Below are 56349 nucleotides of genomic sequence, written 5' to 3' on the forward strand. Positions count from 1 at the left end.
GCGACGGACTCGCCCTTGGCCGGGTTGGTGATCGTCACGCGGCCCCTGGTGACGGGTGTCTCCTTCCAGGTCCCGCCGCCGTCGTAGGAGACGGAGACCACGAGGGACTTCAGTCCCCTGCCGGCCGCGGGTCCCTGGACGGTGACCGGGAAGGTGACCTCGCGGCCCGCCGGGGCGGTGCCGTCCAGCGTGACCTCGGCGCCGAAGCGCACGGTCGACAGCGGGGTCCGCACCCTTTCGCCGGTCGGCGTCCGCGCGCTGCGGAAGGTCCACGAACCGTCGATGCGGGTCCCGACCGCGGAGACGGACGGATCCCGCCGTACCGACGTGGCCAGGGTGTACTCGGCGTCCTCGGGGCCGACGAAGAAACGGTCCTGGCCTTCCAGCGCGTCCTCGATCTCACCGATCTTCGTGGTGCCCCGGTGGAGCGTGGTCCTCGCCGAGGTGAACGAGGAATGGCCCGTGTTGCCACGGCCGTCGGAGAAGAGCGGCACCTCGGCCCAGAGGGCGTCGTCCTGGCGGAAGGCTCCGGTGTTCCGGTTCATCAGCGGGGAGTGCACGCCGGTGCCGAAGGTGAGGGAGCTGAGCGTTCCCGGGCGGTAGTGCCGTACCGGAGCGGCGTATCCGATGTCGATCTGGCCCTCAGCGCCGATCTGGGCCACCTCCAGGGACCAGGGGTTGGTCTTCCCGAGGGTGGCCAGCCGGTGGGTGCGGGTGCCGGGCAGGGCGTACGGGGCCCCGGGCTCCGAGGCGAAGCCGTCGAGCCCGCTGATCGCCATGGAGATCGCCTGCTTGCCCTGGACGGACGCACCCGTCGTCGCCGTGACCTCGGCGAAGTCGGCGGTCCTGAACTTCGCGGTGAGGCCCCCGAAGAGCTGCTTCACCGGGCCGCCGGAGCCCCCGTGGTACTGGAGCGCGGCGCCGCGCTCCCACTGGGCGTTGAAGGATTCCGTCAGCTTGACGCCGGTGGGCCGCTTCGGGCCCAGCTGCCCCACCCGGTAGCCGTCGAAGGAGGAGAGGAACGAGGTGGAGCCCATGGACCGGCTGCCGTTGTCGATCTCGTACGTCATCCGCGCGCCGGTCATCACGGCCCGGGGGTCCGGGACGGTCATCCGGACGGGCTTGGCGAGGCGGGCGTCGACCGCGACGGTGGTGTCCTTCGTCAGCGCCAGTCTGGGGTGGACCAGCCGGACCATGTCGGGGCCCGCCGGAGTCTCCACGTACCGCATGGAGTTGAGGATGTACTCGCCCTTCGGGAGCCGGAACGTCGTGGTGGGCCTGCCGCTGTCGTCGAAGGCACGGCCGCCTTCCACCCCGGTCAGCTGGGTCAGGAAGCTGATGAACTCCCCGCTGGGCTTCCCGTCGGGACCCTTGTGGTGGAGGGTCAGATCGTACGATTCGACCTCGCGGTCCACGGCGGCGGTGGTGCGCACGGTCTGCCCGCCCCCGGTCGCGGTGACATGGGCGGTGTAGGCGCCGTCGTCGCTCCCGCCGATCCGGGTGTCGGCCGTCATGGGCACGGTGGCCGTACCGCCGGCGGGCACGATGACCCGGGTGGCGCCGAGGGTGAAGAAACCGGCGGGCGCGGGCCGCCCCTTCGGGTCGAGCCCGCGGGCCGTCAGCTCCAGGGTGACGTCCTGGCCGCCGAGGTTGCGGTAGGTGATCTCCTTGGTGACGGGCTTGTCGTCGGTGTGCGGCCAGCGCTGGAGACCGAAGGAGACGCCGGGCTCGTCGGCGACGACGGTCTGCTCCAGGGCCCGGTCGACGGCGAGCCGCCCGGTGCCCTGCTGGAAGACGCCGTGGCCGACGTCCTTGGCGGAGCCGGTGAGCACGGACTTGAGGCGCTCGCCCGTCCAGTCGGGATTGCGCTGCTTGAGCAGGGCGGCGGCGCCCGCGACGTGCGGGGTGGCCATCGAGGTGCCGGAGATGGTGGTGTAGCCGGGAGGGTTCTCGCCGTACTCCAGGGCGATCTGGCTGCCGGGGGAGGACGCGGCGGTGATGCCGACACCGGGCGCGGCGAGATCCGGCTTGGTCCCGCCGTCGCCGGTCCTCGGCCCGGTGCTGGAGAAGTCGGCCATCCTGTCGGCGTCGTCCACCGCGCCGACGGTCAGGGCGGCGTCGGCGCTGCCCGGTGAGCTGATGGTGCCGGGGCCCGGCCCGTCGTTCCCGGCCGCGATGGCGAAGAGGACTCCCTTCTCCTTCGACAGCTTGTCGACCTGGGCCTCCAACGGGTCCAGGTCGGGGGTGTCCGTGCCGCCGAGGCTCATGTTGATGATGTCGGCGCCCTGGCTCACCGCCCAGTCGATGCCCGCGAGGACCCCGGAGTCGCTGCCGCTGCCGTTGTCGTCGAGCACCTTGCCGCTGAGCAGCCTGGCGCCGGGGGCGACCCCCTTGTACGTGCCGCCGGAGTGCGCGCCGGTGCCCGCCGCGGTCGACGCGACATGGGTGCCGTGGCCGTTGCGGTCCTCGGTGTCGGCGGAGTCGGAGAAGTTGGCCTCGCCGACCACCCGGCCCTTGAGGTCGGGGTGCGTCTCGTCGATCCCGGTGTCCAGGACGGCGATGGTGACGCCCGTCCCGTCGTATCCGGCCTCCCACGCCTTCGGGGCACCGATCCGGCCCACGCTGGTCTCCAGGTTCACGGTCCGCACGGCATCCAGCCAGATCCGGGCGACACCCGGGACCGTGCGGGTGCTGAGCACCCCCTCGTCGGTACGGGTGAGGGTCTCCCACAGCGCCCCCGCGTCCCGTTCCGGCACGGTCGCCGCGTCCGCGCCGAGTGACGGCAGCGTCCGCCGTACCTCGGCGTCCCCGCGTACTTCCTTGCGGGCGGCGGGGCCGGAAGCACCCTCGTACGCGACGATGACCTTCAGGCCCTTGCGGTAGGCCCGTCGGCTCTCGGCCGTGCTGAGCGTGGTGACATCGAACAGCCGACGGTCGACGGTGCCCCGTGCGACGAGCCGCTCGGCATCCGCCGGCACGACGTAGGTACGTCCCTTCTCGGTCCAGCTCTGTATGGGTATCTTCTCGCGCCCCGGCGCGTGCCGGACGGTGACGACCCGGCCCCGGGCGTCCACTCCGACCCGGTCTCCGGTGATCAGGGTGACCCAGCGGAGCCCGGCGCCGCTGGTCACGCCCCCGGCGGAGACGCCTGCCCCGGCGGTGTCCGCGAAGGCGTTCGAACTGGTCAGTCCGGCGACGAGCGTCGCCGCCGTGAGGGTGGCGGTGACGGCCCCCACCCCACGGTTCTGGCCTCTGGTGAGGAACAAGGTGACTCCCTGCCCTGCGGGGGCGGTGGACGAGGTGTCGGGAGCGGTCCCCGCTCCCCGCTCCTGGCCAGGAGGAGTGGTCCCCGTCAATTCCCGTTGTTCCAGATCGACTTGATGGCCGAATTTCGACCGGCTGTCGCCCTCTCCGCGTGCGGGGAAAGGGTCGCGCGCAGGAATCCGGTGGCGGGTGGATTTCCAGGTCGCGGGCGCCCGGCGCGGAAGGCGCCCGCGCGGAGGGGCCCTGGTCCGGCGGGGCCCGGCGCGGCGGAAACCCCGGGCCGGATTCTTTCCGGCCCGGGGTTTCCGGGGTGGTCGTGGCAGGGGGCCTCGGGGGTGTCAGTCTCCGTGTCCCGTGCCTCCGCTGCCGAAGCCGCCGCTGGAGATTCCGCCCCATTTGCGCTTCTCTTCGGTCGGGGGGTCCGGGGCGGTCTCCCCGGTGTCGTGGAGTTGGTAGGGCATGAGCCGGTGCTCGCCGTCGGTTCGGGGGACCTCGGTGCGGCGGCGGTACTCCGACACCTCGCCCGGCAGTTCGCCCGTGTCCGGGCGGTGCGGCTGTTCGTCGGGCTTGGGGGCCCGGGATTCGCGGTCGCGGACGCGGAAGCCCAGCCAGACCGCAGCGATCAGGACGGCGACGAGGACGAGACCGCCGATCAGCTGCCCTAGGCCCGACTGCCAGACTCCCGCAGCCAGCGTCTGTGCTGCGCTGAGAGTGTTCATACTCCAGGATTACCCCTTTTCGACCTTTTTGGACGCGATCGGTCCAGGCAGCTCGAAGAATCTTGAAACATTCCCCCGCACTCGTCGCGTCAATGAGATGTAAAGGCGACCACGCCTCGTGACCGAAGCGAGAGGAGGGGCATGAGACAGTCCCGCGCGGATGAGTTCCTGGAGTTCGCCTCCGCCCGATCGGGTCACCTCTTCCGGTCCGCATGCCTGCTGACCAGCGGAGACACCCATCTCGCCGAGGACCTCACCCAGGAGACACTCGGCCGGATGTACGTCCTCTGGGGCCGGATGGCGCGGATCGGCAACCCCGCCGCGTACGCCCAGACCGTCCTCGTCCGCACCTTCCTCAGCCACCGGAGGCGCCGCTCCGCCACCGAACGCCCGCTCGGCGAACTCCCCGACCGCGCCCCCGACGACGGTCATGACCCGGCGCTGCGGATCGCGCTGCTCGACGCCCTCGCCGGGCTCGCCCCCAAGGACCGGGCCGTCGTAGTCCTCCGCTACTGGGAGGACCGCAGCGTCGAGGAGACCGCCGACGCCCTGCACGTCAGCACCGCCGCCGTCCGCACCCGTTCCTCCCGGGCGCTCGCCAAGCTGCGGCACCGCCTCGGCGGCACCATCGGCGAACTCGCCGCGCGCTGAGCCGCCCGCCGAGCCGCCCGCCGAGCCGACTGCCCAGCCGCCGCTGAGCCGCGCGCGGGGCCCCGCAAGGGGCCGCGCGCGGAGCAGCCCGTAGAGCCACTCATAGAGCCACCCGTAGGGCGATCTGCAGAGCGATCTGTAGAGCGACCCGTAGGGCCACCCCCCTTCTTCTTCCCTCCCCATCGGAAAGGGCGAATTCGACATGCCCCAGCACGAAGACCAGCCGCACGGTTTCGAGGAGCGGCTCGGCGCCGTTCTGCGCCGCACCGGCGACACCTTCACCACCGACGACCGGCGCGAACTGGTCGAGGGCGGCCTTCTGCGCGGGCGCCGCCGCCTCGTCCGCCGCCGCCTCACCGTGTCCGGTGGCGTCCTCGCGCTCGCCGCCGTCGGCCTCGGCGGCGTCTACGGCGGTTCGCTGCTCGGCCCCGCCGGAACGGCCGGCACCTCGTCCGTCGCCGCGCCGCCCGTCTCGAACACCGCCACCCCCGCCTCCGCCACCGCCGAGAAGCGGCCCGGGGGCCCGATCCGCGTCGACGAGATCGCCGCCGTCCTCAAGGCCCACACGCCCCGGGGGAAGTGGACCTTCGACGGTCTCGGCAGCCCCGGCGAGGCCGCCGGGGGCGTCTTCGACGACGGGAAGGGCAAGGCGGCCGTCAGCGTCTCCCTCTCCCGGGCCTCCGGCGCCGCCGCCCGGGACATGGTCACCTGCCCCGACAAGGTCGTCGTCCCCTACGACGCCTGCACCGCCCAGAAGCTGCCGAACGGCGCCCGGCTCATGATCTTCCAGGGGTACGAGTACCCCGACAAGCGCGAGGAGACCAAGACCTGGCGCGCGGTCCTCCTCACCAAGGACGGTTTCCTCGTCGACGCGAGCGAGTACAACGCCGCCGCGCAGAAGGGCGCCCCCGTCAGCCGCACCGATCCGCCCTTCACCCCCGCGCAGCTGAAGACCCTGGTCACCGCCGACGCCTGGCGTCCGCTGCTCGCCCGCTTTCCCGGGGCCCCGGGCGGCGGCCCGGGCACACCGCCGCCCGTCGAGCCTTCCGGCACCGCCGTCCGCGACACCCTGAGCGGCTTGATCCCCCGGGGCCTCGACGTGCGGGCCAAGGGAGGCGGCGGCGAATACGGCCATGTCGTCGTCGACGACGGCAAGGGCGCGAGCCTCGTCGGCGTCAACGTCCAGCCCGGCTCCAAGGACCTGATCGGCGAACTCTTCAGCGGCCCGGACGTCGTCACCCTGCCCGACGGCCGCAAGGTCCGGGCCGCCAAGCGGGCCGGTGAGAAGGGCGGCGCCGGAGTCGTGTGGTGGAGCGTGGACACCATCACTCCCGACGGCTTCCGCGTCGTCGTCTCCGCCTTCAACTCCGGAGCGCAGCACGAGGCCGCCACCCGCGCCGAGCCCGCCCTCACCATCGAGCAGCTCAAGGCCGTCGCCCTCAGCTCGAAGTGGCGGAAGGTGGCCCTGGGGTAGTCGACCCGGAACGGGGGAGGGGGAGGGGGAGGGTGGGCCGTCGGTTCCGGCAGCCGTGCCCTTCCCCTCCTTCCCGTAGGGGAGCGGCCCTCGCTTCGGTACGGGCCCGAGCCCCTGTCCCCGTACGGGGCCGAGCATCTGTCCCGTACGGGCCCGAGTCCCCGCTCCCGTACGGGCCCGGTCGCCGTTTCCGTACGGCACGGCACGGCACGGCACGGCACGGCACGGCACGGCACGGCACGGTCCGGCACGGTCCGGCACGGTCCGGTCCGGTCCGGTCCGGGCGGTCGCTACTTCGCGTCCGCGTATCTCTCCACCGTCGCCGTCGTGAACGGGAACCGCACCGGCGTCTCCCCGAACGTGATCCGGCCCGCCTCGTCACCGGCCGCCCCGATCGCCGCCGTGACCGCCTCCGCCTCCTCCGCCGGACAGTGCACGATCACCTCGTCGTGCTGGAAGAACACCAGCTCCGCGCGCATCCCGGCGAGCGACCGCCGCAGCGCCGCCAGCATCAGCAGCGCCCAGTCGGCCGCGCTGCCCTGCACCACGAAGTTACGGGTGAAGCGGCCCCTCGCCCGTGCGTTACCGGAGGCGTATCCCGGGGTGAACCCGTTCTCCTCCGGCGCCGCCCCCTCGGGCTCCTCCTGCGGCAGGCCCGCCTCCTCGTCCCCGCCCGATCCCACCGCGCGCGGACTGGTCCGGCCCAGCCAGGTCCGGACGAGCCGCCCCTCCTCGCCCGCCTTCGCCGCCTCGTCGACGTACGCCACCGCGCGCGGGAAGCGGCGGCGCAGCGCCGCCAGGTTCTTCAGACCGTCCCCGCTGGTCTGCCCGTAGACCGCGCCCAGCAGCGCCAGCTTCGCGTGCTCCCGGTCGCCGGAGAACGCCCGGTCCGACAGGCGTGTGTACAGGTCGTCGGGGTGCCCGGCGACCTCCATCAGGCCCGGGTCCCGGGAGATCGCGGCCAGCACCCTCGGCTCCATCTGGTCGGCGTCCGCGACCACGAGCCGCCAGCCAGGGTCCGCCACGACCGCCCGCCGGATCACCTTCGGGATCTGCAGGGCCCCGCCGCCGCTGGTCGTCCAGCGTCCGCTGACCGTGCCCCCCGGCAGGTACTCCGGCCGGAAGCGTCCGTCCCGCACCCAGTCCTGGAGCCAGGACCAGCCGTGCGCCGTCCAGATCCGGTACAGCTTCTTGTACGCGATCAGCGGCTCCACCGCCGGATGGTCCAACTCCGCCAGCTCCCAGCGGCGGGTGGACCGCAGCCGTACGCCCGCGCCCGCGAAGGCCTTCACCACGTCCGCCGGGAGGTCCGGCCGGACCCGGCGCCCGAAGGCCGCCGACACCTCGTCCGTGAGTGCGGCCAGCCTGCGCGGCTCGCCCCCGCCCGCGTACCGCTCGCCGAGCAGCTCGTCCAGCAGGTCCCGGTGCACGTCCGCCCGCCACGGCAGACCCGCCCGGTGCATCTCGGCCGCCACCAGCATCCCCGCCGACTCGGCCGCCGTCAGGAGCCGCATCCTGCCCGGATGCTCCGCCCGGTCGTGCCGCCGCAGCTGCTCCGCGTACACCGAGAGGAGACCCTCGAACGGCAAGGACACCGTCGGACGCGGCTCGAAGAGGGAGTCCTGCGAGCCGGGCTCGGCGCCGCGCTGCGGCGGGTCCGGCGGCACCGCCTCGTTCCGCAGCCGCGCCCAGGCCGCCGCCGCCGAGCGCGGCTCACCGAGCCGCCCCTCGTGCCCGAGGAGCAGCTGCTCGGCGCCCTCCACGTCGTAACAGCGCTCGATCCGCACCCCGGCGGCGAGCAGCCGGGGGTACACCTCGGCCGTCGACCGCCACACCCAGCGCGTCACCTCGGGCCGGGACCGTACGGCCGTGACGAGGTCCGGCTCGCGCCGCACCTCCCCGGCGGGCAGCCCGTCCGGGCCGAGCGGGACGAGCAGCGCTCCGTCCCCCTCCGCCTCGGCCGCCAGCGCCCACCTCTCGTTCACGGGTGCGAGTCTGGCACCCGCCACTGACATCGGCCCGGAGGCGCTTCCGTCCCGGTACGCGCACCCGAAGACACAGGCACGGCCACGGCCACGGGTACGGCCACGGGTACGTGTACGGGCACGGGACGGTGGGGCGAGGAGTTGCCAGGCTGTCCGTGCCCGTACGGGATTCCCGGCGGGTCCCGCCGCATCCGCATCCGCATCCGCATCCGCAGGTGCGGGTGCGGGGCGGGTGGGTGGACGGGGCGGTGACCCGGCTCCGACCCCGGTCGCCGCCCCGTCCGTCCCACCATCGCCGTTCAGCGCGCCGCCCGCCACGCGGGAAGGGCCGACGCGACGACCGCGACCGTCGCGCAGACGCCCGCCGTGCCGCCGACCGCGCCCCACGGCAGGACCAGGGCGACGGGGGCGGCGAGCGCGGCGAGCCCCGCCGCCAGGGTGCCGAGCACGAGCCCCGCCACCAGCAGGCCGAGCAGCGCCCCGATCGCCACGGAGAGCACCGCCTCGCCCGTCACCACCCGCAGGACCTGGCTCCGGGTCGCCCCCGCGAGCCGCAGCGCGGCCAGTTCCGGACCGCGCACGGAGGTCGCCATCAGCAGGGTGTTGGCGAGGCCGATCACCGTGTACACGAGGGCGATCCCCAGGAGCAGGAGCATCCCGAGCCGGTTCCGGGGGTTCCCGCCCGCCGGGCCGCCGCCCGCCCACGCGTCGGCGCTCGCCACGGTGCCGCCGCTCGCCGCGAGGGCCCGCACCGTGGCCGTACCGCCGCCCCGGGCCTCGATCAGGTCGGGTGCGGAGCCGGGGGCGTTCGCCCGGGTCACGTACGGCCCGTTGTCGCCGGTGCCCCGCGCGAGGACGGCCACCACCCGGAGCCGAACCGGACCCGTCCCGTCCGCCCGCCAGACCTCGACGGTCCCGCCCACCCGGCGCCGCTCGAACTCCTCGTTCACGACGATCGAGCGGTCGTCGAGGTCGCGCGGGTCCCCGGCGACCACCGGCAGTCGGGCCAGCGCGGCGAACGCCGCCGGGTCGGAGACCGCCCGCGCCCCGTACTTCACCACCGCCTCCGCCCCGTCCCGTACGAACACCGACGTGGGCCCGGTGGCCGACACGACCGCTCCCGGCGGCGCGGTGACCGGCCGCAGGTCCTCCCCGGTCACGACGTGCTCCGCCGTCGTCCGCCCCCGCGCCTCGACCTCCTTCGCGCGCGTGACGCTCTCCGCCGAGCCGAGGAGGGTCCCGGCGAGCGCGACGGTCACCAGGACGGGCGCGGCGACGGCGGCGGTCCTGCGGACCGAGGCCGCACTGTTCTCCCGTACCAGGGTCCCCACCGCTCCCCGCAGCCGCAGCAGCCGCGCGGCGGGCCGGACCAGGAGCGGCGAGAGCAGGGCGACTCCGGTGATCAGGAGCATCGGGAGGGTCGTGTACGTCTTCCGCTTGAGCAGCGCGGAAGGGTCCGTGGCGTACGTCCAGACGAGCAGCCCCAGACCGGTCAGGAGCAGGCCCGCGCCCATCACGAGCCGACCGGGCGGCAGGGCGTCGGCGTCCACGTCCGCCGCGCGGAGCGCCGCCGCGGGGCCCGTCCGCCCGGCCCTGCGGGACGCGGCCACCGCCCCCGCGAACGCCACCGTCACCCCGGTCCAGAAGGCCGTGTGGAAGGGCCAGGCCGCCCCGCCCGCCGTGAACCACTCCGGGGCCAGTCCGGTGCCGACGAGGGTCCGCGCCAGCAGGGGCGCGCCCACGGCGCCGAGCGCGCACCCGGCGGCGGAGGCGAGCACGCCGAGCACCGCAGCCTCGGTGAGGAGCAGTCGGCGGAGCTGCCCGGGAGTGGCCCCGGCGGTCCTCAGCAGGCCGAACTCGCGGCGCCGCAGCGCCACCGAGAAGGCGAAGGTGGAGGCGACGACGAAGACCGCGACGAAGGCGGTGACGCCGCCGGAGGTGCCGAGGAGCGTGCCGAGCGCGACCAGCGCCTCGGCGTCCCGGGCGGAGCCGGGGTCGGCGCGCCCGCGTCCGTCGCCGGTGAGGACCCGCGCGCGATCGCCGACGAGAGCGCGGACGGCGGGCGCGGGGGCGTCCACGCCGACGGCGTCCGGGCCGCCGGAGACGGTGACGGTCCAGCGGGCCCGCAGTTCCCGGAGCACTTCCCCGTCCACAGGCTGTGGACGGTCGAGCGGCCTGGCCAGGGGCGCGGTCATGCGTCCGCGCCGCACGTCGAGGACCAGGTGGGACCGCCCCTGTACGACGACGGGTGCGGAGGCGAACCGTTCCGGCGGGCGTTCGGGCGCCCGGAAGGTGGCGGCGAGGCCGAGTCCGGTGGCCGTCAGGAGCCCCACGCCGAGGACGAGCGCGACGAACCCGCCGAGGAGGGAGGCCCAGCGGAGCCGGAGCCCGGAGAGTACGACGGTCAGCATCCCGGACCCGCCGCCTGTGCGCGGGTGCTCGCGGGGGTGCCCGTTCCTGTTTCCGGTCCCGCCCCTGTTCCTGTTCCCGGTCCCGCCCCTGTTTCTGTTCTCGCGCTCGTACGTGTTCCCGTCCCCTTTCCTGTACGTGTACGCGTCGTCGTTTCTCCTCCGGCGCTCGCGCCCGTCTCCAGGGCCGCCATCCGGGCCGCCACCGACTCGGCCGTCGGGGAGGGGAGTTCACCCGCGACGCGGCCGTCGACCAGGAAGACCACGCGGTCCGCGCGTGCCGCCGCCACCGGGTCGTGCGTCACCATGACGATCGTCTGGCCCTCGCGGTCGACCAGTTCCCGCAGCATGTCCAGGACTTCGCGGCTCGTCGTCGAGTCCAGTGCGCCGGTCGGCTCGTCACCGAAGAGGACGGCCGGACGGGTGATCAGCGCGCGGGCGAGCGCGACCCGTTGCTGCTGGCCTCCGGAGAGCTCCCCGGGCCGGTGCCGTTCCCGGCCCGCGAGCCCGACGCGCCCGAGCGCCTCCCGGACCCGCGCGCGGGACGGGCGGCGGCCCGCGAGCCGCAGGGGGAGCGCCACGTTCTGTGCGGCGGTCAGGGAGGGGAGCAGGTTGAAGGACTGGAAGACGAAGCCGATCAGCTCCCGCCGGAGCAGGGTCAGCCGCCGCTCGCCCAGCCCTTCGAGGGCGACGCCGCCGACTTCCACCCGCCCGGCGGTGGGCCGGTCGAGCCCGGCGGCGCACTGGAGCAGCGTGGACTTGCCGGAGCCGGAGGGGCCCATGACGGCCGTGAACGTCCCGGCGGCGAAGTCGAGGTCCACGCCGTCGAGGGCGCGGACGGTGCCGTGGTGCCGGGCCAGCCCCCGGAGCCGTACGGCGACGGGCGCGGGTCCGGTGCAGGGGTCGGGCGCGGTGCCGGGGTCGGGCGCGGTGCCGAGCGTGGTGCCGGTGCTGGGGTCGGGGCCGGGTGCGGTGCCCGCGTCGGGCCGGGTGGCGGGGGAGGGGCGGCGGACTGTCGAGGTCATGCCTTCAGCGAACCGTTTCCGTCGCCGTCGATCACGACCACTGGCGGGCGTCCGGAGGGTGGGCCTGGCCCTACCCTCCCGCGCCCCTGCGCCGGGGCGGGCTGAGACCATCGGTGAGCGCGGACCGGTCGCGGGCCGCCGCCTCCCCCGTACGGCCCTCAGGCGGCCGTGACCGGGCAAGCCGCTGGGGCGAGGCAGGTCGGTGGGACCAGGTGAGTGAGGAGGCCCGGACGTATCGGCGACATCGGACGGACACGGGCGGGGCCGGGTGCGCCAGCTGGACGGGTGAGACTGGCAGGACCATGGGGGTCAGTGGGATCCACAGGACCATGGGGCCCACGGGGTCAGTGGGACCAGTGGGGTCAGTGACACCAGCAGGACCCGGCGCATCGGCGGGCCCCGCGCGGACCCGCCGATGCGCCGGGTATCACGAGGAAACGGAACGGACGCGAGGACGGCGTGAGCACCACCATCGACAAGGCCTTCGAGGCGCTGTACGCGAGCGACGACGCGACGCTCGACGCGGCCGCGTCCCTGCTGGCGGCCGACCCGGCCGCCGACGCGGAACTCGCCCGGCGCGGTGAGGCGTTCGTCCGCACCCTGTGGGAGCGCGGCTGGCAGCCCGCGGACCTCGTCCGACCGGTCCGGCGGGACCTCGCGGACGAGCACCTGCGGGTCCTCGCCGCCCTCGTACGGTCCGAGACCGCCCGCTACCCGACGCTCCCGTACCGCTGGCGGGCGCAGCTCGACGAACTGGAACCGGACCGGACCGCCGGGCGCCCGGCGGACCGTTTCTCGTACGCGACGAACGTCCTGGAGCTGTACCGCCTGCTGGTCCGGCTGCCGCGCCTCGACGCCGTCGGCCCGGTGCCGGGCGAGAAGCTGCCGCCCGCCGCCGCCGGGGAGCCCCGGATGCTCACCCGCATCCGGGCGCTGCTCGCCAAGGCGGAGGCCACGGGGTACCCGGAGGAGGCGGAGGCGCTCACGGCCAAGGCGCAGGAGCTGATGGCGCGGCACAGCCTCGACGAGGCGAGCCTCGCGGCGGGCGCGCCGTCGCCGGAGACGCCGGGCGCGCTCCGGATCGGGGTGGAACCGCCGTACGAGCAGGCGAAGGCGATCCTGCTGGACGCGGTGGCGACGGCGAACCACTGCCGGGCGGTGTGGAACGAGGCGTACGGCTTCTCGACCGTCGTCGGCTTCGAGGCGGACCTCGACCCGGTGGAGCTGCTCTACACGTCGCTGCTCGTGCAGGGCACGTCCGCGATGACCCGGGCGGAGGCCGAGCAGCGGGCCGGGGGACGCAAGCGCACGAAGTCGTTCCGGCAGTCGTTCCTCCTGGCGTACGCGAACCGGCTCGGCACCCGGCTCTCGGCGACGTCCCGCCGGGTCGCCGCCGAGGCCCCGACGCTCCTCCCGGCCCTCGCCTCCCGGGACCTGGCGGTCACCGCCCGCACGGACGAACTGTTCCCGGAGACGCGCTCGACGCGGGTACGGGCGGCCTGGGACGAGGAGGGCTGGACCCACGGCGCCTCGGCGGCGGACCGCGCGGGCCTCGCCCCGGGCCGGAAGCGGGTACGGGGGGCGGAATAGGCGCGGTGTGCGGCCGGGCCCGGCCGCACACCGGACCGCTCCTGCGCCGGACCGCTCCTGCGCCGGACCGCTCCTGCGCCGGACCCGTCTGCTCCGCGCCGGACCCGTCGGCCCCGGGCCGGACGCACACCGGGCCGAGCCGCACACCAGGCTGAGCCGCACACCAGGCCGGGGTGCACACCAGGCCGGGCGGGCCCGGCGCGGGCCCGGCGCGAGACCGCCCGGCCCCGCCCCGTCGGCCGCCGTCCCGGCGCCGCCCACCCCACCCCACCCTGCCCGGCTCCTCCCCTCTCTCCGTACCGCTTCGGCCGGGGCGCAACCGCCCTCCGGTCCGGCCCGGGTCCGTTCCCCGTACGGCCCCAGTCGGGGCGCGCCCTTCCGTTCCGGATACACGCCCCGGCCAGGGCGTGCCCCCTCCACCCCGGCCCCCGGGGGCCTCAACCCGCCTCCACCACTCAGTGAAATGCCCGGTTCATGCTGGATGCCCGATACGCTCGGGCCATGAGCTGGCTCCGGGCGTTGAAGGAGACCGCCCGCTCCGGACTCACCATCGAGCGGCGGCGGCTCGATCCCGTCGTCGCGGGCCGGGCCGCCCTCGGGCTCGCCCTGGTCGTCGGCTTCTCGCTCGCGCTCTTCGGCCCCGCCGTCGCCGCGGCCTCCGCCTTCGGCGCCTTCCAGGCGGCCATCGCCACCTTCCAGCGGTCCTGGCGGCCCCGCCCCACCCTCGCCCTCGCCTCCGGCGCCAGCCTCGCCGTCTCCACCTTCATCGGCTACCTCACCGGCGCCCACGAGGGTTTCTTCCTCGCCCTGCTGCTGCTCTGGACCTTCCTCTCGGGCCTCGCCTGGGCCGCCGGGCCCACCGCGGGCATCATCGCCTCCTCCAACGTGGCGATCATGCTGGTCACGGTCACCCTCCCCACTTCGGTCGCGGCGGCCGCGGGCCACGCCGTGATGATCTTCACGGGCGGTGTCGTGCAGGCGGCCCTGGTCGTCCTCCTGCCCGTGCGCCCCTGGGGCGCCCAGCGGGACGCCCTCGCGGACGCGCTGGCCGCCGAGGCGGACTACGCCCGTCGGCTGCGGCACGACCCGGTCGCGCCGTTCGACCCCCTGCCGCTCATGACGGCCCGCAGCGCGGCGGCGGTCACCCCGGGCCAGGCCCGCCGCCGCCCGGTGGAGCTGCACGGTGCGCGGGGCCTCGCGGAACGCATTCGTCCGGTCCTCGCCTCCCTCGCCGACCCGGCGGTCGGGGTGCCGGAGGAGGGCCCGGAACGCGCGCGCGTGCGGGAGCTGCTCGCGGCGGCGGGCACCGTACTGGACGCCGCCGCGCACGCGATCCGGCACGGCGAACCGGTCGATCTGCCCCCGTCCGCCGTCGAGGCGCTCCGTGCCCGGGACAGCGGCGCGGTCCTCACCGGCCCCTCGCGCCGCGCGGCCGTCCGCCTGATGGCCCTCCTCGGCGACGTCGTCGAGACGGCCGAGCCCAGGACGGAGACGTCCGGCCCCCGCGGGGAGGCGCCCGGCCCGGAGAGGAAGGCGTCTGGAGAAGGGGCTGGAGAAGGTTCCGGAAAAGGGTCCGGAGACGCGTCCGGTCCACGGACGGGCCCATCCGGCCCCCCGGCCGAGACCTCCGGCCCCCGGCCCGCGCCCCCGGGCGCGTCGTCGACGCCCCCCGCCACGCGGAAGGAACCCCCCACCAAGGAGTCCCCCGCCAAGGAACCCCCCGCCCCCGTCGTCCGTGCCCGTCCCACCCTCCTGCGCCTCGCGCCGATCGTCCTCGCGAAGGTCCGCGCCGAACTGCGCCGTGACTCGCCCGTCCTGCGGCACGCCGTCCGGGTCTCGGCGGTGACGGCCGCCGGGTACCTGCTGGGCTCCGCGCTGCCGCTCGGGCACGGCTACTGGGCGCCGATGGCCTCGGTGATGGTGATGCGCCCGGACTTCTCGCAGACCTACGCCCGCTCGGTGGCGCGCTTCGGCGGCACCCTGATCGGGGTCGGACTGGCGACGGCGGTGGTGCAGACGGCGCACCCGGACGTCTACCTGTCGGCCGGACTCGCGGTGCTGTGCGCCTTCTCGATGTACCTGCTGATGCGCACGGGGTACGCGGCGGGCCAGGTCTTCGTCGCCGCGTACGTCGTGTTCCTGCTCGGCATGGAGGGCGCGGGGCTGACCCAGACGGTACGGGACCGGGTGACGCTGACGCTGCTCGGCGGGCTCCTCGCGATGCTGGCGTACGCCGTCTACCCCGCCTGGGAGACGCCCCGGCTGCGCGGCAGGCTCGCGGACTGGCTGGCGTCGGTCGGGCGGTACGCGTCGGTCGTCGTCGCGCGGTACGCCGAACCGGCGGCGGGCGCGGACGGGCCCGATGTGCGCCAGGCGCTCCTGGACACCCGCGCGGCCCGGGTCGCCTGGCAGGAGGCGGTGGAGCGGGCGACCCACGAGCCGGTGCGGCACCGGGGGCTCTCGCACGCGGCGACGGAGCAGGCCGACCACGCGCTCGCGGAGCTGGGACGGGTCGCGATGCTTCTGGAGGCGCACGTTCCGGAGCGTGGCGCACCGCCCGTACCGGGCGCGGCCGTCCTCGCGGAGGCCCTGCACCGGGCGACGGAGCGGGGAGCGAAGGCGGTGCGGGAGCGCCGGGTGCCGCAGTGGGAGGAACTGCGGGAGACGGTGGACGCCTGGGAGGCCGAGCCCCCGGACCACTTCCTGCTGCGCAAGGGGGCGGTGCTGCTCCTGGAGGTGCTGGACGAGCTGACGACGGCCCTGATGGAATCCCGCCGCCGCTGACGCCCCACGCCGCAAGGCCGCAGGCCCGCAGGCCCGCAGGTCCACCGGCTTACCGATCACCGCCCCGCCGCCTCGCCGCCCCGCCGGTCCACCAACCCCACCAACCCCACCGGCCCTGGCGACCCCACCCGTCCCACCCACCCCACCACCCCACCCGCCCCGCCGCCCGGCCCCCGCCCGACCGCCGGGGACCCTGCCGACTCCCCTGCCGGGCCCCCGCGCCCGGCGCCGTAGGGTGAGTCCGGTGGTGGCGGGCCCAGAGCGGCTTACCGGGGGGTAGCACGCTGAGTCGCGTAGCCGCTACGCCACCCCGCGTGCACGTGCATCTGCTCATGCAGCCGCATGTGAACACAGCTATGATCCGGGGAAGTTGACACGTGCACCAAGCAATTCGGGGAGCTACCAGTGCATCATGCGCATCACGCGTACAACGGCATGGCGGCCACGGAGCTGCGCGGTGTCGTGTGGCAGAAGAGCAGGCACAGCAACTCCCAGGGGTCCTGCGTGGAGTTCGCCAAGCTCCCCGGGGGGAACGTCGCCGTCCGCAACTCGCGGCACCCAGAGGGGCCCGCGCTCGTCTACACGCCCGCGGAGATCGAGGCACTCCTGCTGGGCGTCAAGGACGGGGAGTTCGACCACCTGGTCTGAGGACGGCACGGACATACGGACAAGGGGAAGGGCCCGCGCATCCCGCGCGGGCCCTTCCCCTTATCCGTATCCGCCTATTGGTATCCGCGCACGTCCGGGCATCTCCACCCGGCGGCGGCGCTCCCCGCTACTCCGGACCGATCCGGAACAGCGCCCACACCACCTTGCCCCGCAGTGTCCCGGCGAGCGGGTGCCAGCCCCAGCTGTCGCTGAACGAGTCGACCAGGAAGAGTCCGCGCCCCGACTCCGCCGCGAAGTCCTCCTCGCCCCGGCGTGCCTCCGGGCTCTCCTGGCTCGGGTCGCGCACGGCGCACACGAGACGTGAGGACCAGCGCATCAGATGCAGTCTGACCGGTGGGTTCTGGCCGTCCTCGGGACAGCCCTCACCGGGCACCGCGTGGCGCAGCGCGTTGGTGACGAGTTCGGAGACGACCAGGGCGACGTCGTCGAAGCGCTCCGACAGCTCCCAGCGGTCCAGGGTCGCGCTGGTGAACTTCCGTGCCCCGCGCACGGCTTCGTACCGTGCGGGCAGGGCGCATGAGGCGGAGGTGGAGACGGCGCCGGGATCGATCGGCGGAAGGCCCTGCCGTAGCGGCTCGAGCACGGTCGATCCATTCGTCCCCATGCGAGGCACTCCCGGGAATCGCGACTGTGGTGCGACAACACGACAACACGAACGAGTACGCGGCTGCGCGGGCTCCATGGTTCCGAATGCGCCCACTGGATGCAAGGGCAGATGCACGTGCACGCGCCTGACCTGTCCATCCGCGCGCCTAATCTGTGCATAAGTCGTCCCCTGCCGGAGCGGAACTTTTCGGGATCCGCACCCGCCGCACGCGCGGATGCCCGGAACTCGCCGTCTTTCCGTAATCGAATGTGTACGCGCTGAAGCGTTTGGTGGCAGAATCCGGGGCTCGACGGGGGCTCGACACCGTAAGGGGAGGCTGGGAGCCGTGACCGCAGGCGAATCGGGCGGAGCGAGCGGGAGTGTGGTGCGCCGCATCCTGCTGGGCTCCCAGCTGAGGCGGCTGCGCGAGTCGCGCGGGATCACCCGCGAGGCGGCCGGCTACTCGATCCGCGCATCCGAATCCAAGATCAGCCGGATGGAGTTGGGACGGGTGAGCTTCAAGGCACGGGACGTCGAAGACCTCCTCACGCTCTACGGGGTCGGGGACGAGGCCGAGCGCGGCTCGCTCCTCGGGCTCGCCCGCGAGGCCAATGTGGCGGGCTGGTGGCACAGCTTCGGCGACGTCCTGCCGGGCTGGTTCCAGACGTACATCGGTCTGGAGGGAGCCGCCTCCCTCATCAGCGTCTACGAAGTGCAGTTCGTGCACGGCCTGTTGCAGACCGAGGCGTACGCGCAGGCGGTCGTCACCCGGGGGATGCCGGGCGCCCCCGCCGCCGAGATCGACCGGCGGGTCGCCCTCCGCGTCGAACGCCAGAAGGTCCTGGTCTCCGAGCGCGCCCCGCAGTTCCACGCCGTCCTCGACGAGGCCGCGCTGCGCCGCCCGTACGGTGACCGGGCCGTCATGCAGGGCCAGTTGAGGCATCTGATCGAGATCTCCGAGCACCCAGGAGTCACCCTCCAGGTCATGCCCTTCAGCTACGGCGGGCACGCGGGCGAGAGCGGCGCCTTCACCATGCTGAGCTTCCCCGAGTCCGACCTCTCCGACATCGTCTATCTGGAGCAGCTCACCAGCGCCCTCTACCTCGACAAGCGCGAGGAGGTCGCCCAGTACCGGCGCGTCATGGAGCGGCTCAGGGAGGACGGGCCGGATCCGGCCGAAAGCCGCGACATCCTACGGGGCCTCCTTCAACTCTCCTGACACATCAGTACGATGACGTGACATCAGTTCAGGCGTCACTTCTGTCGGCGCGCAGAGGTAGAGCGGGTAGAGGGGTCTCGATCCATGTCGCACTTCACCGACCTGGCCCACCAGTACATCGACGGCGAGTGGAAGCCCGGCAGCGGCTCGTGGGACATCATCGACTTCAACCCCTACACGGGGGAGAAGCTCGCGTCGATCACCATCGCGACCGCCGGTGAGGTGGACCTCGCCTACCGCGCCGCCGAGCGCGCCCAGGCCACGTGGGCGGAGACCAACCCGTACACCCGCAGGCTGGTCTTCGAGCGGGCGCTGCGGATCGTCGAGGACCGCGAGGCGGAGATCTCCGAGACGATCGTCGCCGAGCTCGGCGGCACCCGTCTCAAGGCGGCCTTCGAGCTGCACCTCGCCAAGGAGTTCCTCCGCGAGGCCGTCCAGCTCGCGCTGCGCCCCGAGGGCCGCATCCTGCCCTCCCCGGTGGACGGCAAGGAGAACCGCGTCTACCGCGTCCCGGTCGGCGTCGTCGGTGTCATCTCGCCCTTCAACTTCCCCTTCCTCCTCTCGATCAAGTCGGTCGCGCCCGCGCTCGCCCTCGGCAACGCGGTCGTCCTCAAGCCGCACCAGAACACCCCGATCTGCGGCGGCACCCTCGTCGCCAAGGTCCTGGAGGAGGCCGGTCTGCCGGCCGGGCTGCTGAACGTCGTCGTCACCGACATCGCCGAGATCGGCGACGCGCTCCTGACCCACCCGGTCCCGAAGGTCATCTCCTTCACCGGCTCCGACCGGGTCGGCCGGCACGTCGCCACGGTCTGCGCGCAGAACTTCAAGCAGGCCGTCCTCGAACTCGGCGGCAACAGCGCCCTGATCGTCCTCGACGACGCCGACGTCGACTACGCCGTGGACGCGGCCGTCTTCAGCCGCTTCGTCCACCAGGGCCAGGTCTGCATGGCCGCGAACCGGGTCCTGGTCGACCGGAGCGTGGAGACGGAGTTCACCGAGAAGTTCGTCGCCAAGGTGAAGACCCTGAGCGTCGGCGACCCGGCGGACCCGGCCACCCACATCGGCCCCCTCATCAACTCCCAGCAGGCGGAGGCGGTCTCCTCGCTGGTCGACCAGGCGGTGGCCGCCGGGGCGACCGCACTGCTGCACGGCACGGTGGACGGCAACCTCGTCTCCCCCTCCGTCCTCACCGGCTTCGCCCCCGACTCCCCCCTCCTCGGCCAGGAGATCTTCGGCCCGGTGGCCCTGATCATCCCGTTCGACGGCGAGGAGGAGGCGGTGCGGATCGCCAACGACACGCCGTACGGGCTCAGCGGCGCCGTCCACACCGGGGACGTCGAGCGGGGGGTGCGGATCGCCAAGCGCATCCACACCGGGATGATCCACATCAATGACGGGACCGTCCACGACGAGCCGATCGTGCCCTTCGGCGGTGAGAAGCGCTCCGGCATCGGGCGGCTCAACGGCGAGTCGATGGTGGAGGCCTTCACCACCCAGAAGTGGATCTCCATCCAGCACGGCCGCAGCCGCTTCCCCTTCTGACCCACTTCTGACCTGGTTCTGACCCCCTTCTGACCCGCTTCTGACCCGCGCGGACGCGGGTCGTCACGCGCGCGGACGCCCCGGGGCGCGCCGACGTCCACTGACACGCGGAAGGAGCCCCGTCCCGCCTTGCGGACCGTAGCTGTCCGCAAGGTTCCGTAGCGTGAGGGGTGTCGAGAAGGTCCACGGACGGAAGGCGGACATCATGGTGGCACTCGTGCCCACGGAGGCCCACGGCGACGAGCGCGGCGCGCTCCTCAACTTCATCGAGGCCCAGCGCGCCGCGATCCGGCGTGCCGCGCACGGCCTCACCGAGGAGCAGGCGGCGAGCCGCCCCAGCGCCAGCGAGCTGAGCCTCTCCGGGCTCCTCAAGCACGTCGCCGAGGTCGAACTGAACTGGCTCCGGCTGGCCCAGGAGAGGCCCAACGAACGGCAGCGCACCCAGGAGACCTGGGGCGACGCCTTCCGGCTCGTCGAGGACGAGACGATCCCCGCCGTCCTCGACTTCTGGGCGGGCGTGGCGAAGGAGACCGAGGAGTTCGTGCGGTCCGTGCCCAGCCTCGACGACACCTTCCCGCTGCCCAAGGCCCCCTGGTTCCCCGAGGACGGCCGGGTGTCGGTCCGCTGGATGCTGCTGCACCTGGTGCAGGAGGGCGCCCGGCACGCCGGGCACGCGGACATCGTCCGCGAGTCCCTGGACGGCCGGACCTCCTTCGAGCTGATCGCGGCGGAACAGGGGCGCTGACCCCGCCCGCGTACCCCCTCCGCGTACCCTGGTCGGATCGGAATCGACGGGGAGGTACGCGGGATGTCGGCGATCCGGCTGCTCGTCCTGGGCGCGGTCAGACAGCACGGCCGGGCCCACGGCTACCAGGTGCGCAACGACCTGGAGTACTGGGGCGCGCACGAGTGGTCCCACGCCAAGCCGGGCTCGATCTACCACGCGCTGAAGCAGATGGCGAAGCAGGAGCTGCTGCACGCGCACGAGGTGGCGCCGAGCGCGGTCGGCGGGCCGCCGCGCGTCGAGTACGAGCTGACGGAGTCCGGCGAGCGGGAGTACTTCGCGCTGCTGCGCGAGGCGCTGACCACGTACGACCAGAAGATGGACGTCATGTCGGCGGCCATCGGCTTCATGGTGGACCTGCCCCGCGAGGAGGCCGTCGAGCTGCTGCGCCGCCGGGTGCGGGCGCTCGACGAGTGGCGGACGGCGGTCACGGAGTACTACACGCCGGACGGCGGCCCCGGGCAGCTCGGGCACATCGGCGAGATCATGCACATGTGGGTCCACTCGGCCGACGCGGGCAAGGAGTGGACGCTCGGGCTGATCGAACGGGTCGAGGCGGGAGCGTACGTCTTCGCCGGTGAGGGGGACCCGTTCGTGGGCGTCCTCGCCGAGGGCGAGGAGAACCCCTACGCGGACGGCAACCCGGCCCCGTAAGGGATGAACCCCTACGCGGACGGCGACCCGGCCCCGTAGACGGCGACCCGGCCCCGTAAGGGATCCGCCCTGTAGCGGACCCGGCCCGGCAAGGGCCCTGACCCACAGGGGGTCTCGGCCCGGCAAGGCCCCCGACGCATGAAGGACCGTGGCCCGGCAAGGGCCCCGGTACCGGCCCCGCGAGAAGACCGGCGGGAGCCCGCCCACCTGCCGGGGCCGAAGACGCCCCGGCCACGACGGGCGACGACAGGGACGAGCAACCCCCCATCTAATCAAGTTTGACTAACTCCATCGGAGGGCATATCTTGCTCCGTCGGTGGGGGGTGGTCAAGTTTGACTACCCATATTCGGAGGAGTCATATGACGGCGGACGCGATCCTCGTGGAGGGCGCGCGCAAGCGGTACGGAGACAAGGACGCCCTGGCCGGGCTCGACCTGACGGTCGGACGCGGCACCGTCCACGGTCTGCTCGGCCCCAACGGAGCGGGCAAGACCACGACGGTCCGCATCCTGGCCACCCTGCTCCGGCACGACGAGGGCCTGGTGCGGGTCGCGGGCCACGACGTACGGACCGGGGCCAGGGAGGTGCGGCGGCGGATCGGCCTCCTCGGCCAGCACGCGGCCCTCGACGAGGAACTGGGCGGCCGGCAGAACCTGGAGATGTTCGGCAGGCTCCACCACCTCGGCGCCCGCCGCGCCGGAGTCAGGGCCGACGAACTCCTCGACCGCTTCGGCCTCGCCGACACCGGCCGCAAGCCGGTCCGGCAGTACAGCGGCGGTATGCGGCGACGGCTCGACCTCGCCGCCTCACTGATCACCGACCCCGAGATCCTCTTCCTCGACGAGCCGACCACCGGCCTCGACCCGCGCGGCCGCGCCGAGGTCTGGGACTCCGTCCGCTCCCTCGTCGGCGCGGGCACGACCGTGCTGCTCACCACCCAGTACCTGGAGGAGGCCGACCGGCTCGCGGACCGGATCTCCGTCGTGGACCGGGGCCGGGTCGTCGCCGACGGCACGCCCGACGCCCTGAAGGCACGGGCGGGCGCGGACCGCGTCGACGTGGTCGTACGGGACGCGGCACGGCTCGACGAAGCCGCCGGGCTGCTGCCCGCGCCGCGCGCCGAGGTGACCGTGGACGCCGACCGGCGGCTGCTCAGCGTGCCCGTGACCGACCGGATGGCCTCGCTCGCCGAGACCGTGCGGGCGCTGGGGGCCGCCGGGATCGAGGCGGAGGACATCGCCCTGCGGCGCCCGACGCTCGACGAGGTCTTCCTGAAGCTGACGGACCGGGGCGCCCCGGAGGAGCGGGAGGTGGCGGTATGAGCGCCGCGTACGTGGTCGGGGACTGCTGGACGATGACCCGCCGGGAACTGGCGCACTGGGCGCGCCAGCCGGTGCAGGTCCTCGTGGGGCTGGTGTTCCCGGTGATGATGCTGCTGATGTTCGGCTTCCTGGTCGGCGGCGGGCGGGGCGTCGACGGCGACTACGTCGACTTCCTGGTGCCGGGGATGCTCACCCTGACCATGGTGTTCGGACTCGAAGGCACCATGACGGCGGTGGTGCGGGACCTGGACAAGGGGGTCGTCGACCGGTTCCGGTCGCTGCCGATGGCGGACGGCGCGGTCCTGGTGGGCCGGGCGGCGGCCGACATGCTCCAGTCGACGGTGGGGCTCCTGGTCCTCGTGGGGGTCGGGCACGCGATCGGCTGGCGGACCGGAGGCGGGTTCGGGAGCACCCTGGGGGCGCTGGGGCTGCTGCTCCTGCTGCGGTTCGCGATGCTGTGGATAGGGATCTTCCTGGCCCTGGCCGCGGGGCGGGCCGAACTGGTGCAGGCGGTGCAGATCCTGGTGTGGCCGGTGGGGTTCCTCTCCAACGCGTTCGCGGCGCCGGAGTCGATGCCGGACTGGCTCGGTACGTTCGTGGAGTGGAACCCGATGTCGGCGACGGCGACGGCGGTCCGCGACCTCTTCGGGAGTCCGGGCGGCGAACCGGGGCACGTCATGGCGGCGGTGCTGTGGCCGCTGGCACTGCTGCTTGTCTTCTTCCCGCTGGCGGTGCGGAAGTTCGGCGCGCTCGGGAGGTAGCGTCCGGCGGGGTGGCGCCTGGCGGGGTGGTGCCCGCCGGGTCCGTGCGGCCGGGCTCAGTGGTGGAAGGAGGTCGCGGCCTTCTTGTCGTGGGTGAAGGGGCGTTCCTGGGCGCGGAGTTCGGGCAGGATGCGCCCGAGGTCCTCGATGAGCAGCCCGGCGAGGTCGGCGGAGAAGCCGTTGCGGCAGACCACCCGGAGGACGGACAGGTCCTCGCGATGGGCGGGGAAGGTGTACGCGGGGACGAGCCAGCCCCGTTCGCGCAGCCGCCGCGACACGTCGAAGACGTCGAAGGCGGTGACGTCGGGCGTGGTGGTGAAGGCGAAGACGGGCAGCTGGTCGCCCCGGGTGAGGAGCCGGAAGTCGCCCATCGCCTCGATGCGTTCGGCGAGGCCCCGGGCGATGTCCCGGGAGGTCTGCTGGACCGCCCGGTAGCCCTCCCGGCCGAGCCGCAGGAAGTTGTAGTACTGCGCGACGACCTGGGCGCCCGGCCGGGAGAAGTTGAGCGCGAAGGTCGGCATGTCGCCGCCGAGGTAGTTGACGCGGAAGACGAGTTCCTCGGGGAGTTCGGCGGGGGAGCGCCACAGGGCCCAGCCGACGCCCGGGTAGACCAGGCCGTACTTGTGGCCGGAGGTGTTGATCGAGGCGACCCGGGGGAGCCGGAAGTCCCAGACGAGTTCCTCGTCGAGGAAGGGGGCGATCATGGCGCCGGAGGCGCCGTCGACGTGCACGGGGACGTCGACGCCGGTACGGTCGCGCAGCTCGTCGAGGGCGGCGCAGATCTCGGCGACGGGTTCGTAGGAGCCGTCGAAGGTGGAGCCGAGGACGGCGACGACGCCGATGGTGTTCTCGTCGCAGAGCGCGGCGGCGGAGGCGGCGTCGAGGTGGTAGCGGTCGCCCTCCATGGGGACGATCCGGGGTTCGACCTCCCAGAAGTTGCAGAACTTCTCCCAGCAGACCTGGACGTTGACGCCCATCACCAGGTTGGGGCGGGCGCTGCCCGGGTAGCGGTCGGCGTTCCGTCGGGACCAGCGGCGCTTGAGGGCCATCCCGGCGAGCATGCAGGCCTCGCTGGAGCCGGTGGTGGAGCAGCCGACGGCGGTGGCCGGGTCCGGCGCGTTCCACAGGTGGGCGAGCATGGCGACGCAGCGGCGCTCCAGTTCGGCGGTGCGCGGGTACTCGTCCTTGTCGATCATGTTCTTGTCCCGGCACTCGCCCATCAGGACCCCGGCCTGGGGCTCCATCCAGGTGGTGACGAAGGTGGCGAGGTTGAGCCGGGCGTTGCCGTCGAGCATCAGCTCGTCGTGGACGAGCTGGTAGGCGCTCATCGGGGGCAGCGGGCCGTCGGGCATCCGGTGGCGCGGTGGGGCCTGGGCCATGCCGCCGACCGGATTGGCCTCGCCGAAGAAGGGGTTGAGCGCGAGCCGGCGTTCGGGCTCGGGCGGTGAGGCGGCGGGACCCTGGTGGAGCGGCACGGGGGACTCCTTCGGTACGGGACGGGCGCGGGATCAGTGCAGGGACTTGCCCTGGGTGTCGAGCTCCAGCTGGGGGCGGCCGGTGACCAGCAGCCAGGCGGGGAGCGAGGCCAGGCAGAGCAGGGTGAGGGTGGCGGGGGAGGCGACGAGCACGGCGGCGGTGAAGAGGCTGATCCAGCCCTGCCGGGTGGTGGCCAGGAGGATGCCGAGGACGCCGGAGGAGACGGCGACCGCCGGGTGCACCTCGGGGACGAGGGCCTGGCAGAACAGGCCGAAGGCGGCGCCGATGAAGACGGCGGGGAAGATCCGGCCGCCCCGGAAGCCGCAGGAGGAGGCGACGAGGAGGGCGAGCAGTTTGACGGCGGCCAGCTTGGCCAGCTCGCCGGAGGACCAGCCGCCGATGGAGGAGGTCAGCTCCTTGACCTCGGACAGGCCCTTGAAGAGCGTCAGATGGCCGCCGAGGGCGCCCAGGAGGCCCAGGACGAGGCCGCCGGCGGGGAGCATCAGCATCGGGTGCCGCAGCCGGGTGAAGGCGCTGTGGACGTGGGGGAAGAGGTAGCAGGCCGCGAGGCCGAAGAGGGCGGCGGCGGAGGCGATGACCAGGGAGCCGAGGAGATCGGTCCAGCCGGGATCGGTGAGCGGCGGGAGCCCCAGGTCGAAGCTGGGCTCGGCGAGGAGCTGGGTGGTCATCGCGCCCGCGCCCGCGGCGAGCAGCGGGGCGAACAGCCGGTCCCAGAGCGAGCCGGGCCCCGGCTGGCCGGTGAGCGCCTCGGAGATGACGAGGGCGGCGGCGACCGGGGTGCCGAAGAGGGCGCCGATGGTGGCGGCGGAGGCGAGGGCGACCCAGGCGGCGCCGGGCACGGTGGGCGCGGCCCTGCGGCCGAGCCAGTAGGCGAGGGCGATGTTGGTGGCGATGATCGGGTTCTCGGGGCCGAGGCTGACGCCACCGGCGAGGGCGAGGGCGCTGGCGAGCAGCAGCCCGGGGACGACGGCGGGGGCGAGCGGTGGCCCGCCGAGGCCCATGGCGGCGGGATCGGGGCCCGCGTGTCCGGGCACCTTCCAGACGACGAGGCCCACGGCGACGCCGGTGGCGGTGAGCATGGCGATGATCCAGAGGGAGGAGTAGCCGCCGATGCCGAGGGCGTCGGGCAGGTCGTTCCAGAGGACGTGCTGGAGCTCCTCCGAGAGGTAGCTGATCGCCAGGAACAGCAGGCTGGCGCCGATGCCGACCACGAGCGCGGGCAGGACCTGCGGGAGCAGGGTCCGCAGCGGGGTGACGCCGTCGGAGCCCGCCGGACCGGAAGGACCGGCGGGCACGGGCGAAACATGATCAGAAGCCACGGGCTCACCATAAAGGCGCATATGAGACTCAACACCCTGAAACGGCCCCGAGAGCGGCGGCTCGCCCCTCCGGAGCGGGACCGGGGAGCGGCGGCCCGCCACCCCGAGGCCCTGACCGCGGCGGGCGGCCCACCACCCCGAAGCCGGACCACGGGCATACGGGCGACGGGCCCCCGCCGCCCCCGGCATCCCCACGCCCCCCGGCACCCACCCGGGGCGCGCCCACCCCCCGAAACGCCCCGGCCCACAGCCCGGCAGGCACAACGCGGGGGCCCGGGGCGCGCGGGCCCGGTCCTCGGCGGGCGGACGGCCGGTCTCCGGGGGACTCCCGGGAGGATTCCCGGCGGGCGAGGTGGCCCGGTGGCCCGGTGGCCCGGTGGCCGTACGGACAGGACGGGCCGGGGGTCGCCGTACGCCCGGCAAGGCCGCCGTCCGGGCACGGGACACCGTCCGGGCGCGGGTCATCGTACGGAGCGCGGCCGGGTCGGCCGTACGGGTGCGTCCGTACCCCACCCGGCCACTCGGGCCCGAGGCCTGATGTCTGAGTCCCGAGCCCGGCGGTCCGCTGCCCCGGGGCAGGCGGCCCGCCCCGGCCCCGGAGATCCGGCCCGCTCAGGGCCGCCGCCCCGGAACCGGCCGCCGCCCCGGAACCGGCCGCCGCCCCGGAACCGGCTGCCACCCGGAACCGGCTGCCACCCGGAACCGGCTGCCACCCGGAACCGGCTGCCACCCGGAACCGGCTGCCACCCGGAACCGGCCGCCACCCCGGAACCGGCCGGGCCCCCGGAACCGGAATCCGGACCAAGTGGCTCCGACCGGCACCGCCCACGCCCCAGGAGCGCGCCTCCCACCGGAGGGGAACCCCGGCCCCGGACCGTCGACCGGCTCGTGATCCCGGACCGGCCGGACGCCCGAGGTCCGGACCGCAGGACAGAAGATCCCAGTTCAAAGCCCATCAGGCCTCGACTGGCCCCGTCACGGCACCCGCCGAGCCCCGTCAGGCGCCCCGCGCGGGGGCGCTCAGGCGCGGGGCGCGATCACGACTGCGGTGCCGTACGCGCACACCTCCGTGCCCACGTCGGCCGCCTCGGTGACGTCGAAACGGAACATCAGGACGGCGTTCGCACCCCGTGCCCGCGCCTGTTCCACCAGGCGTTCCATCGCCTGGTTGCGGGTCTGCACCAGGGTCTTGGTCAGACCCTTCAGCTCGCCGCCGATCATCGACTTCAGCCCCGCGCCGATCTGACTGCCCAGATGGCGGGAGCGGACGGTGAGCCCGAAGACCTCACCGATCACCTGCCGCACCTCGTATCCCGGCACGTCGTTCGTCGTCACGACCAGCACGTCGGGCTGCGGCCCCTGGCCGCCTCCGTACTCCTCGATGCCCATCGGCATACACCTCCTGAACCCCAAGACTCGCGGCCCCGGGCCCCGTCCGCATCCCCTGGCGCCCGGGTGGAACCGGGTGCGCCCGGCCCGCGTTGGTAACTTGGAGCCAGCCGTCCCCGCCCCCACCGACCGCAGGAGCCCGGAAGCCCGTGAACACGCTTGCCCTCGGACCGAGCTGGCTGGACCCCGACTATCTGATCGGGACCTTCGGTCTGTACGGAGTCCTCGCCATCGTCTTCGCCGAGTCCGGACTCCTCATCGGGTTCTTCCTGCCCGGCGACTCGCTGCTCTTCACCACCGGCCTCCTCGTCACCACCGGGAAGATCGACACCCCGCTGTGGCTGGTCTGCACCATGATCGTGGCCGCCGCGATCATAGGAGACCAGGTCGGCTACCTCTTCGGCCGCAAGGTCGGACCCGCCCTCTTCAAGCGCCCCGACTCCAAGCTGTTCAAGCAGGAGAACGTCGAGAAGGCGCACCTGTTCTTCGAGAAGCACGGCCCGAAGTCGCTGGTCCTGGCCCGTTTCGTGCCCATCGTGCGGACGTTCACGCCGATCATCGCGGGCGTCAGCCGGATGAACTACCGCTCGTTCATCACGTTCAACATCATCGGCGGTGTCCTCTGGGGCGCGGGCGTCACCATCCTCGGCGCCGCCCTCGGCAAGATCGACTTCGTGCACAAGCACATCGAGATGATCCTCATCGCGATCGTCCTGATCTCCGTGGTCCCGATCGTGATCGAGGTCCTCCGGGCCCGCTCCCAGTCGAAGAAGGCCCGCGCGGCGGGCGACCACGACGCTCCCGGCACGCCCGGCGCCCCGGACCAGTCGCCCCCGGGGCCCTCCCGGGGCCGCCACGCCAAGCGCTGACCCCTTCCCCCGCCCCTCCCGGGCGAGGGGCCCGGACCGAGGGCCTCAGAAGCCCCTGGTCCGCTTCGCCGCCCGGCGCGCCGCGGCCGCGCCGGGCGCCTGCATGAACAGCCGCGCCAGCTCGCCTCCCAGGTTCACCCCGATCGCGATCGCGAGGGCCAGCGCCGCCGCCTTCGCCAGCGACGTGAAGCCCTGGTCCAGATTGTTCTGCGCGATGGCGAGCACCCCGAAGTACGTCGCCGAACCCGGCAGCAGCGGCCCGATCGCCGCCGTCACGTAGGGCAGCGACGAGGTGTGCTTGTACCGGGCGATCAACTGCCCGAAGAGCCCCACGAGCCCAGCCGCCACCGACGTCGCCATCACCGCCGAGCCCTGCGCCGTCACCGCGATCGACGCGTACACCACCCACGCCACCCCGCCGTTCAGCGTCGCGAACAGCACCGTCGCCCGCGACTGCTGCAACAGGATCGCGAAGGTCGCGCACAGCACCATCGACGCCAGGGTCTGCGTCACCGGACGCTCCACCGCCCGCAGCGCCCCCTCCGGATTCAGCTGCGCGTCGAACTGCACCGCCACGTACAGCACGGAGAGCACGCCCACCACGATCGCCACGAAGAAGTAGGCGACCTCCAGGAGCCGCGCCGAGGCCGTGATGTAGAAACCGGTCAGCCCGTCGTGCACCGCCGCCACCAGCGCCCGCCCCGGGATCAGCGCGAACAGACCACCGGTGATCACCGCCGAGGGCCGCAGATCCGCGTGCAGCAGCGTCAGCAGCACCCCCATCGCCGCCGGGGGCATCGCCGCCACCAGGAACTGGTAGAACTCCGGCAGCCCCCGCCCCGCGCACAGCCACGCCAGCCGGTCACCCAGCACGGCGCCCAGCGCCGCCACGAAGAACACCGTCGGCCCGCCGCCCAGCAGCACCGACGCCGCACCCGCGAGCACGCCCGCCGCCGCCGTCAGCACCCACCCCGGATACGGATGCCGGTTCCGCCGGATCTCCGCGAGCCGCCGGTACGCCTCCTCGGGCGTCACCTCGTGCGCCCGCGCGTGGATGTCCGCCAGCAGCGTGTACACCGCGGCGAGCCGCGTGTAGTCCGTCCCCCGGCGCCGCACCGTCCGGTTCGCCGTGATCGGATCGTCCACCAGCGAGGGCTGGTACGTCACCGACAACAACGTGAACGTCACCGTCGGCTCGACCCGGTCGAGCCCGTACGAACGGCAGATCACGAACATCGCCGTCTCGACGTCCTCCGCGCCCTCACCGCCCGCGAGCAGCAGCTCCCCGATGCGCAGCGTCAGGTCGAGCACCCGGGGCACCGAAGGACCCGACTCGTCCTCCTTGCGCGGCGCCTCCGGCACCGGCCGGTCCCCCACCGGCAGCCGCAGCATCGTCCGCATCCGGTCCTGCCAGGGCGCGTCCTGTGACATCCGCACCAGCGGAACCGCGTACGCGGGCGTGAACACCGGCGGCGAGTTCCGCGCCGAGTACGTGGCGGGCGTCGCGAACGCCGAGCCCTCCTGCTCCGGCGGCGGCTCCGGCGTCATCCCCGGCGGCAGGGCGAACTCGGACGTCGGGTGCTCCTCCTCCGGGGGCGGGGGCGGCTCCACCCCGGCGGGCGCCACGAACGCGCTCCGCGCCTCGTCCGACTGCGGCTTGCGGTCCTCCGGAGCCCCGTCCGGACCGAGCTCAGAACCGTCCGGCTCCGCCACCACACCGACCGCCTCACTCCCCAGGGAACCGTGGCTTCCAGTATGAGCATGAGACGGACGTGCGAAAGGCGGTGCACCCCAAGAGGTGCACCGCCTTCACACGCGGGGAACGGGAACGGCTCAGTGGCCGCCCTGCTCCTTGGCCCGCGCGTACGACTTCTCGATCTCGGCCTCGGCCTCGGCGCGACCGACCCAGTCCGCGCCCTCGACCGACTTGCCCGGCTCCAGGTCCTTGTAGACCTCGAAGAAGTGCTGGATCTCCAGACGGTCGAACTCCGACACGTGGTGGATGTCCCGCAGGTGCTCCATGCGCGGGTCCGTCGCCGGGACGCACAGCAGCTTGTCGTCGCCGCCGGCCTCGTCGGTCATGCGGAACATGCCGATGACACGGCACTTGATCAGACAGCCCGGGAACGTCGGCTCGTCCAGGATGACGAGGGCGTCCAGCGGGTCGCCGTCCTCGCCGAGGGTGTTCTCGACGTAGCCGTAGTCGGTCGGGTAGGCCGTCGACGTGAACAGACGACGGTCCAGGCGGATGCGACCCGTCTCGTGGTCGACCTCGTACTTGTTACGCGACCCCTTCGGGATCTCGATGAGAACGTCGAACTCCACGGGTGGCTCCTCCTGAATCAACACACAAGTGACTGCTCGCGACGACGCGCGGTGATTAAGTGTCCCTCACGCACGACCGTGATCGCGAAAGGGGCTGGTCAGCAATGCCCGAGCCGAGAACGTGGCAGCTCACGGCGGGCTCCGCCGCCCTCGGTCTGGCCCTGGCCGCCGTGGCGGTGACCCTGGCAGGCCCGTGGGACTCCGGCCAGCGTACGGCCGAACGCGCACGCGCCGCCGCCCAGTCACCGGGTGGCGCACGTCACGCCCCGGCACCCGCCCCGCCCCACCGCCCCGCGCCCGCGCCCAGCGCCCCCGGCGTCCTCCCCGCCCTGCACGCCCCGGCCGCGGCGGGCCGCCCCGCCGACCTCGCCGCCGTCCTCGGCCCCCTCCTCGCCGATCCCGGCCTCGGCCCGCTCCGGGCCGCCTCCGTCGTCGACACCGCCACCGGACGACGGCTCTACGGCGCGGGCGACACCGCCCCCATGACCCCCGCCTCCACCACCAAGATCGCCACCGTCGCCGCCGCCCTCTCCGCCCTCGGCCCCGACCACCGCCTCACCACCACCGTCACCGCCGCCCCCGACGGCCGCACCGTCACCCTCACCGGCGGCGGCGACCCCACTCTCGACCCCGGCCGCCTCAGGACCCTCGCCACCGACACCGCCCGCGCCCTCACGGCGCGCGGCCACCGCTCCGTACGCCTCGCCTACGACACGAGCCTCTACACCGGGCCCGCCGTCCACCCCATCGGCCCCAACGAGAACCTCGCCCCCGTCGTCGCCCTCATGACCCGCGGCGGCCGCCTCGACGACAGCCGCGACGGCCCCGCCCCCCGCACCGGCGACCCCGCGGGCGACACCGCCACCGCCTTCGCCGCCCTCCTCGCCGACGCCGGGATCACGGTCACCGGCGACCCGGCCCCCGGCCGCGCCCCGAAGGCCGCCCCCCTCGCCCGTACGCACTCCGCCCCCCTCGCCGACCTCGCCGAACGCACCCTCACCCACAGCGACAACGACCTCGCCGAAGCCCTCGCCCGCCACACCGCCCTCGCCCACAGGGCACCCGCGAGCTTCGACGGCGCCGCCCGGGCCGTCCACGACGAACTCGCCCGCCTCGGCCTCCCCGTCACCGGCGCCCGCTTCGCCGACGGCAGCGGACTCGACCGCCGCGACCGCCTCACCGCCGCCCTCCTCACCGCCCTCCTCACCCGCGCGGCCGACCCCGCCCACCCCGCCCTGCGCCCCCTGCTCACCGGCCTCCCCGTCGGCGGCTTCACCGGCACCCTCGCCGACCGCTTCGGCACCGCCCCCGCGGGCGCCGGACTCGTCCGCGCCAAGACCGGCACCCTCACCGGCGTCAACACCCTCGCGGGCACCGCGGTCACCCCCGACGGACGCCTCCTCGCCTTCGCCTTCCTCGCCGGCCGCACCCTCTCCCCGTACGAGGCACAGCCCGCCCTCGACCGGCTCTCCGCAGCCCTCACCGCGCCCCGCTGACCCCGGCCCACCCCCGCCCGGCCCGCACCGAACACCCACCGAACGGGCCCCGAGACCGTACGGTTGACGCATGACGAGCTTCGGTGGGGCGCGCACACCCGGGATGGTCGACTGGAACCTCGCGGTCGCGACCGCGACCCGCCTCGTACGGCCAGGACCCGAAGTCGGCCGGGACGAGGCCCGCGAGATCGTCGCCGAACTCCGCAGGCACGCCAAAGCCGCCGAGGAACACGTCCGCGCCTACACGCGGATGATCCCCGAGGGCGCCGAACCCCACGACACCCCCGTCCTCGTCGTCGACCGGGCCGGCTGGATCAAGGCCAACGTCGCGGGCTTCCGCGAACTCCTCACCCCGCTCCTCGGCAAGATGCGGGACCGCAGACAGGACACCCCCGGCAGCGCCGTCCTCGGCGCCGTCGGCGGCAAGGTCACCGGCGTCGAACTCGGGATGCTCCTGTCGTTCCTCGCCTCGCGCATCCTCGGCCAGTACGAGACCTTCGCCCCCGCGACCCGGGACCTCCCCACCGGGACCGGAGGCGGCGGACGGCTCCTCCTCGTCGCCCCGAACATCGTCCACGTCGAGCGCGAACTCGAAGTGGACCCCCATGACTTCCGGCTCTGGGTCTGCCTCCACGAGGAGACCCACCGCACCCAGTTCACCGGCGTCCCCTGGCTCCGCGACCACCTCCAGGGCGAGATCCAGTCGTTCCTCGCCGCCACCGACGTCGACCCCGGCACGGTCGTCGAACGCCTCCGCGAAGCCGCCCAGACCCTCGCCGGCGGGCGCCCCGAAGCCGAGGAGGGCGAACCCGCCCCCTCCCTCGTCGAACTCGTCCAGACCCCCGAGCAGCGCGAGATCCTCGGCCGCCTCACCGCCGTCATGTCCCTCCTCGAAGGCCACGCCGACTACGTCATGGACGGCGTCGGCCCCCAGGTCGTGCCCTCCGTCGCCGAGATCCGCGAGAAGTTCAAGGAGCGCCGCGCCCGGGGCGCCTCCCGCCTCGACCTCGCCCTGCGCAAACTCCTCGGCCTCGACGCCAAGCTCCGCCAGTACCGCGACGGCGAACGCTTCGTCCGCGCCGTCGTCGAGCAGGTCGGCATGGACGGCTTCAACCGCGTCTGGACCTCCCCCAACACGCTCCCCACCAAGTCCGAGATCGCCGCACCCGCCGACTGGATCGCGAGGGTGCACCGTAAGGCAGACTCCTGAGGCAGGTGCGGCGCAGGACGCGAGAACACCTCGGAACACCCCACCAATCACCCATCCGAGGGACCCTGGACAAGGGGTGGGGCGTGCAATGCTCGGGTAACGGCCGGGTTTCTGTCACCATCGACGCACTCTGAGTGACCGAACCCCCCTCCGGCCGTTATGACTCCGACCGAGGCACCCACCCCATCACGAAGGGAACCGGACATGGGTCCCCATCCTGCGGTCGCGGCGATACGCCTGGCGGTCCGCCGCGTACTCCACGACATCATCACCGAGCACCAGACCGACCCCACCGCCGACGACGGCCCCCCCCTCGTCCTCGTCGCCTGCTCCGGCGGCGCCGACTCCATGGCGCTCGCCTCCGCCCTCGCCTTCGAGGCCCGCAAACTCCCCGTCCGCGCCGGCGGCATCACCGTCGACCACGGACTCCAGCCCGGCTCCGACACCCGCGCCCACGAGGTCGCCGGACGCATGACCGCCCTCGGACTCACCCCGGTCGAGGCCGTCGCCGTCACCGTCGGCCGCGAAGGAGGCCCCGAAGCCGCCGCCCGCGACGCCCGGTACGCGGCCCTCGACGCCGCCGCCGAACGCCACGGGGCCACCGCGGTCCTCCTCGGCCACACCCGCGACGACCAGGCCGAGACCGTCCTCCTCGGTCTCGCCCGCGGCTCCGGCATCCGCTCCCTCTCCGGCATGGCCGCCGTCTCCGGCACCTCCCGCCGCTACCGGCGCCCCTTCCTCCAGCTCGACCGCCAGACCGTCCGCAAGGCCTGCGTCGCGCAGGAACTCGCCGTCTGGGACGACCCCCACAACAGCGACCCCGCCTACACCCGCTCCCGCCTCCGCCACGAAGGACTCCCCGCCCTGGAGAAGGCCCTCGGCAAGGGAGTCGTCGAAGCCCTCGCCCGAACGGCCCAGCTCTCCCGCGACGACGCCGACGCCCTCGACACCTGGGCCGCCGACGCCGAGACCTCCGTACGCGACGAGGCGGGCGCCCTCGAATGCGCCAAACTCTTCGGCCTGCCCACCGCGGTGCGCCGCCGCGTCCTGCGCCGCGCCATGATCGCCGAGGGCGCCCCCGCCGGTTCCCTCTTCGCCCGGCACGTCGAGGAAGTCGACCGGCTCATCACCGGCTGGCGCGGCCAGGGGGCCATCAACCTGCCCGGACGCGTCGAAGCGCGCCGCCAGGGTGGCAGACTGGTCATCCGGCAAGGCTGACGCACGCGCAACGAAAGTGACCCGGGTGAACGAGAAGGACATGGGCACCGACCTCCAGTCGGTGCTCATCACCAAGGAAGAGATCGACGCCAAGCTGGCTGAGCTGGCCGCGAAGATCGACGCGGAATACGCGGGCAGGGACCTGCTCATCGTCGGAGTCCTCAAGGGCGCCGTGATGGTGATGGCGGATCTGGCGCGCGCCCTTTCCACCCCGGTCACCATGGACTGGATGGCCGTCTCCTCCTACGGCGCCGGAACCCAGTCCTCGGGCGTCGTCCGCATCCTCAAGGACCTCGACACCGACATCAAGGGCAAGCACGTCCTGATCGTCGAGGACATCATCGACTCCGGTCTGACCCTGTCCTGGCTGCTCTCCAACCTCGGCTCGCGCGAGCCCGCCTCCCTGGAGGTGTGCACCCTGCTGCGCAAGCCCGAGGCCGCGAAGGTCGCCATCGACGTCAAGTGGATCGGCTTCGACATCCCCAACGAGTTCGTCGTCGGCTACGGCCTCGACTACGCCGAGAAGTACCGGAACCTTCCGTTCGTCGGCACTCTCGCCCCCCACGTCTACGGCGGCTGAAGCCTCCCGCAGTACGGGGAACCCGTACCGCCTTCCCCCCGTTGAACCACGGGAAGGCGGTCGCGGGCGACGATGCTGAGGTACCGTCCGAAGAACAGCTTTTTCACACAGCAGCTCTCACAGCAGCATTTTCCTACGGGCAGGAGGGACGGAGCGCCCAGCGCTCCGTATGGATGGACGTGAAGCGATACTTCCGTGGGCCGGTCATGTGGATCGTGCTGGCCGTCCTCGCCGTGGTCGTGCTGATGCAGGTCGTCGGCTCGTCCGAGGGCTACAAGACGGTGGACACCGGCAAGGTCGTCCAGGCGATCGACAAGAACCAGGTCAAGCAGGCAAAGATCACCACCGGTGACGAACAGATCGTCAAGATCGAACTCGTCAACGGCCAGAAGATCGACAACAGCAGCAAGGTCCAGGCCAGCTACATCGGCACCCAGGGCGCCGACCTTGCCGACAAGCTCCAGGAGAAGTTCGAGGCCGGACAGATCGAGAAGGGCTACACCGTCACGCCGACGAAGCAGTCCGCTTTCGTCTCGATCCTGCTCTCGCTCCTCCCCTTCGTCCTCATCGTGGTGGTCTTCCTCTTCCTGATGAACCAGATGCAGGGCGGCGGCTCCCGCGTCATGCAGTTCGGGAAGTCCAAGGCCAAGCTCATCACCAAGGACACCCCGAAGACCACCTTCGCCGATGTCGCCGGTTCCGACGAGGCCGTCGAGGAACTCCACGAGATCAAGGAATTCCTCCAGGAGCCCGCCAAGTTCCAGGCCGTCGGCGCCAAGATCCCCAAGGGCGTCCTGCTCTACGGCCCCCCCGGAACCGGCAAGACGCTCCTCGCGCGCGCCGTCGCCGGCGAAGCGGGCGTGCCGTTCTACTCGATCTCCGGTTCCGACTTCGTCGAGATGTTCGTCGGCGTCGGCGCCTCCCGGGTCCGCGACCTCTTCGAGCAGGCCAAGGCCAACGCTCCCGCCATCGTCTTCGTCGACGAGATCGACGCCGTCGGTCGCCACCGCGGCGCCGGACTCGGCGGCGGCCACGACGAGCGTGAGCAGACCCTCAACCAGCTCCTCGTCGAGATGGACGGCTTCGACGTGAAGGGCGGCGTCATCCTGATCGCCGCCACGAACCGGCCCGACATCCTCGACCCCGCGCTCCTGCGCCCCGGCCGCTTCGACCGGCAGATCGCCGTCGACCGCCCGGACATGCTGGGCCGTCTGGAGATCCTCAAGGTCCACCAGAAGGGCAAGCCGGTCGCCCCGGACGTCGACCTCGGCGCCGTCGCCCGACGCACCCCCGGCTTCACCGGCGCGGACCTCTCCAACGTCCTCAACGAGGCGGCGCTCCTCACCGCCCGTGGCGACCAGAAGCTGATCGACAACGCGGCTCTGGACGAGGCGATCGACCGGGTGGTCGCGGGCCCGCAGAAGCGGACCCGCATCATGTCGGACAAGGAGAAGAAGATCACCGCGTACCACGAGGGCGGCCACGCCCTGGTCGCGGCGGCCTCGCCGAACTCCGACCCGGTGCACAAGATCACCATCCTGTCCCGGGGCCGCGCCCTCGGCTACACGATGGTGCTGCCGGAGGAGGACAAGTACTCCACCACCCGCAACGAGATGCTCGACCAGCTGGCGTACATGCTGGGCGGGCGCGCGGCCGAGGAGCTCGTCTTCCACGACCCGACCACGGGCGCGGCGAACGACATCGAGAAGGCCACCGCCACGGCCCGCGCGATGGTCACGCAGTACGGCATGACCGAGCGTCTCGGCGCCATCAAGTTCGGCGGCGACAACACCGAGCCGTTCCTCGGCCGTGACATGACGCACCAGCGCGACTACTCGGAAGAGGTCGCCGCGCTGGTCGACGAAGAGGTCAAGAAGCTCATCGAGACCGCCCACAACGAAGCGTGGGAGATCCTCGTCGAGAACCGTGACCTCCTCGACAACCTGGTCCTCGCGCTGCTGGAGAAGGAGACGCTGGGCAAGGAGGAGATCGCCGAGATCTTCGCCTCCATCGTCAAGCGTCCGGCCCGCCCGGCCTGGACGGGCTCCTCGCACCGCACCCCGTCCACGCGTCCGCCGGTCCTCTCCCCCAAGGAGCTGGCCCTGACGAACACGGCGAACGGTTCGGCGGCCCCGACGGTCGACACCACGAAGGGCATCGACATCGCCCCGGTGGACACCCCGGAGGACTGACCCTTCCCACCCCGGAATGGCTGCCGCGCCCCCACAGGTTTTAGCCTGTGGGGGCGCGGCTTTTCGCGTACTTCAGTTCGGACTGGAACGAGGCACAGAGATGACCGACCCGGTGACGCTGGACGGCGACGGCACGATCGGCGAGTTCGACGAGAAGCGCGCCGAAGCCGCCGTGCGGGAGCTGCTCATCGCGGTCGGTGAGGACCCGGACCGCGAGGGCCTCAGGGAGACCCCGGCCCGGGTGGCGCGCGCGTACAAGGAGCTGTTCGCCGGGCTGTGGCAGAAGCCCGAGGACGTGCTGACGACGACGTTCGACCTGGGGCACGACGAGATGGTCCTGGTGAAGGACATCGAGCTGACGGCGACCTGCGAACACCATCTGCTGCCGTTCCACGGTGTGGCGCACATCGGGTACATCCCGGCGGAATCCGGCAAGATCACCGGGCTGTCGAAGCTGGCCCGTCTGGTGGACGTCTTCGGCCGTCGCCCGCAGGTGCAGGAGCGTCTGACGACCCAGGTCGCGGACTCGCTGATGAGGATCCTGGAAGCGCGCGGTGTGATCGTCGTTATCGAGGCGGAGCACATGTGCATGGCGCTGCGCGGGGTCCGCAAGCCGGGTGCGAAGACGGTGACCTCGGCGGTCCGCGGGCAGCTGCGCAACGCCACCACGCGTGCCGAGGCCATGTCCCTGATCCTCGCCCGATAGGGCACCCGGACCGTTCCCCGCCGCCCCCGATCAGTGGAGTGACCACTGGCCGGGGGTGGCGGGGGTACGGGCCACCGGCCAAGGGCTCGTGGCCCGGGAGCGCGCGCCGGGTGGGCGATCGGCGGGCCGGAGGGGTCAGGCGGCGGCCGAGGGCTTCCTGTCGTCGTCCTCGGGGAGCTTGCAGACCCGTTCCAGGAAGAGGGCGGCGGCGATGACGCCGAGGCCCGCCAGGACCGCGAAGGCCGCGTAGAGGGCCTGGTCGCGGCGGGCCGGGACGTCGAGGTGGGCGAGCAGGAAGACGCCCGCGCCGCCGTACATTCCGGCGACGAGGGCGGCCACCAGGGCGCTCGCCTGGCCGAAGACCACCGCGCGGGCCGCCATCAGCGGCTCGACGCCCTTGGCGCCGGGCCGCCGGTCGTGCTGGGCCCTGAGCCGCGCGCGGAGGGACAGGGCGGTCGCGGTGAGGACGACCGCGATCACGGCGAGGACGACCGGCGCGGCGAGCGGCACGCTGGGGAGGGTGCCGACCGAGTCCCAGAGCCGGGCGGCGCCCCAGGAGAGCACGCCGGCCACGACGAAGAGTCCGGCGAGCACCTTCAGCCGCAGTTGTTTCACCGGGTGTCCTTCGTGTGGTCGCGGGCGGTCTGCCACGAGCCTAACGACTACTCGGGCAGACGGAGTTCCAGGTCGGCACGGACGGTGACGCCTTCGGCGCCGACGTCGGCGAGGAGTCCGGTGACGGGTCCGTGGCCGGGCAGCTGGGCTTCCGGGTCGACGTCGTGCCAGGGGGCGAGGACGAAGGCCCGCTGGTGGGCGCGGGGGTGCGGGAGGGTGAGGACGGGGTCGTCGGAGACGACATCGGCGTACGCGATGATGTCGACGTCGATGGTGCGGGCACCCCAGCGCTCCTCGCGGACGCGGTGGAAGGCCTCTTCGACGGCGTGGGCCCGCTCCAGGAGGGAGGCGGGCGGGAGCGTCGTCTTCACGAGGGCGACCGCGTTGAAGTACGAGGGCTGGCTGCCGGGGTCGACGCCCCAGGGCTCCGTCTCGTAGACGGGGGAGACGGCCTTGACCCGGAGGCCCGGGGTGTCCGCGAGGGCGTCCACGGCCCCCTGGAGGGTCTCCAGGCGGTTGCCGAGGTTGGCGCCGAGGGCGACGACGGCCCAGTGCGGGTTGGAGAGGGTCACGTCGGCGGCGTCGACGGCTTCGACGACGGAGGCGGGTACGGGCTGGACGGTGGGGTCGCTCTGTGTCGGTTTCATCGTCGGCTCCGGGTGATCGTGACGGTCACGTCGTCGAAGGGCACGGTGATGGGCGCGTCGGGCTTGTGCACGACGACTTCCACCTCCTGTACCCCGGCGTGGCCGAGGCATCGCTGGGCGATGCGTTCGGCGAGGGTTTCGATGAGGTCGACGGGCTCGCCCTGGACGACGTCGACGACTTCCTCGGCGACGATCCCGTAGTGCACGGTCTTCGTCAGGTCGTCGTCGGCGGCCGCCGGACGGGTGTCCAGGCCGAGAACCAGGTCCACGATGAAGGTCTGGCCCTCCTCGCGCTCCTTGGGGAAGACGCCGTGGTGGCCCCGGGCCTTGAGGCCGCGCAGCGCGACACGATCCACGCGAATCACTCCTGCTGTCGTAGTTCGGGTGGTCACGCAGCCGGGTGCGGACGGCCGGGTGTCCGTCGTCGAATCTACCTGCGGGCACCGACAGCGCTTTGCCTTGGGGGGCGTGGGCGGGTCAGGTCGGGGGGTTCAGTTGTCGTCCGCGCCGGGCTCTCCGGCCTTGGAATCCTCGGTCTCGGCCAGGACGGGGGAGGCGTGGTGGGACCAGATCCGCCAGCCCTCGGGTGTGTGGCGGAACACATTGGTGGCGACGACGAGCTGGCCGACGAGGGGTCCGAGTTCGGCGCCGTCCTCGGCGGGGCCGCCGCTGAGGATGTTCTCGGTGCAGGTGACGACGGCGGTGTCGTCGGCGAGGGAGACCGCGAGGTCGGTGAGGAAGAACTGGATGTAGTCGGTGTTCGCCATGATCAGGGCGTACGAGCGGAGCACCTCGCCCCGGCCGGTGAGCACGGGCCAGCCGGGGTGGACGCAGGTGATGGGGGTGGCGCCGTCGTCGAGCCAGAGGGCGGAGACGGTGTCGAAGTCGCCGGTCTCCATCGCCTCGTAGAAGGCGGTGTTGACCGCTTCGACGGCGGCTTCCCGGGGGTTGCGGCTCACGCGGCTCCCTCGACGGCGCGGGCGACGCGGACGGCGTCGGCGGTGGCGCGGACCTCGTGGACGCGGACGGCCCACGCGCCCGCGTGGGCGGCGAGGGCGGAGACGGCGGCGGTGGCGGCGTCGCGTTCGCGGGCGGGCGGCGGGGTGGCGCCCTCACGGGTGAGGACGTGCCCGAGGAACCGCTTGCGGGAGGCGGCGACGAGCAGGGGGCGGCCGAGGGCGCGGAGGGCGGGGAGGTGGGCGACGAGCGCCAGGTCGTGGGGGGCGAGCTTGGCGAAGCCGAGGCCGGGGTCGACGACGATGCGCGCGGGGTCGACGCCGCCGTCGACGACGGCTTCGAGGCGGGTGCGCAGTTCGCCGAGGACCTCGCCGACGACGTCGTCGTAGACCGCGAGGCCGTTCATGTCCTGGCTGAAGCCGCGCCAGTGCATGACGACGAAGGGGACCTCGGCGGCGGCGACGGCGGGGACCATGCCGGGGTCGGCGAGGCCGCCGCTGACGTCGTTGACGAGGCGGGCCCCGGCTTCGACGGCGCGGGCGGCCACGACGGCGCGCATGGTGTCCACGGAGACGGTGACGCCTTCGGCGGTGAGGCCCCGGACCACGGGTATGACGCGGCGGAGCTCCTCGTCCTCGTCGACGCGGCTCGCGCCGGGACGGGTGGACTCGCCGCCGACGTCGACGAGGTCGGCGCCCTGGGCGGCGAGGTCGACGCCGTGTTTGACGGCGGCCGTGGTGTCGAACCAGCGGCCGCCGTCGGAGAAGGAGTCGGGGGTCACGTTGACCACGCCCATGACCGCGCAGCGGTCCCACTCCGGCAGGCCCAGGGCCGTACCCCGGTCGATCGTCGTACTCATGTGACCAGCGTAGGGCGTGGGTGCGGATTCAGGCCGCGCGGATCTCGCGGTCCGCCGGGCCGGGGACTATGTGGGGGCAGGGCCGGGGGGCGGGGGCGGGGCGGCGGCGGGCGAAGGGACGGGGGAAGGAGAGGTTCACGAAGCCCTCGGCCTGCATGGCGGCGAAGCCGATGCGGGGCAGATCGCGGCTGGTGCGGTAGACGACGAAGCGGGGTTCCCAGCGGGGCTGGAACTTGGCGTTGAACTTGTAGAGCGATTCGATCTGGAACCAGCGGGACAGAAAGACGAGGAGTCCGCGCCAGACGCGGAGGACGGGTCCCGCGCCGATCTTCTCGCCGCGGGCCAGGGCGGAGCGGAACATGGCGAAGTTGAGGGAGACCCGTTCGATGCCGAGGGCGGGGGAGGCCTGGAGGGCGGCGACGATGAGGAGCTCGTTCATGCCGGGGTCGGCGGAGCGGTCGCGGCGCATGAGCTCCAGGGACATCCCGTCGTCGCCCCAGGGGACGAAGTGGATGATCGCCTTGAGGTCGCCGTAGGGCGAGTGGGGGTCGGCGTCGTCGTCGGTCTTGTGGGCGGTCGCTATCACGGCGTCGCCGTCGCCGGGGGCTCCGATGCGGCCGAGGGCCATGGAGAAGCCGCGTTCGGTGTCGGTGCCGCGCCAGTCGGCGGCGGCGCGGCGGACCCGTTCCAGTTCGGCTTCGTCGAGGTCGCGGACGCGGCGGACGCGGGTGGTGTAGCCGTTGCGTTCGATGCGCTTGACCATCTGGCGGACGTTGCGCATGGCGCGGCCGGAGAGGGAGAAGCCGGCGACGTCGACGATGGCCTCGTCGCCGAGTTCGAGGGCGTCGAGGCCGGTCTCGCGGGTCCAGACCTGGCCGCCGGTCTCGGAGCAGCCCATGACGGCGGGGGTCCAGGAGTGGGCCTTGGCCTCGTCCATGAAGCGTTCGATGGCGCCGGGCCAGGCCTCGACGTCGCCGATGGGGTCGCCGCTGGCGAGCATGACGCCGGAGACGACGCGGTAGCAGACGGCCGCCTTGCCGCTGGGGGAGAAGACGACGCCCTTGTCGCGGCGGAGGGCGAAGTGGCCGAGGGAGTCGCGGCCGCCGTGCTGGTCGAGGAGGGCGCGCAGGCGCAGCTCGTCGTCGTCGGTGAGGCGGGCGGCGGGGTGCTCGGGGCGGAAGGCCAGGTAGATGGTGGTGAGGGCGGTGAGCATGCCGAGGGCGCCGAGGGAGTAGCCGACGGTCCAGTCGACGCCCCTGGTGTAGCCGACGGGGCCTTCGAAGCCGAAGAGTCCGTAGAGGACGTGTTCCAGGCGGTCGGTGAGGCTGGGGTCGCCGACGACCCGGCGCGGGTGGGCGCTGACGATGACGAGGCCGAGGGCGATGGACCCGGCGCCCATGACGACGAAGTTGGCGAGGGCGCGCCAGCGGCTGCGGGGGTCGGGCAGCGCGGCGAACTGGTCGCGGTGCCGGACGAGGAGGGCGAGCAGGCAGAGGGAGAGGAGGGCTCCGATGACGGAGTGGCGCCAGGCGAACTGGGCGGCGGCGCCGAGGGGGAGGAGGACGACGGCGGCCCGCCAGGCGCGGCGCTTGTTGCGCCTGAGGCCGTGGGCGAGGAGCAGGAGGAGGACTCCGGCGCTGAGGGAGAGGGCGGCGGAGAGGGGGCCGAGGGTGCCGGGGAGGACCTCCGCGACGGTGTGGAAGCGGCTGGCGCGGAAGCGCGGGAAGACCCCGGCGGCGATGTCGATGAGACCGATGAAGGTGCAGGCGGTGCCGATGAGTGCGGGGACCTTCTGGGGGTCGGGGCCGCGGAGAATCCGCCGTACCCGAACCGGAACCAATCCTGATTTGTCCCCATCTACCGTGACAGACATGGCTTCCCGTGCTTCCCGTGGTCCTGCGGAGGGTCCTTGATTCCGGTCGGGACCCGTGGAGTGTTTCGGCGGGTCGTCCCGGTTGGTGCGCCTTCTAGGACGGAGCGGTACGGGCTCGGGTTCATCGGTTCACCGGAAATTCTCGGAAAGGCGGGGGTGGTCGTCCCATGGGCCTCACCAGCGGCAAGGTTCTCGTGGCGGCGGTCGTACTGGCCGTGGGCCTGTTCGTGGCGACGGTGTGGCTGTGGCCACGCCTCGCGCGCCGGGGGTGGCGGGCGTGCACGGGAAGGGTGGTGCTGCTCCTGGTGACACAGGTGGTGCTGTTCGCGGCGGTGGGCCTGGCGGCGAACCGGTCGTTCCTGTTCTACGGCTCGTGGGCGGACCTGTTCGGGCAGGAGCAGGACATGGGGGTGGTCGTCGACCACGGGGCCGGTTCGAAGCACGTACGGGTGGTGGGGACGCAGCAGCTCGACGTGCCGGGCGGCGGGCGTCCTGAGGTCGCGGGGCAGATACAGAAGGTCGTCGTGGAGGGGGCGCGGTCGGGGATCGTCTCCCCGGCGTACGTGTATCTGCCGCCGGAGTACTTCCAGCCGAGGTACGCGAAGCGGACGTTCCCCGCGTCGGTGGTGCTCACCGGGTATCCGGGGACGGCGGAGAACCTGATCAAGGGCCTGAAGTACCCGAAGACGGCCTACCTCCAGGCCAAGGAGGGGCGGATGCAGCCGATGATCCTGGTGATGCTGCGGCCGACGGTGGCGCCGCCCCGGGACACCGAGTGCGTGGACGTGCCGGGCGGGCCGCAGACGGAGACGTTCTTCGCGGAGGACCTGCCGACGGCGGTGTCGGGCACGTACCGGGTGGGGACGAAGCCGCGGAACTGGGGCTTCATGGGGAACTCCACGGGGGCGTACTGCGCCCTGAAGATCGCGCTGCACCACCCGGAGCGGTTCGCGGCCGGGGCGGGGTTCTCGGCGTACTACCGGGCGGCCGAGGACGTGACGACGGGCGATCTGTTCCACGGGGACGACCGGCTGCGCAAGCGGGCGGATCTGCTGTGGAGCCTGGACAACCTGCCGCAGGGGAACACGGCGTTCCTGGTGACGACGTCGAAGCGGGGCGAGAGCAATCTGCGGGGCACCAAGGAGTTCATCAAGCGGGTGAAGAGCCCGGCGTCGGTCTCCTCGATCGTCCTGGACAGCGGTGGCCACAACTTCAACACGTGGAACCGGGAGATCCCGCCGGGCATGGTGTGGCTGAGCGGGAAGCTCAGCGGGGTCTGAGGGTCAGCCGGTGGTGGCCCGGCGCAGGGCGCGGTGGACGCCCGCCGGGGTGAGGACGCCGAGGGGGCGGCCGTCGGCGCCGGTGACGACGAGACGGCCGGTGTCGTGCTGGAGGAGCACGGCGAGGGCGTCCTTGAGCGAGGTGCCGAGGGGCACGGGGGCGGGGGCGCCGGCCGGTCCCCCCGGGCGGGCCGGTTCTGCCGCGTCGGTCGGCCCGGGGCCGCCGGCCGGTCCGGAACCCTCCGCCGGTACGAGGTCCTCCGCCGGTACGGGATCGAGGTCGGCCTCGGTGACCGGGGTGACGGCGAGCCGCTTGAGGCCCCGGTCGCTGCCGACGAAGTCCGCGACGTACGGGGTGGCGGGGGAGCCGAGGACGGTGGCCGGGGTGTCGAACTGCTCGATGCGGCCCTGTCCGTAGACGGCCATGCGGTCGCCCATGCGGACCGCCTCCTCGATGTCGTGGGTGACGAGGAGGACGGTCTTGCGGACGGTGGCCTGGAGGGCGAGGAACTCGTTCTGGAGGCGTTCGCGGACGACCGGGTCGACGGCGCCGAAGGGCTCGTCCATGAGGAGGACCGGCGGATCGGCGGCGAGGGCGCGGGCGACGCCGACCCGCTGGCGCTGCCCGCCGGAGAGCTGGGCGGGGTAGCGGGAGCCGTGGACGGCGGGATCGAGTCCGACGAGTTCGAGGAGTTCGGCGGCACGCGCGCGTGCGGCGGCCTTCTTCCACCCGAGCAGCGAGGGGACGGTCGCGGTGTTGTCGAGGACCGTGCGGTGGGGGAAGAGCCCGACCTGCTGGATGACGTAGCCGATCTTGCGGCGCAGGGCGACGGGATCGACGTCGGCGATGTCCCGGCCGTCGACCAGGACCCGGCCGGAGGTCGGCTCGACGAGCCGGTTGACCATCATCATCGTGGTCGTCTTGCCGCAGCCGGACGGCCCGACCAGGGTGACGAGTTCGCCCTCGGCGACCTCGAAGGAGAGGTCGTCGACGGCGGTGGTGCCGTCGTCGTACCGCTTGGTCACGTGCTCGAACCGGATCATGGTTCCCCATTCTGGCCCCTGGACGCCGGGGGTGTGTGAAGGGCGTGTTGCCGCATTGTGGCGGGCTCGGAGGATTGTCGGTGCCGGGGGTTAGTGTCGTCAGACAAGCGTTCGGGAAGGCTGACTGCCCGGGGGGAGGGACGGATGAGCGCACCGAACTGTCTGGTCACGAACGACTGGATCTGCGGGGAGTACCTGCGCACGCGCGCCGGGGAGCTGACCGACGCCACGCTCCAGCATGTGGGAATCACCGCGGTGTCCGTGCTGATCGCCCTCGTCGTCGCCATGCCGCTGGCGCTGCTCGCGCGGGCCAGGCCCCGGTTCGCGGGCCCGGTCCTCGGTCTGACGACCCTGCTGTACACGGTGCCGTCGCTCGCCATGTTCTCGCTGCTGCTGCCGTTCTTCGGGCTGTCGGCGGCGCTCGTGGTGACCGGTCTCGTGCTGTACGCGCTGACGATCCTGGTGCGCAACGCGCTCGCGGGGCTCGACGCGGTGCCCGTGGAGACGCGGGAGGCCGCCCGGGGCATGGGGTACGGGCCGCTGAGGCTCCTCTGGGAGGTCGAACTGCCCTTGGCGCTGCCGGTGCTGATGGCGGGGATACGGATGGCGACGGTCTCCACGATCGCGCTGACGACGGTCGGTTCGGTCGTCGGCCGGGGCGGTCTGGGCAATCTGATCGAGGACGCGCTGCCGACCTTCTTCAAGGCGCAGATGCTCGCCGCCGCCGTGCTGTGCGTCCTGCTGGCCGTCGTCGCCGATCTGCTGCTCCTGGGCGTCCAGCGGCTGCTGACGCCGTGGGCCCGGATACGGACCGCGCCGGGGGGTGGGTGAGGTGGGGGTCGTGACGGACGCCTGGGGCTGGCTCACCACCGGCGCGCACTGGACGGGCGAGGGCGGTGTGGGACAGCGGCTCGCCGAGCACGCGTACGTGAGCGGGGCGGCGCTGCTGATCGCCGGGGCGCTCGCGCTGCCGCTGGGGCTCTGGCTCGGCCATCTCGGCCGGGGCGGGGCGCTCGCGGTGAACGTGTCGAACGTGGGGCGGGCGATCCCCGTCTTCGCGGTCCTCGGCCTGTTCATGGTGTCGCCCCTGCGGAACGCGGGATCGGTGCCTACGGTCGTGGCCCTGGTGCTGTTCGCGGTGCCGCCGCTCCTCACCAACGCGTACGTCGGGGTGCGGGAGGTCGACCGGGCGGCGGTGCGGGCCGCGCGGGGCATGGGGATGACGGGCGGGCAGTTGTTCCGCCGGGTCGAACTTCCCCTGGCCCGGCCGGTGGTGATGACCGGGGTGCGCTCGGCGGCGGTGCAGGTGGTCGCCACGGCGACGGTCGCCGCGATGGTCGGGCAGGGCGGTCTGGGCCGGATCATCACGGCCGGTTTCGCCACCTACGACACCGCGCAGGTCGTCGCGGGCGCGGTGCTGGTGGCGCTGCTGGCGCTCCTGGTGGAGGGCGTGCTGGTGGGCGCCGAGCGCCTCCTCGGCCGCCCGGGGCGCCACGCGGGACGTACGGATCGCCGGGGCGGACGCGCGGCCCCGGAGCCCGGACGCGCGGCGCGGCCGCTCGGACGGGTGCCACACCGGCGGGAAGCGCCGGAATCGAAAGCCGACTTGACGAAGACGAATGGGTGATCTGGTGAACAGGGTCTCGCGGATCGCGGGCGCGGTGCTGGGGACGACGGCGCTGGCCGTCGCACTGGCCGCGTGCGGCGGTGACAGCCTGGAGCAGGGCAAGGGGAAGGGCCCCGGGGGCACGGCGGACGGCGAGAAGGGTTCGCTGGTGGTCGGCGCGGCGGCCTTCACCGAGGCCAAGGTGCTCGCCGAGCTGTACGCGCAGACGCTGCGGGGCGCCGGATACTCGGTTTCGATCACCACGGTGAAGAATCGCGAGCTGTACGAACCCTCCCTGGAGAAGGGCGAGATCGACATCGTCCCGGAATACGCGGCGACGCTCGCCGAATTCCTCAACGCCAAGGTGAACGGGCCGAAGGCGCCGGACGACAAGCCGGTCGCCTCGGCCGACGCGAAGGCGACGGTCGAGGCGCTGCGCAAGCTCGCGGGACCGCGCGGTCTGAAGGTCCTCGACGCCGGTGAGGCGGTCGACCAGAACGCCTTCGCGGTGTCCAGGGAATTCGCCGCGAAGAACAAGCTGACGACCCTTTCCGATCTCGGCCGCGCGAAGCTGAAGGTGAAGATCGCCGCCGGTGACGAATGCGCGGTCCGGCCGTTCTGCGCGCCCGGTCTGAAGAAGACGTACGGCATCGACGTGGCGGGCATCGACCCCAAGGGCGTCGGTACCCCGCAGTCCAAGCAGGCGGTGAAGGACGGGGTGGACCAACTGGTCCTGACGACCACGACGGACGCCACGATCGACAGCTACGGACTGGTGTTCCTCACCGACGACAAGAAGCTGCAGAACGCGGACAACGTCCTGCCGGTGCTGAACGCCCGGGACGCCGGAGCGCCCGAGATAGCCGCCGCCCTGGACAGGATCACCAAGGTGCTGACCACAGCGGATCTCGCCGAACTCAACCGGAAGGTGGATGCCGAGCGGGCGAAGCCGCAGGACGTCGCCAAGGACTATCTGACGGCGAAGGGGCTGCTCAACAAGTAGGAGTCCGGGCGGGGATGTCGGCCCGAAACGGAACCGGAACGGGGGATATCCACATCCCGTGACGAGAAGTGGCCAAGAGATTGCCGGGCCGACGCCCCACACGACACCTACGCACGGTAAATTTCAGGCCATGCCACGTGGACGCCACCGCCATTCCCCGCCTCTGCACAAGCTGCTGCCGCCCTCAGCGGTCGCCGGCGTCGCGGTCGTGTGTGCCGCGGCGGCCTGGCTGCCCGGCGAGCCGTTGATCGCCCGTCTCCTCGCCGCGGCCGCCGCGGCCGCCGCCGTCACCGGCGCCGTCCTCATGCGCGGCTGGGACCGGAGCGCCGGGACGCGGGTCGCCGAGCTCGACCGGGCCCGCACCGCCGACCAGTGGAAGGCCGAGGAGCGGCTCGCCGAGCTGGAGTCCGACCTGGAGGAGTCCCGCGCGCTGCGCGCCCGCCTCGACGCCAAGCTCCGCGCCAAGCGGGTCGAACTGGCCGGACTGCGCGGTGAGCACGCCGATCTCCTGCGGCGCTACGCCACGGCCGAGACCGAGCGCGCCAGCGCCCTGGAGGGCCGCCGGATCGCCCTGGAGACGCCCGCACCGGAGGCCGACACCACCGGCCCCGCCAAGGCCCTTCCGGCGGGCGGCTCCACGCCCACCCCGGAGGCCTTCCGGAGCGCCGCGGACGCGCTCCGCGACCTCCCGCGCAACGCCGCCGCCCAGCGGGCCCGCCGGACCGCCGAGGCGGCCCGCGCGCGGGACCTCGCCGAGCGGGCCCGTGAGACGGACGAGCCGCGGGGGAAGCACGCGGCGGCCACCGGCGGCGAGCACGCCCGCCCGGCCGCCCTCGCGCTGCCCCCGGCCGGATCCGCCGGATCCGCCCCATCAGCCGCACCCGCTGAATCCGTCCCGTCCGCCGAATCCACCGCGTCCGCGGCCCCTTCCGCGTCTGCGGTCCCGGTGGCCCCTGAGACCCCGGTGGTCCCGGCGACCCCTGCGACCCCGGCGGTGCCCGCCGTACCGGTCGCCGCCGCGATCGTCCCGTACGCGGCCCGTAGGCCCGTACCGCGTCCCGAGGGCGGCTTCGACTTCTTCGGTACGCAGAAGGCGGCGGCCATCGAGGCGGTGCAGCACACCGATCTCGCCGATGTCGTCGGCGAGGAGGTCCTCGAAGAGGCCCTGGCCGCGCAGAACCTGACCGCACGGAACCTCACCGCGCGGGACGCGACCGCGCAGGACCCGACCGGACGCGACGGGGCCCCGCCGCTCACACCGGTCAGCCCCACCGGCACCGCCGGTCCTCTCGCGCCCCACGTCCCCGCCCCGCCCCGGACGGTCGGTCAGGTCATCGACCTGACCGCGCACGACGAGACCGAGCAGCTGGACGTCGTCGAGCTGCGCGGAGCGGTCAACTCATGACGTACCGCCTCGCCGGCCTCCCGGCCGGTGAGGCCGCCGGCCGCCGGGACGAACTGATCGCCCTGTGCGCCCAGGCGTTCTGCGGCGCCCCCTGGCACGAGCCCCCGCCGGGCGCCGTACGGACCGTGGACCGGCTGCTCGGCTCGGCCGCCGGGCGCCCCGACTTCCTGGCCGTCGCCGCGTTCGGCCCCGACGACGGGCTCAGGGGCTTCGCGGCGGGCTGGACGGACACCGTGCTCTCCGGCGACGGACCCGGCTTCGAACTGGCCGAACTCGTCGTCGCCCCCGCCCACCAGGGCCTCGGCCTCGGGCGTGCGCTGCACGACACCCTGCTCGCCGCCCTGCCCCCGGGACCCCGCCGTCTGATGACCCTCGACGTACCGGAACTGACCGGTCGCTACGCGCGCTGGGGCTGGGTCGTGACCGAGCGGCGACGGCCCGGCACCACGGACCGGGAGTACGTGGTGATGCTCCGGACCGATGGGACCGATGGGGCTGACAGGTCAGACGGGACCGACAGGTCGGACGGCGCTGACAGCACCGATGGGACTTGTGGGAACGGCGGGACCAGTGGGACGGACCGGGCCGTCGGGACCGGCCGGGCGGGCCTGACCGCGCCCGCCGTCTGACCCCGTACGCCCGGCGTCACTTGTCGATGTCGCCGACGACGAAGAACAGCGAGCCCAGGATCGCCACCATGTCGGCGACCAGCGTCCCCGGCAACAGCTCCGTGAGCGCCTGGATGTTGTTGAACGACGCCGAGCGCAGTTTCAGCCGGTACGGCGTCTTCTCGCCCTTGGAGACCAGGTAGTAGCCGTTGATCCCGAGCGGATTCTCGGTCCACGCGTACGTGTGGCCCTCCGGCGCCTTCAGCACCTTCGGCAGCCGCTGGTTGATCGGGCCCGGCGGCAGCTCCGCCAGCCGGTCCAGACACGCGTCCGCCAGGTCCAGGGCGTGGTGCGTCTGCTCCAGCAGGCACTCGAACCGGGCCAGACAGTCGCCCTCCTGACGGACGGCGACCCGCAGGGTGTCCTGGAGCTCCCCGTACGCCAGGTACGGCTCGTCGCGGCGCAGGTCGAAGTCGACGCCCGAGGCGCGGGCGATCGGCCCCGACACCCCGTACGCGTGGACCGCCGCCGCCGACAGGACACCGACCCCGCGCGTACGGCCCCGGAAGATCTCGTTGCCGAGGACGAGCCGGTCGTACACGTCCATCCGCGAACGGACGTCCGCGACGGACCGCCGTGCCCGCCCGAGCCACCCGGCCGGCAGGTCCTCCTTGAGGCCGCCGACCCGGTTGAACATGTAGTGCATCCGGCCGCCGGAGACCTCCTCCATCACCGTCTGGAGCTCCTCGCGCTCCCGGAAGGCGTGGAAGACCGGAGTGATTCCGCCCAGTTCGAGCGGGTACGAGCCGAGGAACATCAGATGGTTCAGGACCCGGTTCAGTTCGGCGAGGAGCGTACGGGTCCACACCGCGCGCTCCGGCACCTCCATGCCGAGCATCCGTTCGACGGCCATGACCACGCCGAGCTCGTTGGAGAAGGCGGACAGCCAGTCGTGCCGGTTGGCCAGCATGATGATCTGCCGGTAGTCCCGCGCCTCGAAGAGCTTCTCCGCGCCCCGGTGCATGTAGCCGATGACCGGCTCCGCCTGCCGCACGACCTCGCCGTCCAGCACCAGCCGGAGCCGGAGCACGCCGTGGGTCGAGGGATGCTGCGGCCCGATGTTCAGCACCATGTCGGTGCTCTCCGCCGCGCCGCCGATGCCGACCGTCGTCTCCGTCATGCGGTCAGTATCCCCCGTGCGCCGGAGCCCCCGCCCGCCCTTCCGGGACCCGCCGGACCAGCCACAGGAAGTCCCCGAGGCCCCCGCGCGCGGTCAGCTCCGCCGCCTCGCCCGCCGAGGAGAGCGCCCGTACGTACGCGGCGGGATCGGCCGACGCGAGCGACAGGGGCGGCCGCCCCCCGGACACCCCGAGCCTCCCCAGCGCCTCCCGCTGGGTGACGATCCGGGTCGGTTCGCTCGGGTCCTGACTTCCTTCCCGGTCCCGACTTCTCTCCTGGTCCCGGCCTCCCTTCCCGTTCTCGTCCGGGCCGGCCGCGACTCCCTCGTCCGCCGCCGCCGCGCACGCGTCCAGGGCCACGTGGGAGGTCAGGTCGCAGCCGCCGTCCGGGACCGGCGGGACCTCACGGCCCGCGCGGAAGCCGGTCAGCGAACCGAAGGGCGGCCGGGACGCCCGTACGTGCGCGTAGTCCACGGCCACCGCGCGGCCCGCCGCCACCGCGCCCACCGCCGCCGCCCACGCCTCGTCGCGGGGCCGCCCGATCTCCGCCCGCGCGCCCGGCTCCGTCAGCGGCCACCAGCGGGCCAGCCACTCCGCGTCCGGGCCGGAGACCGGCCCGCCGAGCCGCTCCGCGCCGTCCGCGCGGACCTCCACGTACCGGACGGTCCCGTCGGCGTCCGCCTCCGCCACGTCCACCGGCACGTTGTCGAGCCACTCGTTCGCGAAGAGCAGCCCGCGCACCCCCCGGGGCACCTCGCCGGTCCACTCGATCCGGGGGTCGAGCCCCGCCGGGCGGGCCGCCCGCTCCACGGCGTACGCCCGCACGGTCGGCCCGCTCCTGCCCGCACGGGCGCCGTCGAGCGCGGCGAGGACCCCGGTGAGGAGCTCACCCCGGCCCGCGCCCACGTCCACCAGGTCCACCGAGGCCGTTCCCAGCTCCTCCGCGACCTCGCCGAGCAGCCGGGCCACCGCCGCCGCGAAGAGCGGGGAGGCGTGCACCGAGGTGCGGAAGTGCCCCGCCGGACCCTCGGGCCGCAGGTAGAAGCCCCCGGGGCCGTACAGCGCCCGTTCCGTCGCCGCCCGCCACCCCTGCCACTGACACGTCTCATCCGTCACGGGCCCCAGTCTCCACCTCGGGGAGTACGGGCCCCGTGCGAAGGATCGACCCCACGGTTGATCCGCGCACCCCTCTCCCTTCCCTACTCTGGGTGACGTGCAGCGCCTCTACGACTTCCTCCGCAGACACCCGACGGGCGTCGACACCTTCTGGGCCGTCGTCCTCCTCGGGTTCTCCCTGCTGTCCGTGGGAGCGACCTATCAGGAAGTCGGCCGTCCCGTCGCGCACGGTCTCGTCGCCGTGCTCTTCTGCCTGGTCGTGGCCCTGCGGCGGCGCGCACCCGAGAAGATGCTGCTGCTGGCGATCCTCCTCGGAGTGGTCCAGCTCGCCCTCGACCTGACGCCGACCCTCGCCGACTTCGCCATGCTGGTGATCGTCTTCACCGTCGCCGCGCACGACGGGGCCCGCTGGGCGTCCCGCCTCGCGCTCGTCGCGGGGCTCGCCGCCTCACCGCTCTCCCAGCTGAGATGGCCGCTGGAGGGTTCCGAGTCCGGGGCCGCCCGGGTCTTCTTCACGATCATCATGACCGTGCCGTTCGTCCTCGCCTGGGTCCTCGGCGACTCGCTGCGCACCCGCCGCGCCTACTTCGCGCAGCTGGAGGAGCGGGCCTCCCGGCTGGAGCGGGAGCGCGAGGCCCAGGCCAAGGTGGCGGTCGCCGCCGAGCGGGCCAGGATCGCCCGCGAGCTGCACGACGTCGTCGCGCACAACGTGTCGGTGATGGTCGTCCAGGCCGACGGCGCCGCCTACGTCATGGACTCCTCCCCGGAGACCGCCAAGCAGGCCCTGGAGACCATCTCCACCACCGGCCGTCAGGCGCTCGCCGAGATGCGCAGACTCCTCGGCATCCTGCGGACCGGGGAGCACGAGGAGGCCGGGGAGTACGTGCCCCAGCCCGACGTGGGCCAGATCGAGGACCTCGTCGAGCAGGTCCGGGGCGCGGGCCTCACCGTGGACTTCGCGATCGAGGGCAGCCCCCGCCCGCTGCCCAGCGGCGTCGAGCTGACCGCGTACCGGATCGTGCAGGAGGCCCTCACCAACAGCCGCAAGCACGGGGGCCCCGACGTCGGTGCCAGCGTCCGCCTGGTCTACTTCGACGACGGGCTCGGGCTGCTCGTCGAGGACGACGGCCGGGGCGCGCCGCAGGAGATGTACGAGGACGGGGGCGCCGACGGCCGGGGCCACGGTCTGATCGGCATGCGGGAGCGGGTCGGCATGGTGGGCGGCACGCTGGACGCGGGCCCGCGTCCCGGCGGCGGCTTCCGGATCAGCGCCCTGCTCCCCCTCAAGTCCGCCCACTGACGACGAGCCCGCCCCCCCCGAGACCTCCGACCGAGAACCCGAAGGAACCCGATGTCCATCCGCGTGATGCTCGTTGACGACCAGGTGCTGCTGCGTACCGGATTCCGCATGGTGCTGGCCGCCCAGCCGGACATGGAGGTCGTGGCGGAGGCGGGCGACGGGGTCGAGGCCCTGGAGGTGCTGAGGGCGACGGCGGTCGACGTCGTCCTGATGGACGTGCGCATGCCGAAGCTGGACGGGGTGGAGACGACCCGGCGGATCTGTTCGCAGCCCGACGCCCCGAAGGTGCTCATCCTGACCACCTTCGACCTCGACGAGTACGCGTTCTCCGGTCTCAAGGCGGGGGCGAGCGGCTTCATGCTGAAGGACGTGCCGCCCGCCGAGCTGCTCGCCGCGATCCGTTCGGTGCACAGTGGGGACGCGGTGGTGGCGCCGTCGACGACCCGGCGGCTGCTCGACCGGTTCTCGCCGATGCTGCCGTCCTCGGGCCGGGAGCCGGAGCACAAGGAGCTGGGGCGCCTCACGGGCCGCGAGCGGGAGGTCATGATGCTGGTCGCGCAGGGCCTGTCCAACGGCGAGATCGCCGCCCGGCTCGTCCTCTCTGAGGCGACTGTGAAGACCCATGTGGGCCGCATCCTGACCAAGCTGGGCCTGCGCGACCGGGTTCAGGTCGTGGTCCTCGCGTACGAGACGGGCCTGGTCCGGGCGGGCGGCGGCGCGACCGGCTGACCGGCCCCCCCCGCTCCCGCCCCGGCGCGGGCGGTGTCGCCCCGGGCAGTACGCCCCCGGGCAGTACGGCACCGAGGGCCTACCCCGCTCCCGACCCCGCTCCCGGCCCCGACTCCGACTCCGCCCGCCCTCGGCCCCGCCTCCGGGTCAGCGCAGCACGCTCTCCAGGAAGTCGCTGCCGAGACGGGCGACGACGGAGACGTCCAGCTGGTGCAGGACGTACCGGCCGCGCCGCCGGGTGGTGAGCAGTCCGGCCTTCTTCATGACCGCGAGGTGCCGGGAGACCTCGGGGGCGGTGACGTTGTACGCGTCGGCCAGCTCGCCGGTCGTACTGGCACCGCGCGCCAGACTGCGGCAGAGCCGCATCCGCAGCGGGTGGGCGACGGCCTCCAGGCGCAGGGTGACCTCCTCGACGGAGGAGGCGCCGCCGAGGTCCCGGTCGGCGACGGGGTACTGGACGACGGGCTGCCAGCCGGGGGTGTGCAGGGCGAAGAGGTGCGGCCAGCCGAAGGCCGTCGGCAGGAACGTCACGGCGGAGCCCACCGCGCTGGCCCGGCCGTGGACCAGCTTGTCGACGACGATCCGGGAGCCCGCCGCGTCCTCCTCCAGGGACATCGCGGGGGAGACGGCGGTGACCGCGGCGGCCAGGCCCTTGCGGCGCATCAGCTCGGTCTTGTGGCGGGCGTCGGCGGAGAGCTGGACCCGGACGCGGCGCCAGGTGTCGGCGAAGAAGGCCTCGTCGCAGTCCTCCAGGAGCCGCCGGACCCACGCGCGCGTGCCGGGCGGGTCGGCCAGCATCCGCTCGACGAAGGCGATCTGCCGGGGGCCGCGCGCGGCGGCCAGGTCGAGGGCGCGGCGGCGCATCCGGGCGTCGACGAGCGGGGAGGGGGCGCCGTGGGTGTGCATGCTGTTGCAGGAGATCTCCAGGGCGGCGCCCACGTACTTCTCGTCGTCCATGAGGTCGAGGTCGTCCAGCTCCTCCGCGAGGGTCTCCCGGGGCCGGGACGGCAGCAGGATGTCCGACCGGCTGCTGTTCCACATGAAGTCGGCCTCGTGGAGCCGGTCCGCCAGCTCCGGCCGCAGTCCCGCCGAGGTGGTCGTGGTCCAGGCGTGGAGCCGGGCGTGGTGCCCGGGTACGGACAGGGCGTGCAGGGCGGCGCCCAGCTCGGCCAGGGGCGAGGGGCAGAAGGCGATCCGCTCGTGCGGCAGTCCGGTGATGTCGATCGTCACGCTCACCCGTCCATGGTGCGGGACGGGACGGGGGCGGTGTCGTGCGGATTGACCAGGCCCGTCAATCGTCGCGGCGGGAGGTCCGGATCCGTCGTTTGACGGGGCTCGTCAATCGGCGGGCGGCGCGGCGGGGGAGCGGCGCACGGTGAGGGCATGAACGCGATGCACCAGTACCTCTTCGACGCCTACCGTGCCGCCAAGCTGGGGGAACCCGCGCCGCCCGAGCCGGGCACCCGGGACGTCGCCGTCCTGCGGGAGCTCCGGGACCGCCGACGGTCCGCACGGGTGGCGGCGGGCCGCCCGGCCCGGGGCGGCCTCCGGCTCCGGCTCCGGACCCTTCTGGGGTCCCGGGCCGGGACTCTTCCGGGGTCCCGGGCCCCGCTCGGCGAGTGCCCCAGGCTGCCGTGACCGGGCGGGGCAGGCCCGGACCTCCGCGGTGACCTGGCGGGGCCGACCCGGACCTTCCGGCCGCCGTGCCCGGCGGCGTCCGCCCGGGCCTTCCGGCCGCCGCGGTGACCCGGCCGCCGCCGCTCAGGCCTTCCCCGCCACCCGGGCCAGGAACGCGCGGGCCGCCGTCCGGACGTCCTCCGCCGACCACTCCAGGCCCTCCGCGGCCACCGTGACCTCGGTGGACGAGACGCCCGGCGGGCCGCCCGCGCC

49 protein-coding genes (2 of these 49 running past the window's edge) are annotated in these 56349 nt (G+C 73.2%); 27 read left to right on the forward strand and 22 right to left on the reverse strand.

Annotated elements, in window-relative coordinates; genetic code table 11:
- Both ACIRQY_RS15835 and ACIRQY_RS15840 read right to left on the reverse strand, forming a co-directional pair.
- A protein-coding gene (locus ACIRQY_RS15835) for a S8 family peptidase (RefSeq protein WP_403925760.1) crosses the window boundary here: on the reverse strand, window positions 1–3266 show its 5' portion. The gene continues 76 nt to the left of window position 1, outside the view; 3266 of the gene's 3342 nt are visible here — the first part of the coding sequence; the start codon lies at window positions 3264–3266; its stop codon lies off the left edge, out of view.
- A gap of 336 nt (window positions 3267–3602) precedes the next feature.
- Window positions 3603–3983: a DUF6479 family protein gene (locus tag ACIRQY_RS15840; RefSeq protein ID WP_351785872.1), complete on the reverse strand. Its 381-nt coding sequence runs from the start codon at window positions 3981–3983 to the stop codon at window positions 3603–3605.
- Window positions 3984–4124: 141 nt separating this feature from the next.
- Between ACIRQY_RS15840 and ACIRQY_RS15845 the strand changes: the two genes are divergently transcribed.
- Both ACIRQY_RS15845 and ACIRQY_RS15850 read left to right on the forward strand, forming a co-directional pair.
- Window positions 4125–4634 (forward strand): SigE family RNA polymerase sigma factor, encoded by a 510-nt coding sequence (locus ACIRQY_RS15845; protein ID WP_351785869.1) that lies wholly within the window; start codon window positions 4125–4127, stop codon window positions 4632–4634.
- A gap of 202 nt (window positions 4635–4836) precedes the next feature.
- Window positions 4837–6108, forward strand: coding sequence for a hypothetical protein (locus ACIRQY_RS15850; protein WP_403925765.1), 1272 nt, complete (start codon window positions 4837–4839; stop codon window positions 6106–6108).
- Window positions 6109–6398: 290 nt separating this feature from the next.
- Here ACIRQY_RS15850 and ACIRQY_RS15855 read toward each other — a convergent pair whose 3' ends face one another.
- The 3 genes from ACIRQY_RS15855 to ACIRQY_RS15865 all read right to left on the reverse strand — a co-directional run bounded on the left by ACIRQY_RS15855 (window position 6399) and on the right by ACIRQY_RS15865 (window position 11283).
- The gene (locus tag ACIRQY_RS15855; RefSeq protein WP_403925768.1) at window positions 6399–8123 is read right to left on the reverse strand and encodes a bifunctional 3'-5' exonuclease/DNA polymerase; all 1725 of its coding nucleotides are present in this window, start codon (window positions 8121–8123) and stop codon (window positions 6399–6401) included.
- Window positions 8124–8392: 269 nt separating this feature from the next.
- Window positions 8393–10504 (reverse strand): FtsX-like permease family protein, encoded by a 2112-nt coding sequence (locus ACIRQY_RS15860; RefSeq protein WP_403925771.1) that lies wholly within the window; start codon window positions 10502–10504, stop codon window positions 8393–8395.
- Window positions 10498–11283, reverse strand: a complete 786-nt coding sequence (locus ACIRQY_RS15865) for an ABC transporter ATP-binding protein (RefSeq protein ID WP_403925920.1) — start codon at window positions 11281–11283, stop codon at window positions 10498–10500. The genes ACIRQY_RS15860 and ACIRQY_RS15865 overlap by 7 nt, the downstream gene beginning before the upstream one ends.
- Before the next feature lie 702 nt (window positions 11284–11985).
- Here ACIRQY_RS15865 and ACIRQY_RS15870 point away from each other — a divergent pair.
- From ACIRQY_RS15870 to ACIRQY_RS15880, 3 genes are all read left to right on the forward strand, one after another.
- Window positions 11986–13116 carry a DUF2786 domain-containing protein gene (locus ACIRQY_RS15870; RefSeq protein WP_403925774.1) on the forward strand — a complete coding sequence of 377 codons (1131 nt, stop codon included), beginning with the start codon at window positions 11986–11988 and terminating at the stop codon, window positions 13114–13116.
- 501 nt (window positions 13117–13617) lie between these two features.
- A complete protein-coding gene (locus ACIRQY_RS15875; RefSeq protein WP_403925777.1) occupies window positions 13618–15900 on the forward strand; it encodes an FUSC family protein in 2283 nt (760 codons plus the stop codon).
- Between the two features lie 435 nt (window positions 15901–16335).
- Window positions 16336–16548 (forward strand): DUF397 domain-containing protein, encoded by a 213-nt coding sequence (locus ACIRQY_RS15880; RefSeq protein ID WP_173861569.1) that lies wholly within the window; start codon window positions 16336–16338, stop codon window positions 16546–16548.
- A 127-nt stretch (window positions 16549–16675) separates the two neighbouring features.
- Here ACIRQY_RS15880 and ACIRQY_RS15885 read toward each other — a convergent pair whose 3' ends face one another.
- Window positions 16676–17173, reverse strand: coding sequence for an ATP-binding protein (locus tag ACIRQY_RS15885; RefSeq protein WP_351785855.1), 498 nt, complete (start codon window positions 17171–17173; stop codon window positions 16676–16678).
- Window positions 17174–17501: 328 nt separating this feature from the next.
- On the opposite strand from ACIRQY_RS15885, the gene ACIRQY_RS15890 reads away from it, so the two are divergent.
- The 6 genes from ACIRQY_RS15890 to ACIRQY_RS15915 all read left to right on the forward strand — a co-directional run bounded on the left by ACIRQY_RS15890 (window position 17502) and on the right by ACIRQY_RS15915 (window position 23438).
- Window positions 17502–18374: a helix-turn-helix transcriptional regulator gene (locus tag ACIRQY_RS15890; RefSeq protein ID WP_351785852.1), complete on the forward strand. Its 873-nt coding sequence runs from the start codon at window positions 17502–17504 to the stop codon at window positions 18372–18374.
- An 84-nt stretch (window positions 18375–18458) separates the two neighbouring features.
- Window positions 18459–19916: an aldehyde dehydrogenase family protein gene (locus ACIRQY_RS15895; protein ID WP_403925781.1), complete on the forward strand. Its 1458-nt coding sequence runs from the start codon at window positions 18459–18461 to the stop codon at window positions 19914–19916.
- 205 nt (window positions 19917–20121) lie between these two features.
- Entirely contained in the window at window positions 20122–20661 is a 540-nt protein-coding gene (locus ACIRQY_RS15900) for a DinB family protein (RefSeq protein WP_403925923.1), read from the forward strand.
- A 63-nt stretch (window positions 20662–20724) separates the two neighbouring features.
- Window positions 20725–21354 (forward strand): PadR family transcriptional regulator, encoded by a 630-nt coding sequence (locus tag ACIRQY_RS15905; protein ID WP_403925784.1) that lies wholly within the window; start codon window positions 20725–20727, stop codon window positions 21352–21354.
- A gap of 360 nt (window positions 21355–21714) precedes the next feature.
- Window positions 21715–22677, forward strand: coding sequence for an ATP-binding cassette domain-containing protein (locus ACIRQY_RS15910; RefSeq protein WP_403925786.1), 963 nt, complete (start codon window positions 21715–21717; stop codon window positions 22675–22677).
- A complete protein-coding gene (locus ACIRQY_RS15915) occupies window positions 22674–23438 on the forward strand; it encodes an ABC transporter permease (protein ID WP_403925789.1) in 765 nt (254 codons plus the stop codon). Before ACIRQY_RS15910 ends, ACIRQY_RS15915 begins: the two co-directional genes overlap by 4 nt.
- 56 nt (window positions 23439–23494) lie before the next feature.
- Here ACIRQY_RS15915 and ACIRQY_RS15920 read toward each other — a convergent pair whose 3' ends face one another.
- The 3 genes from ACIRQY_RS15920 to ACIRQY_RS15930 form a co-directional block, all read right to left on the reverse strand.
- The gene (locus ACIRQY_RS15920; protein WP_351785840.1) at window positions 23495–24913 is read right to left on the reverse strand and encodes a glutamate decarboxylase; all 1419 of its coding nucleotides are present in this window, start codon (window positions 24911–24913) and stop codon (window positions 23495–23497) included.
- A 33-nt stretch (window positions 24914–24946) separates the two neighbouring features.
- Window positions 24947–26254 (reverse strand): ion channel protein, encoded by a 1308-nt coding sequence (locus ACIRQY_RS15925; RefSeq protein ID WP_403925792.1) that lies wholly within the window; start codon window positions 26252–26254, stop codon window positions 24947–24949.
- Between the two features lie 1020 nt (window positions 26255–27274).
- The gene (locus ACIRQY_RS15930; RefSeq protein WP_351786055.1) at window positions 27275–27643 is read right to left on the reverse strand and encodes a YbjQ family protein; all 369 of its coding nucleotides are present in this window, start codon (window positions 27641–27643) and stop codon (window positions 27275–27277) included.
- 149 nt (window positions 27644–27792) lie between these two features.
- Here ACIRQY_RS15930 and ACIRQY_RS15935 point away from each other — a divergent pair, with 149 nt between their 5' ends.
- Window positions 27793–28512 (forward strand): DedA family protein, encoded by a 720-nt coding sequence (locus tag ACIRQY_RS15935; RefSeq protein ID WP_403925795.1) that lies wholly within the window; start codon window positions 27793–27795, stop codon window positions 28510–28512.
- 45 nt (window positions 28513–28557) lie between these two features.
- Here ACIRQY_RS15935 and ACIRQY_RS15940 read toward each other — a convergent pair whose 3' ends face one another.
- Complete coding sequence (locus ACIRQY_RS15940; protein WP_403925798.1) at window positions 28558–30228, reverse strand: threonine/serine exporter ThrE family protein; 1671 nt, start codon at window positions 30226–30228, stop codon at window positions 28558–28560.
- Window positions 30229–30345: 117 nt separating this feature from the next.
- Window positions 30346–30837 (reverse strand): inorganic diphosphatase, encoded by a 492-nt coding sequence (locus ACIRQY_RS15945; protein WP_351785830.1) that lies wholly within the window; start codon window positions 30835–30837, stop codon window positions 30346–30348.
- A gap of 104 nt (window positions 30838–30941) precedes the next feature.
- On the opposite strand from ACIRQY_RS15945, the gene dacB reads away from it, so the two are divergent.
- The 6 genes from dacB (at window position 30942) to folE (ending at window position 38239) form a co-directional block, all read left to right on the forward strand.
- Complete coding sequence (dacB, locus tag ACIRQY_RS15950; RefSeq protein ID WP_403925801.1) at window positions 30942–32333, forward strand: D-alanyl-D-alanine carboxypeptidase/D-alanyl-D-alanine-endopeptidase; 1392 nt, start codon at window positions 30942–30944, stop codon at window positions 32331–32333.
- 70 nt (window positions 32334–32403) lie between these two features.
- On the forward strand, window positions 32404–33543 hold the full coding sequence (locus ACIRQY_RS15955; protein ID WP_351785824.1) for a zinc-dependent metalloprotease: 1140 nt from the start codon (window positions 32404–32406) through the stop codon (window positions 33541–33543).
- 204 nt (window positions 33544–33747) lie between these two features.
- Complete coding sequence (gene tilS, locus ACIRQY_RS15960) at window positions 33748–34761, forward strand: tRNA lysidine(34) synthetase TilS (protein ID WP_351785822.1); 1014 nt, start codon at window positions 33748–33750, stop codon at window positions 34759–34761.
- Window positions 34762–34801: 40 nt separating this feature from the next.
- The gene (hpt, locus tag ACIRQY_RS15965; RefSeq protein WP_317876926.1) at window positions 34802–35341 is read left to right on the forward strand and encodes a hypoxanthine phosphoribosyltransferase; all 540 of its coding nucleotides are present in this window, start codon (window positions 34802–34804) and stop codon (window positions 35339–35341) included.
- 173 nt (window positions 35342–35514) lie between these two features.
- On the forward strand, window positions 35515–37533 hold the full coding sequence (ftsH, locus tag ACIRQY_RS15970; protein ID WP_351785820.1) for an ATP-dependent zinc metalloprotease FtsH: 2019 nt from the start codon (window positions 35515–35517) through the stop codon (window positions 37531–37533).
- A gap of 100 nt (window positions 37534–37633) precedes the next feature.
- The gene (gene folE, locus ACIRQY_RS15975; RefSeq protein WP_351785818.1) at window positions 37634–38239 is read left to right on the forward strand and encodes a GTP cyclohydrolase I FolE; all 606 of its coding nucleotides are present in this window, start codon (window positions 37634–37636) and stop codon (window positions 38237–38239) included.
- A gap of 135 nt (window positions 38240–38374) precedes the next feature.
- On the opposite strand, the gene ACIRQY_RS15980 is transcribed toward folE, so the two are convergent.
- The 6 genes from ACIRQY_RS15980 to ACIRQY_RS16005 all read right to left on the reverse strand — a co-directional run bounded on the left by ACIRQY_RS15980 (window position 38375) and on the right by ACIRQY_RS16005 (window position 43190).
- Window positions 38375–38854 (reverse strand): DUF3180 domain-containing protein, encoded by a 480-nt coding sequence (locus ACIRQY_RS15980; RefSeq protein WP_403925806.1) that lies wholly within the window; start codon window positions 38852–38854, stop codon window positions 38375–38377.
- Window positions 38855–38901: 47 nt separating this feature from the next.
- On the reverse strand, window positions 38902–39501 hold the full coding sequence (gene folK / locus ACIRQY_RS15985; RefSeq protein ID WP_351785812.1) for a 2-amino-4-hydroxy-6-hydroxymethyldihydropteridine diphosphokinase: 600 nt from the start codon (window positions 39499–39501) through the stop codon (window positions 38902–38904).
- Window positions 39498–39857: a dihydroneopterin aldolase gene (gene folB, locus ACIRQY_RS15990; protein WP_351785809.1), complete on the reverse strand. Its 360-nt coding sequence runs from the start codon at window positions 39855–39857 to the stop codon at window positions 39498–39500. Before folB ends, folK begins: the two co-directional genes overlap by 4 nt.
- 135 nt (window positions 39858–39992) lie before the next feature.
- Window positions 39993–40400: a nuclear transport factor 2 family protein gene (locus ACIRQY_RS15995; RefSeq protein ID WP_401235470.1), complete on the reverse strand. Its 408-nt coding sequence runs from the start codon at window positions 40398–40400 to the stop codon at window positions 39993–39995.
- Between the two features lie 56 nt (window positions 40401–40456).
- A complete protein-coding gene (folP, locus tag ACIRQY_RS16000; protein ID WP_351785804.1) occupies window positions 40457–41317 on the reverse strand; it encodes a dihydropteroate synthase in 861 nt (286 codons plus the stop codon).
- A 28-nt stretch (window positions 41318–41345) separates the two neighbouring features.
- Window positions 41346–43190, reverse strand: coding sequence for a phosphatidylglycerol lysyltransferase domain-containing protein (locus ACIRQY_RS16005; protein WP_403925809.1), 1845 nt, complete (start codon window positions 43188–43190; stop codon window positions 41346–41348).
- A gap of 167 nt (window positions 43191–43357) precedes the next feature.
- On the opposite strand from ACIRQY_RS16005, the gene ACIRQY_RS16010 reads away from it, so the two are divergent.
- Complete coding sequence (locus tag ACIRQY_RS16010) at window positions 43358–44470, forward strand: alpha/beta hydrolase (RefSeq protein ID WP_403925812.1); 1113 nt, start codon at window positions 43358–43360, stop codon at window positions 44468–44470.
- 3 nt (window positions 44471–44473) lie between these two features.
- Here the strand turns inward: ACIRQY_RS16010 and ACIRQY_RS16015 are convergent, their stop codons facing one another.
- A complete protein-coding gene (locus ACIRQY_RS16015) occupies window positions 44474–45514 on the reverse strand; it encodes an ABC transporter ATP-binding protein (RefSeq protein WP_403925815.1) in 1041 nt (346 codons plus the stop codon).
- 144 nt (window positions 45515–45658) lie between these two features.
- Between ACIRQY_RS16015 and ACIRQY_RS16020 the strand changes: the two genes are divergently transcribed.
- From ACIRQY_RS16020 to ACIRQY_RS16040, 5 genes are all read left to right on the forward strand, one after another.
- Window positions 45659–46345 carry an ABC transporter permease gene (locus ACIRQY_RS16020; protein WP_403925818.1) on the forward strand — a complete coding sequence of 229 codons (687 nt, stop codon included), beginning with the start codon at window positions 45659–45661 and terminating at the stop codon, window positions 46343–46345.
- A gap of 1 nt (window position 46346) precedes the next feature.
- The gene (locus tag ACIRQY_RS16025) at window positions 46347–47141 is read left to right on the forward strand and encodes an ABC transporter permease (protein ID WP_351785791.1); all 795 of its coding nucleotides are present in this window, start codon (window positions 46347–46349) and stop codon (window positions 47139–47141) included.
- Window positions 47134–48123, forward strand: a complete 990-nt coding sequence (locus tag ACIRQY_RS16030) for an ABC transporter substrate-binding protein (protein ID WP_403925822.1) — start codon at window positions 47134–47136, stop codon at window positions 48121–48123. The genes ACIRQY_RS16025 and ACIRQY_RS16030 overlap by 8 nt, the downstream gene beginning before the upstream one ends.
- 130 nt (window positions 48124–48253) lie before the next feature.
- Entirely contained in the window at window positions 48254–49528 is a 1275-nt protein-coding gene (locus ACIRQY_RS16035; protein WP_403925824.1) for a hypothetical protein, read from the forward strand.
- Window positions 49525–50157, forward strand: a complete 633-nt coding sequence (locus tag ACIRQY_RS16040; protein WP_403925827.1) for a GNAT family N-acetyltransferase — start codon at window positions 49525–49527, stop codon at window positions 50155–50157. Before ACIRQY_RS16035 ends, ACIRQY_RS16040 begins: the two co-directional genes overlap by 4 nt.
- Window positions 50158–50173: 16 nt before the next feature.
- Here ACIRQY_RS16040 and ACIRQY_RS16045 read toward each other — a convergent pair whose 3' ends face one another.
- Both ACIRQY_RS16045 and ACIRQY_RS16050 read right to left on the reverse strand, forming a co-directional pair.
- Window positions 50174–51316 carry an NADH-quinone oxidoreductase subunit D gene (locus ACIRQY_RS16045; protein WP_403925830.1) on the reverse strand — a complete coding sequence of 381 codons (1143 nt, stop codon included), beginning with the start codon at window positions 51314–51316 and terminating at the stop codon, window positions 50174–50176.
- Between the two features lie 4 nt (window positions 51317–51320).
- Window positions 51321–52430, reverse strand: a complete 1110-nt coding sequence (locus ACIRQY_RS16050) for an SAM-dependent methyltransferase (protein ID WP_403925833.1) — start codon at window positions 52428–52430, stop codon at window positions 51321–51323.
- 97 nt (window positions 52431–52527) lie between these two features.
- Between ACIRQY_RS16050 and ACIRQY_RS16055 the strand changes: the two genes are divergently transcribed.
- Entirely contained in the window at window positions 52528–53730 is a 1203-nt protein-coding gene (locus ACIRQY_RS16055) for a sensor histidine kinase (RefSeq protein ID WP_351785774.1), read from the forward strand.
- Window positions 53731–53781: 51 nt separating this feature from the next.
- Entirely contained in the window at window positions 53782–54459 is a 678-nt protein-coding gene (locus ACIRQY_RS16060; RefSeq protein WP_351785771.1) for a response regulator transcription factor, read from the forward strand.
- A 147-nt stretch (window positions 54460–54606) separates the two neighbouring features.
- Here the strand turns inward: ACIRQY_RS16060 and ACIRQY_RS16065 are convergent, their stop codons facing one another.
- Window positions 54607–55695 carry a DUF5937 family protein gene (locus tag ACIRQY_RS16065; RefSeq protein WP_351785768.1) on the reverse strand — a complete coding sequence of 363 codons (1089 nt, stop codon included), beginning with the start codon at window positions 55693–55695 and terminating at the stop codon, window positions 54607–54609.
- A gap of 147 nt (window positions 55696–55842) precedes the next feature.
- Between ACIRQY_RS16065 and ACIRQY_RS16070 the strand changes: the two genes are divergently transcribed.
- Entirely contained in the window at window positions 55843–56097 is a 255-nt protein-coding gene (locus tag ACIRQY_RS16070) for a hypothetical protein (protein ID WP_351785765.1), read from the forward strand.
- Between the two features lie 123 nt (window positions 56098–56220).
- On the opposite strand, the gene ACIRQY_RS16075 is transcribed toward ACIRQY_RS16070, so the two are convergent.
- A protein-coding gene (locus ACIRQY_RS16075; protein WP_403925838.1) for a threonine aldolase family protein crosses the window boundary here: on the reverse strand, window positions 56221–56349 show its final stretch. 1038 nt of this gene lie beyond the right edge of the window; 129 of the gene's 1167 nt are visible here — the last part of the coding sequence; its start codon lies off the right edge, out of view — the gene reads right to left on this strand; it ends in the stop codon at window positions 56221–56223.

Source organism: Streptomyces sp. NPDC101490 (genome assembly GCF_044767145.1).
Taxonomy (GTDB): domain Bacteria; phylum Actinomycetota; class Actinomycetes; order Streptomycetales; family Streptomycetaceae; genus Streptomyces.

Excerpts from the sequence above, each read along its gene's own strand:
- ACIRQY_RS15840 (WP_351785872.1), bottom strand. The coding sequence starts at position 3,983 with ATGAACACTCTCAGCGCAGCACAGACGCTGGCTGCGGGAGTCTGGCAG.
- ACIRQY_RS15845 (WP_351785869.1), top strand. The coding sequence starts at position 4,125 with ATGAGACAGTCCCGCGCGGATGAGTTCCTGGAGTTCGCCTCCGCCCGA.
- ACIRQY_RS15850 (WP_403925765.1), top strand. The coding sequence starts at position 4,837 with ATGCCCCAGCACGAAGACCAGCCGCACGGTTTCGAGGAGCGGCTCGGC.
- ACIRQY_RS15855 (WP_403925768.1), bottom strand. The coding sequence starts at position 8,123 with ATGTCAGTGGCGGGTGCCAGACTCGCACCCGTGAACGAGAGGTGGGCG.
- ACIRQY_RS15860 (WP_403925771.1), bottom strand. The coding sequence starts at position 10,504 with ATGCTGACCGTCGTACTCTCCGGGCTCCGGCTCCGCTGGGCCTCCCTC.
- ACIRQY_RS15865 (WP_403925920.1), bottom strand. The coding sequence starts at position 11,283 with ATGGGCCCCTCCGGCTCCGGCAAGTCCACGCTGCTCCAGTGCGCCGCC.
- ACIRQY_RS15875 (WP_403925777.1), top strand. The coding sequence starts at position 13,618 with ATGAGCTGGCTCCGGGCGTTGAAGGAGACCGCCCGCTCCGGACTCACC.
- ACIRQY_RS15880 (WP_173861569.1), top strand. The coding sequence starts at position 16,336 with ATGGCGGCCACGGAGCTGCGCGGTGTCGTGTGGCAGAAGAGCAGGCAC.
- ACIRQY_RS15885 (WP_351785855.1), bottom strand. The coding sequence starts at position 17,173 with ATGGGGACGAATGGATCGACCGTGCTCGAGCCGCTACGGCAGGGCCTT.
- ACIRQY_RS15895 (WP_403925781.1), top strand. The coding sequence starts at position 18,459 with ATGTCGCACTTCACCGACCTGGCCCACCAGTACATCGACGGCGAGTGG.
- ACIRQY_RS15900 (WP_403925923.1), top strand. The coding sequence starts at position 20,122 with ATGGTGGCACTCGTGCCCACGGAGGCCCACGGCGACGAGCGCGGCGCG.
- ACIRQY_RS15905 (WP_403925784.1), top strand. The coding sequence starts at position 20,725 with ATGTCGGCGATCCGGCTGCTCGTCCTGGGCGCGGTCAGACAGCACGGC.
- ACIRQY_RS15910 (WP_403925786.1), top strand. The coding sequence starts at position 21,715 with ATGACGGCGGACGCGATCCTCGTGGAGGGCGCGCGCAAGCGGTACGGA.
- ACIRQY_RS15915 (WP_403925789.1), top strand. The coding sequence starts at position 22,674 with ATGAGCGCCGCGTACGTGGTCGGGGACTGCTGGACGATGACCCGCCGG.
- ACIRQY_RS15930 (WP_351786055.1), bottom strand. The coding sequence starts at position 27,643 with ATGGGCATCGAGGAGTACGGAGGCGGCCAGGGGCCGCAGCCCGACGTG.
- dacB (WP_403925801.1), top strand. The coding sequence starts at position 30,942 with ATGCCCGAGCCGAGAACGTGGCAGCTCACGGCGGGCTCCGCCGCCCTC.
- ACIRQY_RS15955 (WP_351785824.1), top strand. The coding sequence starts at position 32,404 with ATGACGAGCTTCGGTGGGGCGCGCACACCCGGGATGGTCGACTGGAAC.
- tilS (WP_351785822.1), top strand. The coding sequence starts at position 33,748 with ATGGGTCCCCATCCTGCGGTCGCGGCGATACGCCTGGCGGTCCGCCGC.
- hpt (WP_317876926.1), top strand. The coding sequence starts at position 34,802 with ATGGGCACCGACCTCCAGTCGGTGCTCATCACCAAGGAAGAGATCGAC.
- ftsH (WP_351785820.1), top strand. The coding sequence starts at position 35,515 with ATGGACGTGAAGCGATACTTCCGTGGGCCGGTCATGTGGATCGTGCTG.
- folE (WP_351785818.1), top strand. The coding sequence starts at position 37,634 with ATGACCGACCCGGTGACGCTGGACGGCGACGGCACGATCGGCGAGTTC.
- folK (WP_351785812.1), bottom strand. The coding sequence starts at position 39,501 with ATGAAACCGACACAGAGCGACCCCACCGTCCAGCCCGTACCCGCCTCC.
- ACIRQY_RS15995 (WP_401235470.1), bottom strand. The coding sequence starts at position 40,400 with ATGGAGACCGGCGACTTCGACACCGTCTCCGCCCTCTGGCTCGACGAC.
- folP (WP_351785804.1), bottom strand. The coding sequence starts at position 41,317 with ATGAGTACGACGATCGACCGGGGTACGGCCCTGGGCCTGCCGGAGTGG.
- ACIRQY_RS16005 (WP_403925809.1), bottom strand. The coding sequence starts at position 43,190 with ATGTCTGTCACGGTAGATGGGGACAAATCAGGATTGGTTCCGGTTCGG.
- ACIRQY_RS16010 (WP_403925812.1), top strand. The coding sequence starts at position 43,358 with ATGGGCCTCACCAGCGGCAAGGTTCTCGTGGCGGCGGTCGTACTGGCC.
- ACIRQY_RS16015 (WP_403925815.1), bottom strand. The coding sequence starts at position 45,514 with ATGATCCGGTTCGAGCACGTGACCAAGCGGTACGACGACGGCACCACC.
- ACIRQY_RS16020 (WP_403925818.1), top strand. The coding sequence starts at position 45,659 with ATGAGCGCACCGAACTGTCTGGTCACGAACGACTGGATCTGCGGGGAG.
- ACIRQY_RS16030 (WP_403925822.1), top strand. The coding sequence starts at position 47,134 with ATGGGTGATCTGGTGAACAGGGTCTCGCGGATCGCGGGCGCGGTGCTG.
- ACIRQY_RS16035 (WP_403925824.1), top strand. The coding sequence starts at position 48,254 with ATGCCACGTGGACGCCACCGCCATTCCCCGCCTCTGCACAAGCTGCTG.
- ACIRQY_RS16040 (WP_403925827.1), top strand. The coding sequence starts at position 49,525 with ATGACGTACCGCCTCGCCGGCCTCCCGGCCGGTGAGGCCGCCGGCCGC.
- ACIRQY_RS16045 (WP_403925830.1), bottom strand. The coding sequence starts at position 51,316 with ATGACGGAGACGACGGTCGGCATCGGCGGCGCGGCGGAGAGCACCGAC.
- ACIRQY_RS16060 (WP_351785771.1), top strand. The coding sequence starts at position 53,782 with ATGTCCATCCGCGTGATGCTCGTTGACGACCAGGTGCTGCTGCGTACC.
- ACIRQY_RS16070 (WP_351785765.1), top strand. The coding sequence starts at position 55,843 with ATGAACGCGATGCACCAGTACCTCTTCGACGCCTACCGTGCCGCCAAG.